This is a genomic window from Amycolatopsis sp. NPDC043889, assembly GCF_056435645.1.
Genome location: NZ_JBWKEC010000014.1, coordinates 1 through 57,671, shown reverse-complemented (window position 1 = coordinate 57,671; position 57,671 = coordinate 1). Strand labels below are relative to the sequence as shown.

Here is a 57,671-nt window from a genome sequence, read left to right as displayed (position 1 = left end):
GGCGGCACCCTGCTGCCCGCGCTGGTCGGGTTCTTCCAGGGTGCCGCCGCGCTGCGGTCGCGCGGGCTCGAAGCCGCCACGCTCCTGCCCTACGCCACCAAATGGTTCGAGATGATCATTTCGGTGCTTCCGATGTACGCCAAGGAAATCGACAGCGGCGATTACTCGGATCCCGCCGCCTCGGTGGACATCTTCCACGCCGGCGCCGCCGCCGACCTCGAACTGGCCGAGGAAGGCGTCGACGTCGGCTGGCAGTCGCCGATGCACGACCTCGTGCGACGGGCCGCCGAGGCCGGGCACGGCGACCGCAGCATCGCGGTCCTGACGGAACTGCTCAGCGTTGGGGCCGCAGGGTCTTCGACCACAGCGAAGCGCCCGTAGCGTCCCTCAGGTCGACCGTGAGCACGCCGCTCCGTCCGTCGATGTTCACCTCGCCGAAGTGCTGGAAACCGTCGGCGGGCGAGGTGTTCGCCGCGGGCGGGGCGTGCACGAACACCGCTTCCGGCCCGAAGGTCGGGTCGAGCTTGTTCGGGCCGAACGCGCCGGCGTTGAGCGGGCCGGACACGAACTCCCAGAACGGGTCGAAATCGGTGAAGGAAGCGCGATCCGGCGAATAGTGGTGCGCCGCGGTGTAGTGCACGTCGGCGGTCAGCCAGACGACGTTGCGCACCCGGCGCCGCGAGATCTCCCGCAGCACCCAGGCGAGTTCGGTCTCGCGGCCGCCGGGGGCGCCGGGCAGGCCGTTGGCGACGCCCTCGATGGCCTTGCCGTCCGGGACGGTGAGACCGATCGGAAGGTCGGCCTGGATGATCTTCCAGGTGGCGGTGCTGCGGTCGAGCGCGTCGACGAGCCATCGGGCCTGGCGGTCGCCGAGGACACGGCCGGGTTTGGTCTGGTCCGAGGTGTTGGCGTCCTTGTAGGTCCGCATGTCCAGCACGAAGACCTCGGCACGCGAGCCGTGCCGGAAGTTGCGGTAGACGCGGCCGTCGACGGCCTGGCGCCGGTCGATCGGGTGCCACTCGTGGAACGCCTGGAACGCGCGGGCGGCGAGCACGTCGACGCGTTTCTCGGTGTATTCGGGGCGGTCGTTGAGGATCTCCCCTGGATACCAGTTGTTCACGACTTCGTGGTCGTCCCACTGGACATAGGCGGGCACGTTCGCGGTGAAGCGCTTGAGGTTCCCGTCGAGCAGGTTGTAGGCGAACTGGCCGCGGTACTCGTCGAGCGTCTCGGCGACCTTCGCCTTCTCCGGGGTGACGATGTTGCGCCACACACGCCCGCCGGGCAGCGCGACGGTCTCGGTGAGCGGCCCGTCGGCGTAGACCGTGTCTCCACAGTGGAGGAACAGATCGGGGCGGCGATCGGCCATCGCGCGGTAGATCGTCATACCGCCGAGTTCGGGGTTGATGCCCCAGTTCTGCCCGGCGACGTCGCCGGACCACAGCAGCCGGACGTCCGAGCGGCCGACCGGAGCGGTGGCGAAGCGGCCGGTGACGGCCTCGCTGCGAGTGCGGCCATCGAGGTCTTCGGCGGTGACGCGGTAGTGGACCTCGGTCCCCGGCAGGAGGCCCGCGATGCGGACCTTGCCGGTGCCGCCGGTCTCCGGGCTCATCACCGGGCCGAGCACGCGGCGCGCGTGCCGGAACGACGGATCCCTGGAGACCTCCACGATCAGCCGCGAAGGCCGGTCGGCGCGCGACCAGACGATGCCGGAACCGGTGGTGACGTCGCCCGACTGGACACCGTGGGTGAGCACCGGACGGTCACGGCGGAGCAGCGGGACGGGGTTCGCGGTCGCGGTTCCGGGGAGGAGCAGGCCGCCCGCGACGGCTCCGGCGCCGGTGAGACCGGCTTTGAGCAGCGTGCGGCGGTTGTGGTGGGAAGCGGTCATGGCGCGGTTCTATCCCGCGGCCACGGCCGGTGGGCCAACGGCGGTTGACCTGGTGATGAACGAACGGACGGTAGCTGTTCCGGTGGTCTCCGCGACTCTATTCGGCTTGTCACCGAATGACGTCCTTCGCGCGGCGGCCGCTCCTTTAAAACCGGCCGTCTCCAGACGGCGACGCCGTTACTGCGGTTGCTGCTGCTGGCTGGGCAGGGTCCCGGCCGCCATCCGCCGCGCCACGTCCCGCCGCAGCCACAGCAGCCACAGCCAGATCCCGAGGAAGATCACCCCGAGGATCGCCACGGCGGGCAGCGCGACGAAGAAGGCGATCAGCGCGACCTGCAACACCAGCACCGCGGGCACCGCCCAGGGCTTCTTCAGGAAACCGCACAGCACTATCAGCGCGACCGCGATGACGATCACCGACCAGCCGGTGAGCGAGCCGACGCCGCCGCCGAGTTTCGCCACCACCGGCAGCGCGAGCGCGACGGTGATGCCCTCCATGATCAGGGAACCGGCCATCACGCCACGGAATGACTTCATCGGGTCCTTGGCGGGCGGCTTCGGGGTTTCGTCGGTCACGCCGGCTCCTTACCGAACAGGGTCCTGGCCTCACCCGCGGTGACGATCGAGCCGGTGACCAGCACGCCGCCGCCCGCCAGGGGCTCCTCGGGGTCGTCGCTCTGCTCGACGAGGCCGATGGCGGTCTCGATCGCGGCGTCCAGGCTGGGCTCGGCCACGACACGGTCTTCGCCGAAGATCGAGATGGCGATGTCGTTGAGCTCGTCGAGCGGCATCGCGCGCGGGGACGAGTTCTTGGTGACGACGATCTCGGACACCACGGGTTCGAGGGCGTCCAGGATGCCGCGGGCGTCCTTCTCCGCCATCACGCCGACCACGGCGGCGAGGCGGCGGAAGGCGAACTCCTCGGCGACGGTGGTCGCGAGTGCCTTGGCGCCGTGCGGGTTGTGGGCGGCGTCGAGCAGCACGGTCGGCGCGGCGCGGACGCGCTCCAGCCTGCCGGGGGTCTCGACCTCGGCGAAGGCCTCGCGGACGGCTTCGATGACCAGTTGCTTGTCCTTGCCCGCGCCGAAGAACGCTTCGACGGCGGCCAGCGCGAGCGCGGCGTTGGCGGCCTGGTGCGCGCCGTGCAGCGGCAGGAAGATCTCGTCGTACACCCCGCCGAGACCCTGCAGTTTCAGCATCTGCCCGCCGACGGCGACCTCGCGCTCCAGCACGCCGAACTCGCTGCCCGCGCGGGCGACGCTCGCGTCGACCTCGACGGCGCGTTCCAGCAGGATCTTCTGCACTTCGGGGTCCTGCTCGGCGATGACCGCGACGCTGCCGGGTTTGATGATCCCGGCCTTCTCCACCGCGGCTTTGGCCGGAGAGCCGCCGAAGTACTCGACGTGGTCGACGCCGATCGGGGTGATGACCGCGACATCGCCGTCCACGACGTTGGTGGCGTCCCAAGAGCCGCCGAGCCCGGTCTCGATGACCGCGGCTTCGACGGGCGCGTCGGCGAAGGCCGCGAACGCCATGCCGGTGAGCACCTCGAACTTGCTCATCGGCACCGCGTCCTGGCCGCCGGCGTTGTCCACCATGTTCACGTACGGCGCGACGTCGCGGTACAGGTCGACGTACGCGGCGGCGGAGATGGGGGCGCCGTCGAGCGCGATCCGCTCGGTGACCAGCTGCAGATGCGGGCTCGTGTACCGGCCGACGCGCAGGCCCATGCGGGTCAGCAGCGCGTCGATCATCCGGGTGGTCGAGCCCTTGCCGTTGGTCCCGGCGACGTGCAGCACCGGATAACCGCGGTGCGGCTCGCCCATGAGGTTGACCAGGGCCGCGATGCGGGCGAGGGACGGCTCGATCTTGGTCTCGGGCCAGCGCTGGTTCAGTTCGGCCTCGACGGCGAGCAGTTCGCGGCGCGCCTGCTGCCCGTTGGGGTCGGACGGGGCGAATTCGTCGCCCTGGTCGTCCAGTTCGTGCAGTTCCACGTCCTCCGGGGCGACGAGGTCCGGCACGGGGCCGAGCGCGAGGTTGTCCCCCAGCTGCCCGATTCCGCCGATGCCGCCCCGTGAACCGCCGCCCGCCTGGTACGCGGCGTCGGGTGCGTCCAGATCCGGGTCGGTGTCGTCGGACGGATCGTGGGCGCGGGCCCCCAATTCGTCGACACCGGCGAAACTGTCCAGATCTGCCAGGTCCGGGGATTCCCTGAAATCTTCGGAATCCCGGCCGTCACCTCGCGGCACGAACTCTCCTCTTACCCTTGCTGCCTGTCGGACCGAGTCTACGTGCGGCTTTTCCTGGCACTCTCGACGCATGGGGTTCAACCACAACGACCACTACCACCCGCTGCTGCTCGACCAGCTGCCTCCCGGCCCCGGCGTGGCGCTGGACGTGGGCTGCGGCGGCGGGCGGTTCGCGCGGCGGCTCGCGGCGACCGGGATGCACGTCGAGGCGATCGACCGGTCCGGCCCGATGATCGAGCTCGCCAGTGCCGCCGGTTCCCCGGGGCCCGGCACGATTTCCTACCGGCAGGCCGACGTGGTCGCCGAAAAGCTGCCGGAGGCGGCGTACGACTTCATCTCCTGCCTCGCGTCGCTCCACCATGTGCCGTTCGACACGGTCACGAAGCTGCGTGACGCGCTGGTCCCGGGCGGTGTGCTGGCCGTGCTCGGCCTCGGCAGGCCCAGCACGTTCGCCGACTACGCGCGGGCCCTCGTGGCCTCCCCGGTCAACGCCGTGGCCAGGGTGATCGTGTACGCGGGCGACCGGCTGAACGGCGGGGTCGATCCGCTGCCGACGGCGCCGATCGCGGAGACCTTCCCGCCGATGAACCGGATCCGGCGCGACGCGGCCCGGCTGCTGCCGGGGAGCAAGGTCCGGAACCTGCTCTTCTACCGCTATCTCCTCGTCTATCGCAGGCCCGAAGACGATCACCCGATGTGACACCCCAAGCGGGTGAAACCGGCGCTCGACCACCCGATCGGCGGCGCCGAGCAGGCGGGATCCGGTTCATTTTTGAGAGGCCATCCAGTCCGGAGATCGGGGTCCTCATGCGCTTCAGACGCGTCCTGTTCGCGGCCGTCTCGACCGTCGTCCTGCTGATCGCCTCCACCACGGCGGCCACCGCCGCCACGCGGTCCTACCGGAATTACGTCGCGCTGGGTGATTCCTACACCTCCGGACCGCTCATCCCGCTCCCCCGCCTCGACCCCCTCTTCTGCGGTAAGTCGACGCAGAACTATCCGTCGATCCTCGCCTCGGCACTGCGGGTCCGCTCCTTCACCGACATCAGCTGCGGCGGCGCCGACACCACCAACATGACGCAACGGCAGAGCGTGACCCTCGGCAGCAACCCGCCCCAGTTCAGCGCCCTGCGCGCGAACACCGACCTGGTCACGGTCGGGATCGGCGGCAACGACTACGGCGTCTTCGGCACGCTGGTCGGCACTTGCCCCACTCTGCGCGCGAGCGATCCCGCGGGGAACCCGTGCCAGGACAGGTTCACCGTCGGCGGTGTCGACACCATCAAGGCCAAGATCGCCGACACCGGCAAGAACGTCGAGAAGGTGCTGGCCGGGATCCACGCCCGCTCGCCGCGCGCCGACGTGCTCGTCGTCGGCTACCCGCGGATCGCGCCGGAACGCGGCTACTGCCCGAAGATCCTGCCCTTCGCCGAGGGCGACTACGCCTGGCTCAACGACGTCGAGAAGGCGTTGAACTCAGCGATCGAGAAGGCCGTCGCGGCCGACGGCAAGGCGACCTTCGTGGACACGTTCGGTCCGTCCGCCGGGCACGACGCCTGCGCGCCGAACGGCGCGGCGTGGATCAACGGGCAGCACACGAAGCTGCTCGCCGCGGCGGCTTACCACCCGTATCGCACCGGGATGGCGGGTGTGGCCGGAGTGGTCCTCCGTCACCTCCGCTGAATGCAAGGAAAGGTCCTTTCCTCGCAAATTTTGCAAGGAAAGGACCTTTCATAGCACTCGTCAGGAGGCGGGGAGGGCGGCCAACCGGGCGTTGATGCGCTCGATGTCCGCGACCGCGGTCTCCTTGCGGGCCCGGATCTTGCCGATCACCGGCTCCGGCGCCTTGTCGATGAAGGCCTGGTTGCCGAGCTTGGCCTCGGCCTGCGCCAGTTCCTTCTCCGCCGCGCCGAGGTCCTTCTGCAGGCGCTTGCGCTCGGCGGCGACGTCGATCGTGCCGGACAGGTCCAGTTCGACGGTGACGACACCGGCCGACAGCCCGACCTCGAGCGACGCGCTCGGCGCGAAGCCGTCTTCGGGCCGCGTGAGCCGGACCAGCGAGCGGATGGGCTCGTCGTGCCCGGTGATCTCGGCGAACCCGTCGCCGGACAGCCGCGCGGCCACCTTCTGGCTGGGCTTGAGGCCCTGGTCCGCGCGGAAGCGGCGGACCTCGGTGACCAGCTTCCGCACGTCCGCGATCCGCTTGTCCGCCACGGGATCGGCGTACGAGGCGTCGGCCACCGGCCACGGGGCGATCACCAGCGACTCGCGGCCGGTCAGCGCCGTCCACAGCTTCTCGGTGATGAACGGGATGAACGGGTGCAGCAGCTTCAGCACCGTGTCGAACACGTGCCCCAGCACCGCGCGCGTCGCCGTCACGCGGGCCTCGTCGCCCTGGAAGACCTGGACCTTCGACAGCTCCAGGTACCAGTCGCACAGCTCCGTCCAGGTGAACTGGTAGAGCGTGTCGGTGGCCTTCGCGAACTGGTAGTCCGCCAGGTACCCGGTGACCTCGTCGACGACGTTGCCGAGCCTGCCGAGGATCCAGCGGTCGGCCTCGGTGAGTTCGGTGGCCGGGGGCAGCGGGGCGTTCGCGTCCGCGCCGTTCATCATCGCGAACTTGGTGGCGTTCCAGAGCTTCGTGGTGAAGTTCCGGGAGCCCGCGACCCACTCCTCGCCGATCGGCACGTCGGTGCCCGGGTTGGCGCCCCGCGTGAGGGTGAAGCGCAGCGCGTCGGTGCCGTACTTGTCCATCCATTCGATGGGGTCGACACCGTTGCCCGCGGTCTTCGACATCTTCTTGCCGAACTGGTCGCGGACCATGCCGTGCAGCGCGATGGTCTTGAACGGCGCCTCGCCGGTGGCGTAGAGGCCGAACATCATCATCCGGACGACCCAGAAGAACAGGATGTCGTAGCCGGTGACCAGCACCGACGTCGGATAGAACTTGTTCAGGTCCGGGGTCTTCTCCGGCCAGCCGAGAGTGGAGAACGGCCACAGGCCCGACGAGAACCAGGTGTCGAGGACGTCCGGGTCCTGGGTCCAGCCCTCGCCCGAAGGCGGCTCCTCGTCCGGTCCGACGCAGACGACCTCGTCGTTCGGGCCGTACCAGACCGGGATGCGGTGGCCCCACCACAGCTGGCGCGAGATGCACCAGTCGTGCAGGTTGTCGACCCAGTCGAAGTAGCGCTTCTCCATCTCCGGCGGGTGGACGTTCACCCGGCCGTCGCGCACCGCGTCGCCGGCGGCCTTGGCGAGCGGGCCGACCTTGACGAACCACTGCAGCGAAAGCCGCGGCTCGATCGGCTCCTTCGACCGCTCGGAATGCCCGACGCTGTGCAGGTACGGACGCTTCTCCGCGACGATGCGGCCCTGCTCGCGCAGCTTCTCCCGCACCGCGACACGGGCTTCGAAACGGTCCATGCCGTCGAACTCGGTACCGGTGCCGTCGATGCGGCCCTGCTCGTCCATGATCGTGATCATCGGCAGGTCGTGGCGCTGGCCGATCTCGAAGTCGTTCGGGTCGTGCGCGGGGGTCACCTTGACCGCGCCGGTGCCGAACTCCGGGTCGACGTGCTTGTCCGCGACGATCGGGATCTTGCGCCCGGTCAGCGGCAGCTCGACCTCGGTGCCGATGAGGTGGGTGTAGCGCTCGTCGTCCGGGTGGACCGCGACGGCGGTGTCGCCGAGCATCGTCTCCATCCGGGTGGTGGCCACGACGATCGCGTTCTCGCCGTCGCCGTAGCGCATCGAGACGAGTTCGCCCTCGACCTCTTCGTGCTTCACCTCGGCGTCGGACAGCACCGACCGCAGCTCCGGCGACCAGTTGACCAGCCGCTCGGCGCGGTAGATCAGGCCGTCGTCGTAGAGCTTCTTGAAGATCGTGTTGACGGCCTTGGACAGGCCGTCGTCCATGGTGAACCGCTCACGGGTCCAGTCCACGCCCTCGCCGAGGCGCTTCATCTGGGCGAGGATCTTGCCGCCGTGCTCGTTCTTCCACTGCCAGACGCGCTCCACGAAGGCCTCACGGCCGAGCTCGCGGCGGCTGGTGCCCTCGGCGCGGAGCTGCTTCTCGACCAGCGCGTGGACCGCGATGCTCGCGTGGTCCATGCCCGGCAGGTACAGCGTCTCGTCGCCGAGCATGCGGTGGTAGCGGGTGATGGCGTCGATCAGGGTGTGCTCGAACGCGTGCCCGATGTGCAGCGAACCGGTCACGTTCGGGGGCGGGATGACTACCGTGAACGGCGGCTTGTCCGACGTGGGGTTTGCCGTGAAGTAGCCGGCGTCTACCCAACGCTGGTAGAGCGAGGCTTCTTCGTCGGCCGGGTTCCAGGTACCCGGAAGGTCGGTCTGCTGCTGCTGGGCGTTCTCGGTCACAGTTGACAAGTCTACGAACCCCCTCTATCGACTTCCTCACCGGCCGTAACGCCCGCCGCTCCCAGCCGATGAGGGGATGTCGTGACGCACTGGGGAGGGGCGGGCTTTTGGAAGACCGGCGGCTGGAGACGCATCCGGATCTGATGGATCCGGATTGGCGCGAGCACGCGGAAGTGGACGCCTGGCTCGGCGCGAAGAGGGACCTCAAGAAGCGGCGGAAACAGTCGTCGCGCCGCGGTTTCCGGGTGTCCGGCGGTCCCGTCCTCGTCCTGGCGCTGATCGCGCTCGTAGTCGCGGCGGTCGTCGTGCACCGGGTACAGGGCCGCGGCGTCAACGACGTCCCCGGCTTCGGGCAGCCGCCGAAGGCCGCCCCGGTGTCCGGCGGTGTCGACCTCGACCGGCCTTATGACCGCACCCCAGCCGCGTACTGGCGCGAAGGCATCGACGGGATCATCGTGCCGCCGGGGCGGGCCGTCGGCGATTTCACCGCCAGGGAGGTCGACGCGGCATACCGGACCGTGACGGAGGCCATCGCGGCGGCCCGGCTGGGTTCCAGGGCACTGCAGTACGCGGACGGCTCGGACCTGCTCCGTTTGCTGACCCCGAACGAACGCGTCCGGCTCGAACCGGCGCTCACCAGCGCGCTCACCGTCGAAAAGGGCAAGTACCTCACCCTCATCGGCCCGAACCGCCTGCTGCAGGTGAGCCCGCGCATGACCGGCTTCCTGACGGCGAAGCCCGGCGAGAAGGGCGAACTGGTCGTTCACACGAGCTACACGACCGCGTACGCCTTCGACGCGCATCCGGGCGAGGCCCGGTCGCCGTCGGACATCGTCCCGTTCGTCCGCGACGAACAGGACTACGTGATCCGCAAGGCGCCGCCGTTCGCCCAAGCCGACGCCGGGCTCAGTTTCGGCGAAGGCGCGCGCTATCACTCGAACATGGCGTGCGACGCGTCCAAGGCCGGCCTCCTCGCACCCCAGTACGCTGACAAGAGCAAACCCGTCGACGGAGCGCCCGTGGTCGACGAAGTGGACACCTACGACCCGACGAAACCCCTCCCATCGACGGGTAACTGCGGGTAGCGGCCGACACGGGGGAAGAGGACGAGATGGACGAAGAGGACCGGCGGATCGAGACCCACCCGGACCTGGTCGACCCGAACTGGCAGAAGCACGCAGAGCTGGACGCCTGGCTGGGTGCGAAGAAGGAGCTCAAGAAGAAGCGCCGCAAGCAGCGCAAGGCGGCCGCGGCCTCCGGTGGCGGCTACTCCGCGCCGGGGACGAGCCGGTGGCCGGGCATCGCCGCGATCGTCGGCCTGATCGTGCTGGTCGTGGCCGCGGTGACGGTGAACGCGGTGCAGGAGCGCGGCGTCAACGAGACACCGTGGTTCCCGCTGGACGAATCGCAGATCACCCGGCTCGCCACCGACGCCTGACCCCTCGGTCGCGCGCGGGAGCGGCAAGGCGCACGATGGGGTCATGACCCGCGAAGCACCCGCGAACGACGTTGACGAGACACAGCTCGAGGTCGGGAAACCGAAGAGCTGGGCGGCCGGGATCCCCGGGGTCGCCGTCTCCCTGATGCGCGGCATGGAACAGATGGGCGCCGCGCGCACGGTGAAGACGCTGCGCCTGCTGAACCAGCGCGACGGCTTCGACTGTCCCGGTTGCGCCTGGCCGGAGCCGCGCGAGGTCGACGGCGAGCACCGCAAACTCGCGGAGTTCTGCGAGAACGGTGCGAAGGCCGTCGCCGAGGAGGCGACGAAGCGCCGCGTCGGCCGCGAGTTCTTCGCCGCGCACTCCATTCAGGAGCTGGCCGGGAAGACGGACTACTGGCTCGGCCAGCAGGGCCGCATCACCGAGCCGTTCGTGCTGCGCGAAGGCGCGACGCATTACGAGCCGATCTCCTGGGACGACGCGTTCACGCTGGTCGCGGACGAGCTTCGCGCGCTGCAGGACCCGAACGAGGCGATCTTCTACACCTCCGGCCGCACCAGCAACGAGGCCGCGTTCCTCTACCAGCTGCTCGTGCGCTCCTTCGGCACCAACAACCTCCCCGACTGCTCCAACATGTGCCACGAGTCCTCCGGCGCGGCCCTCGCGGCCACGACCGGGATCGGCAAGGGCTCGGTGTCGCTCGCCGACATCCACAAGGCGGACCTGATCGTGGTGGTCGGCCAGAACCCGGGCACCAACCATCCGCGCATGCTGTCCGCGCTGGAGGAGGCCAAGGGCAACGGCGCGAAGATCATGGCGGTCAACCCGCTGCCCGAAGCCGGTCTGATGCGGTTCAAGAACCCGCAGAACGTCCGCGGCGTGGTCGGCAAGGGCACCCCGCTGGCCGACGAGTTCGCGCAGATCCGGCTCGGCGGCGACCTCGCGCTGTTCCAGGCGATCGGTCATCTGCTGCTGAAGTGGGAAGAGGAGACTCCCGGCACGATCGTCGACCGCGCGTTCGTCGAGTCGTCCACCGAGGGGTTCGAGGACTACGCGAAGCATCTGCGGGAGATCGACTGGACCGAGGTCGGCGCCGCGACCGGGCTGCCGCGGGAGCAGATCGAGCGGCTGGCACGGATGATCGCGACGTCGAAGCGGACCATCTACTGCTGGGCGATGGGCCTGACCCAGCACAAGCACGCGGTGCAGACGATCTCCGAGATCGCGAACCTGGCGCTGGTGCGCGGCATGATCGGCGAACCGGGCGCGGGCCTGTGCCCGGTGCGCGGGCACTCCAACGTCCAGGGCGACCGGACGATGGGCATCTGGGAGAAGATGCCCGAGTCCTTTATGGACAGTCTTGACGCCGAGTTCGGCATCAAGGTGCCGCGGGAGCACGGCCACGACACCGTCGCCGCGATCCGCGCGATGCGGGACGGCAAGGGCAAGGTCTTCTTCGCTGTCGGCGGCAACTTCGCGTCCGCCACCCCGGACACGGAGCTGACCGAGAAGGCGCTCAAGTCGTGCTCCCTGACCGCGCACGTGTCGACGAAGCTCAATCGCTCGCACGTCGTCCCGGGCAAGACCGCGTTGATCCTGCCCACCCTCGGCCGCACGGAACGCGATGTCCAGGCCGGCGGCGAGCAGTTCGTCACCGTCGAGGACTCGATGTCGCAGGTGCACACCTCACGCGGCAGGCTGGCCCCGGCCAGTGAGCACCTGCTCTCCGAAGTCGCGATCATCTGTCATCTCGCGGAAGCCCTGCTCGGTGCCGGGCACGCGGTGCCGTGGCGGGACTTCCACGCCGACTACGACCTCATTCGCGACCGGATCGCCCGCGTCGTCCCCGGCTGCCATGACTACAACGCCCGGGTGCGCGAGCCCGACGGGTTCGTCCTCCCGCACGCGCCGCGCGATTCCCGGCAGTTCAACGGAACCGCGAACGGCAAGGCGAACTTCACCGTCTCCGAACTCGAATACCCCGAGGTGCCCGAAGGCAGGCTGCTGCTGCAGACGATGCGCAGCCACGACCAGTACAACACCACCATCTACGGCCTTTCCGACCGCTACCGCGGCATCGAGGACGCGCGGCGCGTGGTGCTCGTGAACCCCGAGGACCTGGTCTCGCTCGGGCTCGCCGACGGCGCGATGGTCGACCTGGTCTCGGAATGGCGGGACGGCGACCGCCGGGCCCCGCGGTTCCGGGTGGTCTCCTATCCGACGGCGAAGGGCTGCGCGGCGGCGTACTTCCCCGAGGCGAACGCGTTGGTGCCGCTGGATTCGGTGGCGGACAAGTCGAACACCCCGGTGTCGAAGGCGATCGTGGTGCGGCTGGAGCCGGTGACCGCACCTTAGGCTGCCCGGTCGGCGGTGTCGGGCGGGCTTGGCCGGGGTCCACCGTGAAGTGGCCAACCCACTTCGCGGAAAGGCCTCGCGCCGCCGGAGATCCTGTCGTTCGCGCGGCACATCGATCTCGAGTGCTACGCCCTGCGCGTCCTCGGCATCCCACCATCCCGTTCCCGCTGACGCTGGGCCATCTCAATCCGGTGCCGGCCGACCGGCCGAAGGTGGACGTCAGCACCGAACCGTCCAGGTGGGCCTTCCGGTGGCGAAGAACGGCAAGGTCCCGCCGGGGGAATGAGCTCGCTCAGTTGATGCACCCGGTGTCGTCGGAGGTGATGGGCTCGTCGGTCCGGACCCCGGCCGCCCCGCCACCCGAAGACACGCCCGGTCCCTTGTAGACCTGGCCGAGGACGACCTGGACATGGCCCGCCGGAACGGAATCGGCCTTCTGGGTTTCCAGCCCGCCGAGCAGCTTCGCGATCTCCGTGGCGGGCCCGGACGCGTCGCTGAACCGGACGACGGAGGTCCGTCGTCCGGTGTCGGCCGTCGCCTCGCCCTTGCCGAATCCCTTCTCCGCCAGGAGATCCGAGACGCGAGCGGCCAGGCCGTCCTTGCCGCTCGCGTTGACGACGTCGACCTTGGGGCCGGCGGGCGCCTGCGACGTCGTGGGCTGGGCACCGATCAGGGACGCGGCGAAGGCCCGCACCTGGGCGGGGTCCACCTGCACGGCGGTCGCGGTCGGTTGCCTGGGGTTGTAGCGGTAGTCGGGGTTGACCACGGGAATCGTGTCGAAGGCGATGCCGCCGCCGGTGACGCCTCGCATCTGCCGGACGAAGTCGAGCAGGTCCCACGAGCCGTCGAGCACGACCGAACGTTTCACCGCGTCGATCAGTTCGGAGAGACGGGCCGGGTTGGCGAGCGTCCCGGCGGAGAGCACCTGCTTCGCCAGCCCGGCGAGGAACACCTGCTGACGGCGGACGCGGTCGAGGTCGCTGCGGGGCAGATCCTCGCGCTGGCGGACGAAGGCGAGCGCGTCGGCGCCCTGGATCGTCTGCTTGCCCGCCTTGAAGTTCGCACCGGACTTGATGTCCTTGGTGTCCCGCTTCAGGCACACCTCGACGCCGCCGACGGCCTTGCTGACGTCGTAGAAACTCTGCAGGTTGACCTCGGCGAAGTGATCGATCTTGACTCCGGTGAGGTCCTCGACCGCCTTCAAGGTCGCCTTCCGCGCGGCCGTGATCGCCACCTTGTCGATCTCCGCCTTGTCGGTCTTGCCCGCCTCGCGCTGCGCACTCGCCGAGGCGAACTTGGCGTGACCGAAGATCCCGTTGATCTTGGTCTTGTCCTTCGTCCCCGGCTCCGCGACCCAAGAGTCGCGCGGGATGGAGAAGGCCTTCACCGCCTTCTGGCCGTTGGGGATGCGGAGCACGATGAGCGTGTCGGTCAGGTCGTCGCCGTTCGCACCCACGCGCAGTTCACGCAGCATCTCCGGGGACAGCGGGTTGCCGTGCTCGTCGGTCCGCGAATCGCGCCCGACCAGCAGGATGTCCAGCGAACCGTCGGCGGGCTGTTCCCCTGGGTCCGGCGCTTCGATCACGTCTTCGCGGGTCACGCCGTCCAGCGACTCCAGCGTCGTGTATCCGTACGCGGTCCCGCCGAACACCGCCACCGCGAGCGCGGCGATCAGGACCTTCCCCAGCTTGTGCACGTTCCTTGGACGCGCGGGAGGCCGTCAGTGCTGCATGAGTGATCCAGTTCACATCCGCAGATGCGACGCGCCGTTCAGGTCGAGGATCGCGCCGGACGCCCACGTGGCCTCGGCGGAAGCGAGGTAGACCACCGCCGCCGCGACCTCCTCCGGCGTGCCGACCCGGCCGAACGGGCTCTCGCCGCGCGCGCCTTCGACCTTCGCCGCGACCCGGTCCGTCGCGGTGAAACCGGGCGCGACCGAGGTCACCGCGATCCCGTGCGGGGCGAGGGCGACGGCGAGCGACTGCCCGAGCGAGTGCAGCGCGGCCTTGCTCGCGCCGTACGCCGGGAACTCGGGCTCGCCCTTGAAGGCGCCCCGCGAGCCGATGTTGACCACCCTGCCTGCCTCTGCGCGCTCGATCATGTGCCGGGTCACGCAGTAGGTCACGTTCGCGGTGCCGAGCACGTTGACGTCGAGCATCCGCCGCCAGGCCCGCTGCCAGTCCTCATAGGACACTTCCGCGAGGGGATGGGCGACCGCCGCGGACGGCGCGAAGGCGGCGTTGTTCACCAGGACATCGACGCCGTCCACCAGCGCCTCCGCCTCGTCGGCGACCCGCTGCGCCACTTCGGGATCCGAGAGGTCGCCCTGGACCAGCCCGTGGCCGGAACCGCGCAGCTCGCCGAGGGTCCGCTCGGCGTCCTCCCGCTTCGAGGCGTAGTGGACGGCGACTCGGTCGCCCTTTTCCGCGAAGGCCCGCGCGATCGCCCGGCCGATACCGCGCGACGCCCCGGTCACCAGAACTCCCACGAGCAGACCTTAGCCGCCGAAGAGCTGGACGACCTTCCGGAACAGTTCGTAGACGCCGTAGGCGAACGGAACCGCGACCCACAGCCAGGCGAAGACCATCAGTCCGGTGCGGCGGCGTTCGGGGGCCTGTCCGGTCATCGGGCCTCACTCCTCGCGGGCTCGCCGGACGACGCCGGCTCGTGGTACTTCGGCTTGACCGGGCGCACCAGTTCGTTGGCCACGAAGCCGACGACCAGCAGGCCGATCATGATGAACAGCGACGTCGTGTAGAGGTCGGGGCCGACCTTGCCCGCCGCCTTCTGGCTGTCGGAGATGGCGTTGACGATGAGCGGCCCGAGCACCCCCGCCATCGACCACGCGGTCAGCAGCCTGCCGTGGATCGCGCCCACCTGGTAGGTGCCGAAGAGGTCCTTCAGGTACGCGGGCACGGTCGCGAAGCCGCCGCCGTAGAACGACAGGATCAGCATGGCGCACAGGACGAACACGAGCTTCGACGCGTTGGTGGTCAGCGCGATCACCAGGTACAGCAGCGCGCCGGCACCGAGGTAGAGCCGGTAGATGTTCTTGCGCCCCACCAGATCCGAAGTGGACGACCAGACGAACCGGCCGAGCATGTTGGTCAGCGAGAGCAACGCGACGAACCCGGCCGCGGCGGCGGTGCCGACCGGTGTCGAGGTCTCGCGGAAGAAGTCCGCGATCATCGGCGACGCCTTCTCCAGGATGCCGATGCCCGCGGTCACGTTGAAGCACAGGACCACCCAGAGCAGCCAGAACTGCGGTGTCCTGAGGGCGTTGCGCGCCGACACGTTCGCGGTGGTGATCATCGCGTTGCCGTGGTCGGTCTTCGGTTCCCAGCCGGACGGCTTCCAGCCGTCGGCGGGAACCCGGACCAGCAGGATGCCGAGGGTCATGAAGACCGCGTAGACCAGGCCGTGCACGAGGAAGGCCGTCGCGACGGTTCCGACCGACCACGGCGCCGCGCCCAGCATCTGCGAGGACCACGGAGAGGCGATCAGCGCACCACCGCCGAAGCCCATGATCGCGATCCCGGTCGCCATCCCCGGCCGGTCCGGGAACCATTTGATCAGCGTCGACACCGGCGAGATGTAGCCGATGCCGAGCCCGATTCCGCCGATCCCGCCCCAGCCGAGGACGACGAGCCAATACTGCGATGTCGCCACGCCGAGCGCGGAAAGCAGGAAACCCGAGCTGAAACAGACCATCGAGACGAACATCGCCCAGCGCGGCCCGTTGCGTTCGACCAGCGTCCCGCCGAACGCGGCCGACAGTCCGAGCATCACGATGCCGAGCTGGAACGGCAGAGCGCTTTCCGTGCCGCTGAGCCCGAGGGTCTTCTCCAGCGGCGGTTTGAAGACGCTCCACGCGTACGCCTGCCCGATCGACAAGTGGACGGCCAGCGCGGCGGGCGGCACCAGCCAGCGGCTCCAGCCCGGCGATGCGACGATGCGGGAACGGTCCAGGAAGCCGACAGCCATCCGGCGCCTCCGTACTCTGAGGATGTGCACTGGGAATGTATTACTTAATTCCCGACGTTGCAGTACTCAAGTGTCGAACAATCGGTCAGAAGGGTGGACAAGTGGGCAGGGTGACGGTGCGGCGTCCGGTGCGGAAGATCTCCGCGGCGAAGGACGTACGGCGGCCCGACGTGCTCGCGGCCGAAGAACCGCTGGAGATCCGCGTCGGCGGCAAGGCACTCGCGGTCACCATGCGGACACCCGGCAACGACGTGGAACTGGCGCACGGGTTCCTGCTGTCGGAGGGCGTGCTCACCTCGCGCGAGGACGTCGCGGTCGCGCGGTACTGCGACGGCGTCGACGACCAGGGCCGCAACACCTACAACGTCTTGGACATCGCGCTGGCCGATGGGGTGGCTCCGCCGGAGACGGGCGTCGAGCGGAACTTCTACACCACGTCCTCGTGCGGCGTCTGCGGCAAGGCCGCGCTCGACGCGGTGAAACTGAAGAGCCGGTTTTCGCCGGAGAAGTCCGAGTTCGCGGTGAGCACCGGAGTACTGTCGAAACTCCCGGACACGCTTCGCGCACACCAAAAGGTCTTCTCCAGCACCGGCGGGCTGCACGCGGCCGCCCTGTTCGACGGTGACGGGAACCTCGCCGTCGTCCGCGAAGACGTCGGCAGGCACAACGCCGTCGACAAGGTCCTCGGCTGGGCGCTGCAGGAGAGCCGGATCCCCGCGTCGGACGTCGGACTGCTGGTGTCCGGCCGCGCCTCGTTCGAACTGGTGCAGAAGGCCGCCATGGCCGGGATCGGCCTGCTGGCGGCGGTTTCCGCGCCGTCGTCGCTGGCCGCGGAACTGGCCGACGAGAACGGCATGACCCTCATCGGTTTCCTGCGTGGCGACAGCATGAACCTCTACAGCGGCGAACAGCGGGTGCTCGGCCTCGTGAGTGGTAAGGACGGTTAGAGAGGGGAAGGTCAAATGTGGCGTGCTGCGTGCTGGAGGCCCGGCCTGCCGGACTGAGCGCGACCCCACTGTCTACAAAGGACACAAAAACACCCCGCGTGCCCGATTTGGGCGCTTTGTGCGGGGGTCGTGAGTGGCGATTCGGGTTCTAACCGTCTTTACCACTCACGACCCCGGCAAGAAGCGGACATCATGACATCAATCGGGCGCGCAATCGGCGTGAAGCCGCCCAGGTGGACACGTCACGCCGGAGCCGGCCGGCAAGCCAGTCCGGAACCCTGTTGTCCAGCGCGGCGATTTCATCACGAAGTCGGCGAAGACGGCCCGCGTGACAGGGAGTCGATCACGCCACGTTTGCCCTTCCCCCCATTAGAACCGTCCCTACCACTCACGAAGACCTTTACTCGGAGGCGACCCAGTTGCCGTGGAAGCCGTTCGGTACCCGGTCCGGCAGGTGCACGGCACCGACGGTCTCCAGGGTCCCCGCGTCCAAAATGGTCAGCTCGCTCTTCTGCGTCGCGGCGTCGTAGACGAAGCCCATCAGCACGCCCTCGTCCTCCCCTGCGTCCACAGAGGACGGAACGAAGACGAACTCCCCCACCTGGCTGCCCGCACCGAATTCCCTCGAAGCGACCGAACGGTTCCACAGGTCGTGCTTGAGCAGTGCACCGGAGGACGCCGATCCGTCCCTTGTGGACACCGAGTAGCCGTAGCGGTGCCGCCGTCCCACCAAACGCTCGTCGACACGCGGGAACTCCTGCCCCTGGTCGTCGAGGCGTTCTTCGACGACCTTGCCGACGGTCAGGTCGATGGTCCAGCGATCCAGGGTCGGCGGGCCCTCTGCGGGTCCGAGCAGTTCCGTGTCGAACATCTTCGGGTGCCGGACGACGTCCAGCACGATGTCGTCGCCGTCGTCGTAGGCGTTCATCGGGTGGAAGACGTAGCACGGCTCGATCTCGAACCAGCGGACGTCGCCGTTGCCGCCGTCGCGCGGCATGACCCCGATCCGCGCCGGGTACCTCGGGTTCCAGCGGTACGGCAGGCCCGCGTTGCCCGAGATCCGCTGACGCAGCTTCGCCCCGAAGGGATCCGGCACCTTCACCTTGCCCACCAACGCGGACATCACGAGCCGCGCGGGCGCGCGCAGGACCGACGGCACGGACGCGGCGACGGCCTGGTCACTGTCGAAGGTGACCGGGAGGTCGTAGAAGACCACGTGCTTCTCGGTCAGGGAGAAGTCGTGCATCATCGGCGAGCCGGCGACCTCGATGTCGACCGTGCGGCGCGCACGGCCTTGCGCGTCGATCACCGAGTACTGGACCTTGTTGCCCGAACCGAAGAAGTACGACACGGCGTGCAGTTCGCCGGTCTCCGGATCACGCTTCGGATGGGCGGTGTATCCGCCCGGCAGCGTGCCGTCGAAGTCGCAGGCACCGACGGTGTCGAGTTCGTCGGTCAGTTCGAAGCTGGTCGCGCCGCCTTCGATCAGCGCGAGGGTCTTACCCGCATGGCCGATCACGTTCGTGTTGGCCCCCAGGGACGCGGTCACACCGCCGCCCCAGCTCTCGCCAAGCTCCCCGGACAGCCGCGGATGGCGCACCCAGCGGTTGCGGTACCACTCGGCGCGGCCGTCCCGCAGCCGGACGCCGTGCACCATGCCGTCGCCCATGAACCAGTGGTAGGTCGCCGGGTCCACTTCGGACAGCGGGTTCGGCCCGTTCCTCAGATAGCGCCCGTCCAGGTACTCCGGGACATGCCCGGTGACGCGCAGTTCGGTGATCGTGTGCTCACGGCTGACCGGGGCGAAGTTGCCTTCGAGGAACTTGTTGCCCATAACTGGCCCCCTAGCGCTGGAATAACGATGTTATATACTCGTTTATAACAGGGTTATGAGACACTGGCAAGCATGGCACCGAAACCCTCCGCCGCCGAGGTCAAGGCCAAGCTGATCGAGGCGGCGATCCGGCTGCTCTCGGACGGCGGCCCCGAGGCGCTCCAGGCCCGCAAGCTGGCGGCCGAGATCGGCGCGTCGACCATGGCCGTGTACACCCATTTCGGCGGGATGGGCGCGCTGGTGGACGAGGTCGCGCGCGAGGGGTTCCGGCGGCTGTCGGCGAATCTGGGCGAAGTCGGGGAAACCGACGACCCGGTGGCCGACATCCTCACCCTGGCGCTGGCGTACCGGCGGACCGTGGTGGACAACCCGCAGCTCTACGCGGTGGCCTTCGGCCAGAGCCAGCCCAGCGGGCAAAAGGCGGCGCTGGGCGACATGACCAAAGAGGAGACCCGCCAGAACGCCAGCGAAGAGGGCATCGAGGCGTTCGGCTTCCTCGTCCGCGCGGCGAAGCGGGTGATCGACACGGGCCGGTTCCGCCCGGCCCCGGAGTTCGCGGTCGCCGCCCAGCTCTGGAGCGCCGTGCACGGCTACATCACGCTGGAGGTCGCCGGCCACTTCGGCGACGGCGACAATGGTGTGGACCACATCCTGATTCCCCTGGCCACCGCCCTCGGCGTGGGTCTCGGCGACACTTACGAGGCCGCGACGCGGTCCGCGCGGATCTCGATCGAGGCCTGGCGCGCGAAAGAGGGAAACATCGGCACCTGATCCGGCGATACCCCGGTCACAGGTCGGTGAATCGTGCAACCTTCGAGCGGAAACGCTCGTCTGACCTGGTGGAAGCTCACGGGGGAACGGGGATCGGTGATCGAGGACGACCAGGGGCACACGACGCTGCCGGGGGTGGACGGCGCCCGCCGGTGGCTGAGCCGTCGTTCCGTGCTGATCGCCGGCGCCTCCGGTCTCGGAGTCGCCGGGCTCGCGGCCGGAACGGCCACCGGAGCCCTCCCGTTCAGCGAAGCGCTCCAGCGGGCACTCGGCGTCGCGTCGCCGACGCCAGCCACCCAGCTGGGCAAGCCCCGCGTCGAACGCGTCTACTCCGAAGCCCGCGGCCGCGAGGTCGATCTCGTGCTCATGCTGCCGACCAAGGCACCGCCCAAGGGCCTGCCGATGTCGCTGATGCTGCACGGTCTCCACGGCACCGCCCGCCACGCGGCCCCGACCGGGCTGCTCAAGCAGCTCAGCAGCGACGTCGCGCGCAAGGCGGTCCCCCCGTTCGGCTTCGTCGCCGTCGACGGCGGTGACCACTACTGGCACGAGAACCAGCCCGGTGACAACCCGATGGCGATGCTGCTCGAAGAGGTCCCTCGCTGGCTGGCCGCACGCGGCCTCGGCGGCCGGGACGGGCAGCCATTCGCCGCCACCGGGCTTTCGATGGGTGGCTTCGGCGCGCTGCTGTACACCCGGCGCCGCCTGGAACGCCGTCGTCCGCCCGCCGCGGTCGCGGCGCTCGCGCCCGCGCTGATCACGTCGTGGGCCGAGATGAGCAAACGGCGCGCGTTCCGTGACGCCGCCGACTGGGGCTCACTGGATCCGTTGCGCCACATCGATGTCACCAAGAGTGTGCCGACCGGCATCTGGTGCGGGACCGAGGACCCGTTCATCGGCGGGGTGCGGAAGTTCATCTCCGAAGCGCGTCCCGTGGTCGCGCACACCGCGCGCGGCAAGCACGGCGACACCTTCAACCGCACGGTCGTGCCGAGCCTGATCGCGTTCCTCGGCAAGCACGTCCCGAAGCACGCCTGAATTCAGACGCGGAAGTAGATCCTGGTCACGGTCGACCCCGGTCTGAGGTACCGCCTGACCAGGTCGGCGACCTGGTTCACCAGCACCAGGCCACGTCCGCCGAGCTGTCCCGGCGAAGCGGGACGACGGCCGGCCAGCGGATCGCTCAAGGTGCCTTCGTCGATGACCTCGCAGAGCACGTGGCCCTCGTCCCGCCAGACACGGACGACACCGTGGCCCGAACCGTGCAGCACGCTGTTGGCGGACAGTTCCGCCACGGCGAGCACGAGATCCTCCACCCGGTCCTGGGCGAGCCCGCTCTCTTCGGCCCTGGTCTGCGCGAACCTGCGCACCGCGGCGAGCCTGCCGAGGTCGAAGCGGAACGCGTCGGCCGACCGCGGCTCGGGCAGCGGCAGGTTGTACTTCTCGACGACCGCGTCGGGCGCGTAGCCCGCGCTCGGGCGATCTCCGCCGGCACCGGACAGGGTCGGATGGGTCCGCTCGGCGTCGGCGAGGACGTCGTCTTCGAGCCGCGTCCGGTCGTAGGGGCACAGGATGCTGAGGTCGCGGTCACCGAAGGCGAAGTTGATCAGCGCTTCGTGCTGCGCGCACGCCGGGTACTCGACGGCCGAGCGGCCCGCCCAGATCGGCTCGCCGATGATCCGGACCGGCCCCGGCCGGTTGTCCGCGAACGCGAGCAGCACACAGGGAAGGATGCGGCCCGGATTCCGGCCCGCTTCGCTCATGTCGATGAGTTCGACCTCGGCGGCGGAATCCCCCAACGCCCTTTCGATCAGGGCCAGGTTCCGGCCTGGCACGGCCACCGCGACAGGCTCGTCGTGCTTCAAGCCCTCCAGGATGTACGGAATCGTACCGTCCAGGTACTCGGAGTCACCGGAGTAGAGCAGGCCCACATGAGAGAAGGGACCCGCAGTGACTGTCACAGAGTCGTCTTACCCCGTTCGGAGAGTTCTGAAACCCTGCTAACGGAGGGAGATCGAAAAAGAGTGCCAGGCCCGATCAGCCGAGCCAGCGTCCCGCCATCGAGATCAACCAGAATCCGGCGAGCGTCGCACCGGTGAACAGGCCGGTCCAGGCGACAAGCGACTGGTTCGCCTCCGCGCTCCGCGCCGCCTTGACGCGGATCAGCGCGTACGCCGAAACGGCGAAGAACGGCAGCGGGATCAGGGGCAGCGGCGAGAGGCGCACGACACCGGCCACCAGGCAGGTCGCCACCAGCACGCCCAGCGCGATCGTCAGCGCGCGCGGGATCCACGGATGCCCGCGGTAGGCCCCGACGACGATGCGTTCGGTGAGCTCGACGAGTCCCCTGACCTCGCGCGGACTCGCGGCTGCCAGCTCGGGAGCCTCGTTCTCGTCCTTCGTGGGAGTCAGCGGCACCTTCGCATCCTATCCCGGTCCGGTCACCGGCCAGACCGGGCCGGAGAAACCGACGCCCCGGCCGGAAGGATCCGGCCGGGGCGTCGGTGACGACAGCGTACTTTCAAAGATGCGTTCTCTAGGCGGACTTCTCGCCGCGCTCGCTGCTGCGACGGCGTGACGGCTGACGCGCCACGATCGTCGGGTTCACGTTCTCGCGGACGGTCTGCTCGGTGATGACGACCTTCGCGACGTCGTCGCGGCTGGGGATGTCGTACATGACCGGCTGCAGGACCTCTTCCATGATCGCGCGCAGGCCACGGGCGCCGGTGCCGCGGAGCACGGCCTGGTCGGCGATGGCCTCGAGCGCGGTCTTGGTGAACTCCAGCTCGACGTTGTCCATCTCGAAGAGCTTCTTGTACTGCTTCACCAGCGCGTTGCGCGGTGTGGTCAGGATGCTGACCAGCGAGTCCTTGTCGAGGTGGGTCACCGTCGCGACGACCGGGAGGCGGCCGATGAACTCCGGGATCAACCCGAACTTGATCAGGTCCTCCGGCATGGTGTCGGAGAAGATGTCGCTCTCGTCGATCTCGGCTTTGGTGCGGATCTCCGCGCCGAAACCGAGGCCGCGCTTGCCGACCCGCTCGTTGATGATCTTCTCCAGCCCGGCGAACGCGCCTGCCACGATGAACAGCACGTTCGTCGTGTCGATCTGGATGAACTCCTGGTGCGGGTGCTTGCGGCCGCCCTGCGGCGGCACCGACGCGGTGGTGCCCTCGAGGATCTTCAGCAGCGCCTGCTGCACACCCTCGCCGGACACGTCGCGGGTGATCGACGGGTTCTCCGACTTCCGGGCGATCTTGTCGACCTCGTCGATGTAGATGATGCCCGTCTCGGCGCGCTTGACGTCGTAATCCGCCGCCTGGATCAGCTTGAGCAGGATGTTCTCGACGTCCTCGCCCACGTACCCGGCTTCGGTGAGCGCCGTGGCGTCCGCGATCGCGAACGGGACGTTCAGCATCTTCGCGAGGGTCTGGGCCAGATAGGTCTTGCCGCAGCCCGTCGGGCCCAGCATCAGGATGTTGGACTTCGCCAGTTCGACGGTCTCGTCCTTGGAATCCTTGGGCCCGGCCTTGTCGTCGGACTGCACACGCTTGTAGTGGTTGTACACCGCCACGGCCAGCGACCGCTTCGCGTCGTCCTGGCCGATGATGTACTGCTCGAGGAACTCGTGGATCTCGGCGGGTTTGGGCAGCTCGTCGAGCTTGACCTCACCGGCCTCGGCCAGTTCCTCTTCGATGATCTCGTTGCAGAGATCGATGCACTCATCGCAGATGTAGACCCCGGGGCCGGCAATGAGCTTCTTCACCTGCTTTTGGCTCTTGCCGCAGAAAGAACATTTCAGCAGGTCGCCGCCGTCACCGATCCGTGCCATGGCCGTTGACCTCGTCCCCTCCGGCGCGATATGCGCCTGACTGTCTTACCGCCCCGGTCACGGATGACCGCTCGGAGCCTCACACACTGCCACTGACGGTACCCGCCCGATGCCGTCGGCGGGAGAACCAACGCCACATCTGAGCACGCCAGAAGCTGACCATAGACCAGGGATCCGGTGCGTGTCGTCTCCCGACACGCACCGGTCCCCTCCCGCGATCAGCTGCTCGAAGCCTTGCGGTACTCGAGCACCTCGTCGACGATCCCGTACGCCTTGGCCTCGTCGGCCGTCAGGATCTTGTCGCGCTCGATGTCCTTCTTGACCTCGTCGGCGTCCTTGTTCGTGTGCTTCGCCAGGATGACCTCCATCTGGCGCCGCACCCGCTGGATCTCGTTGGCCTGGATCTCCAGGTCCGACACCTGGCCGTACGTGCCCTCGGTGGCGGGCTGGTGGATCAGCACACGCGAGTTCGGCAGGGTGAACCGCTTGCCGGGGGTACCGGCGGCCAGCAGCACCGCGGCGGCCGAAGCGGCCTGGCCGATGCACATGGTGACGATGTCGGGGCGGACGTACTGCATCGTGTCGTAGATCGCCATCAGCGCGGTGAAGGAGCCACCGGGCGAGTTGATCAGGATCATGATGTCGCGGTCCGGGTCCTCGTGCTCGAGGTGCAGCAGCTGGACCATGACGTCGTTCGCCGACGCGTCGTCGATCTGCACGCCGAGCATGATCTGGCGCTCTTCGTACAGCTTGTTGTACGGGTTCGATTCCTTGATGCCGTAGCTCGTGCGCTCGACGTACGAGGGCAGGACGTACCGCGACTGCGGCAGCTGGAGCCGCGACTGCATCCCGGGCACCTGCGACCCGTTCGGAAGCTGGAAGTCGTTCATTGAAATTCTCCTGTGTGCCGGGCGCGGATCAGCTGTTGGGAAGCGGGTTCTCACGAGTGAGGACCTGGTCCACGAAGCCGTAGTCCTTCGCCTCCTGCGCGGTGAACCAGCGGTCGCGGTCACCGTCCTTGACGATCTGCTCGACCGTCTGGCCGGTCTGCTCGGCGGTGATCCGGGCCAGCTCCTGCTTCCACTTGCCGAACACCTCGGCCTGGATGGCGATGTCGGAGGCCGTACCGCCGACCCCCGCGGAGGGCTGGTGCATGAGGATGCGCGCGTGCTGCAGCGCGTACCGCTTGCCGGGCGTGCCGGAGGAGAGCAGGAACTGCCCCATCGACGCGGCCAGGCCCATCGCGTAGGTCGCGACGTCCGGGCGGATCAGCTGCATGGTGTCGTAGATCGCGAAACCCGCGGTGACCGAGCCACCGGGCGAGTTGATGTAGAAGCGGATGTCCGACTCGGAGTCGTCTGCGTCGAGCAGCAACAACTGGGCGGTGATCCGGTTGGCGACCTCGTCGTTGACCTCGGAGCCGAGGACGACGATGCGCTCCTGGAGCAACCGCTCGAAGACCGAGTCGGTGAGGTTGAGCCCTGCGGTACCGGTCCGCGCCTGGGGCGTGTGCTGCGTCACGTCATGCCTGCCTTTTCGCCGACGGCGGCGGGTGGAACCTTCGCCGCCGCGTATGTCCAGATGCTTGAGATCTTGCAACCGACCCTAACGAACTTGGGCGGTGCAGAATGCCTGACACCGCCCAAGTTCGCTTACAGCTTTACGGTCCGTTTCGGACGGACCGGATATTCCCTACTCGGCCGCAGTCTTCGCGGGTTCCTCGGTGACCTGCGTCTCCTCGGTTGCGGGACCGAAGAGCTCTTCGAGGTCGACCGTGGCGCCGGAAGCGTCGGTCACGGTGGTCTTGCGGACCACCGAGGCCAGCGCCTTGCCGCGACGGACGTCGGCGTAGATCGCGGTCAGCTGGCCGGACTGCTGCGCCCGCTGGACGTACTCGTCCGGGCTGACGCCGAAGCGCTGCGCCTGGTAGATGATCCGTTCGGTGAGCTCGCCGTCGTTGACCGACGTCTGCTCGGCGTCGGCGATGCTGTCCAGCAGCAGCTGCGTGCGGACCGCCTTCTCCGACTCCTCGCGGACCTCGGTGTCGAACTCCTCGATCGTGCGGCCTTCGGCCTCGAGCGCCTTCGCGAACTGCGCCTCGTCGTGGTCGAAGGGGTGGATCGCGTCGTGCTTGCGGTTCTCGATCTCGGCCTCGAGGACCTTCTCCGGGATCGCGACCTCGGTGCGCTCGAGCAGCTCCTCGAGGACCTTGTCGCGGGCCTGGACGCCCTGCTGCATCTTCTTGACGCGGCCGAGCCGCTCGCGAAGGTCGGCCTTCAGCTCGTCGATCGTGTCGAACTCGCTCGCCATCTGGGCGAACTCGTCGTCCGCCTCGGGCAGCTCGCGCTGCTTGATGGTCTGCACGGTGACGGTGACGTCGGCGTCCTTGCCGGTGTGCTCGCCGGCGACCAGCTTCGTGGTGAAGGTCTTGGTCTCGCCGGCGTTCGCGCCGATGATCGCCTCGTCGATGCCGTCGACGAGCTGGCCGGAGCCGATCTCGTAGGACAGGCCGGTGGTCGAGGCCTCCTCGACCTCCTGACCGTCGACGGTGGCCGCGAGGTCGATCGAGACGAAGTCGCCGTTCTCGGCCGGGCGGTCGACACCGGTGAGCGTGCCGAACCGGGCGCGCAGCTCGTCGAGCTGCTCGTCGACCTCCGCGTCGGTCAGTTCGACGTCGTCGACGCTGACCGAGAAGCCCTCGAGGTCGGGCAGCGAGATCTCCGGGCGGATGTCGACTTCGGCGGTGAACTCGAGGACCTCACGGTCCTCCAGCTTGGTCACCTCGAACTCGGGCTGGCCCAGCGTGCGGACCTCGCCCGCGCGCACGGCTTCCATGTACTTGGCCGGAATGACCTCGTTGACGACCTCGTCGAGCACCGGGGCTCGCCCGATCCGGCTTTCCAGCACGCGAGCCGGCGCCTTGCCCGGACGGAAGCCGGGGATGCGCACCTGCTGGGCGATCTTGCGGTAGGCGCGGTCGAAGTTCGGCTTGAGCTCGTCGAACGGCACCTCGACATTGATCTTGACTCGCGTCGGGCTGAGCTGCTCGACGGTGCTCTTCAACGTATTCTCCTCGAGCGGTAAACGATGTGTTTGAGCATCCGCATGTCGTCGACGGCGGATGTGCCCTGGTCACCTTGCAGACCGGGCCGACCGAGTCTAGGCCGTGTCCTGTGGGTCTGTTCGATGGGGTTCGTGATCCAGGTGGTTCCCGGCGGTGCGGGCGGATCGGCCTCGTACCGGGTCGTACTCGGCCGCGTCCGCCCGTGCCGTGTCGCTCGCCGGTCCGTTCCCGGGGCCATCACCACCGCCTCGTGCTCGGTCACCATGCCCAGCAGAGCTTTCGGGGCGTGTCCGGCGAACCACCCACCGACCACCCGATCGGACCAGTTTTCGGTTCTTCTCTGTTACGAACCGACCCTTTCCTGGACACGGATGCGTGCCACGCTTCACCATCGGGCGCCATGACGAGGCGTTTCGGCGATCGGATGAAGTTTACAAACCAATACTAATTGTCTACGGTGTGACAGCTTGTCCCGGTAGCATCGACCGAGGGGAACGATCGATGACCGTCGCCGTAACCCGGTCCGAGGACACGGGGGAATCACCCGAGAGAAGACTGAGACGCGGCGTGCCCAACCCGCGTCTTCCGCTGCCGGTGGTCTCGGTGCCGACAGTGTTGTTGTTCATCGGCGGCGCCATGGTCTGGACGGGCGCCACCTGGCTGGTCGTCAACGAGACCGGGCCGCTCTGGGTGACCATTCCCCTGCACGCGCTCGTCACCTTCACCATGTTCACCGTGCTGCACGAGTCGACGCACCACGCGGCCGGGCAGCTCACCTGGGTCAACGAACTGCTCGGCAGGCTCGCGATGCCGTTCGTGGCGGCCTACGGCTCCTTCCCCCTGGTGCGGTACATCCATCTGGAGCACCACCGCAACACCAACGAGGACGCCCACACCGATCCCGACGCCTGGACCGCGCACGGCCCCTGGTGGCAGTTGCCGCTGCGCTGGCTGACCATCGACTTCTGGTACGCCCGCTTCTACGTGGCGCGGCAGCGCACGCGGCCGCCGTCGGAGCGGGCCGAGACCGCGGCCGTGGTCACGCTGAGCCTCGCCGCGTTCGCCTGGCTGACCGTGAGCGGTCACGGCTGGGAACTGCTGATGGTCTACCTGATCCCGCAACGCGTCGGACTGGCCGTGCTGGCCTGGTGGTTCGACTGGCTGCCGCATCACGACCTCGGCGCGCGGCGGCAGAACCGGTTCGGCGCCACGCGCGTCCGCGTCGGGCTCGAATGGCTGATGACACCGATCATGCTGTGCCAGAACTACCACCTGGTGCACCATCTCCACCCGGCGATCCCGTTCTACCGGTACCTGCGCACGTGGCGGGACAACCGCGACGCGTACCTCGCCAGGGACGTCCCGATCGCGACCCCGTGGGGCCGCGATCTGACGTCGTCGGAGTATCGCGAATGGCGTCAGCTCACCGGCTCGTTCGACGAGGAACCGCCCGCACCGCAGCCCCGGCGGCCGAGCCGGTTCCATTCGCTGCGGGTCGCCGAGGTCCGGCCGTTGTGCGAGGGCGCCGTCACCGTGACGTTCGACGTCCCGGAACGGCTGCGGGAGACCTTCCGGTTCACCCCCGGCCAGCACCTCGTCATCCGCGCGGAGGTCGACGGCGAAGAGGTGCGGCGCGCCTACTCGATCTGCTCGACGCCGGACTCCGGTGTGCTGCGGATCGCGATCAAGCATCAGCTCGGCGGCGCGTTTTCGACGTTCGCCAACACGGAACTCGCGGCGGGCGACGCGCTGGACGTCCTGCCCCCGGACGGCGAGTTCACGCTGACCCCGGCGCGGAGTCGCGCGGGCCGGTACGTCGCGCTCGCCGCGGGCAGCGGGATCACGCCGATCCTGTCGATCCTGACCGCGACCTTGCAGGACGAGCCGAACAGCAAGGCGACCCTGCTCTACATCAACACCTCCGGCGCCAGCACGATGTTCGCCGACGAACTCGGTGCCCTCGCCGCGCGGCTGGGCGGGCGGCTGCACGTCGTGCACTACCGCACCGACGAACGCGACCCGGACCTGCGCGCGCAACGACTCGAGAGGCCGTTCGACATCGTGGGCGAGGCGCTCGCCATCTCGCACGAGCGCTACCAGCGCGGCCGCCTGGACGGCACCCGTCTCCGCGCGCTGCTGCAGTCGCGGCTGCACCCGGCGAAGGTGGACGAGTGGTTCCTGTGCGGCCCGCGCGACCTCGTCGACATGGCCCGCCGGACCCTCGCGGACCGGGACGTGCCCGAGGAGAACGTCCATTTCGAGCTGTTCCAGGGCGCGCTTCCCGTCCGCCCCTCACGGCGGCCGGGCCCGACGCTGACGGTGACCGCGGGCGGGAAGACCGCCGAAATCCCCGCGACGGTGGGCGAAACCGTGCTCAGCGCCGCGCTCCGGCACGGCGTCGACGCGCCGTACGCGTGCATCGGCGGGGCCTGCGGCACCTGCCGGGCGACGGTGGTGCGGGGCAGCGCGCGGATGGACGTGCACTACGCGCTCGGGGACGACGAGGTCGCGGCGGGGCGGATCCTGACCTGCCGGGCGGTGGCCACCTCTCCCGAGCTGGGCGTGGACTACGACCGCTGACGCTTCCCAGCGACGCCGGAGGGTAGTGAAGGCCTCCTTCACTACCCTCAGGGTAGGCAAGGAGGCCTTCACGGACCGGCCTCCACCACAGAAGCACACAGCGGGCTCACAGGCGGGACACAACGCGCGCATACGACCGCGGCGCACGCTCGGCTCATGGCAACCGGCTCGGCCCCGTCCACCGGCCCGCGCCGGTGGCCCCGGCCCGGGCGGCTTTCCCTGCGCGCCAAGCTGACCGGCTCGATGGTGCTGCTGCTCACCTTCGTCTGCCTGGTGATCGGCGTCGCCGGCGAGATCGCCTTGCGGTCGTTCCTCACCCGCCAGATCGACGATCAGCTCTCGGCCGCGTCGGCCCGCGCCCACGACTTCGCGAGACGGTCACCGGAGGACGGCCTCGGTCCCGATCCGCTCAACGCGCCGGGCCAGGCCTCCGGGACGCTCAGCGTGCGCTTGTCCGGTGACCGGGTGTTGTACGCGGGAGTCCTTACCGTGCAAGGACTTCCCCAGGGCCTCTCGGCCGAGCAGGAGTCCGGCCTGTTCATGATCCCGGCGGACCGGCCACCACTGACACTGACGCTCGGCGGCCTGGGCGACTACCGCGTGCAAGCCGTCTCGATCCCGGGTGGCGTGGTCGTCACCGGGCTCCCGCTCGCGCCGATGCAGGACACCTTGACCACCGTCCGGTGGATCCTGTTCGGGGTCGCGGCGGCGGGGGTCGCCGGCGCCGGGTTCCTCGGCGCGTTCGCGGTCCGGCGCACGCTGCGGCCGCTCGACCGGGTCGCGGCGACCGCGGGCCGGGTGTCGGCCATGCGGCTCGACCGCGGACAGGTAGCGCTTTCCGTGCGGGTGCCCGAGATCGACACCGATCCGCGGACCGAGGTGGGCCAGGTCGGTTCGGCGCTGAACCTCATGCTCGGGCATATCGCGCGGGCGCTGGAAGCACGGCACGCCAGCGAGACCCGGGTCCGCCGGTTCGTCGCCGACGCGAGCCACGAGCTTCGCACCCCGCTCGCGGCGATCCGCGGGTACGCCGAACTCGCCGGCCGCGGCAGCGCGCTGGCGCCGCCGGAGGTCGCTCACTCGATGTCCCGGATCCAGTCCGAGGCCGCGCGGATGACGACCCTGGTCGAGGATCTCCTGCTCCTGGCGAGACTCGACGCGGGACGGCCACTCGAAGCGGGCGAACTCGACCTGACCCGGCTGGCCGCGGACGCGGTCGGCGACGCGTATGTCGCAGGCCCGGAGCACCGCTGGGAACTGCGGCTCCCGCCGGGCCCGGTGCTCGTCCGCGGTGACGTCCAGCGTCTGCATCAGGTACTGGCGAACCTGCTGTCCAACGCGCGCACGCACACCCCGCCGGGCACCACGGTGATCACCGCGCTGACCCGCTCGCCCGGCGGGGCCGCGGTGCTGACCGTCACCGACGACGGCCCCGGTATCGCGCCCGAACTCCTGCCGAGCGTGTTCGAGCGGTTCGCCCGCGGCGACTCCTCCCGGTCCCGGACCGCGGGCAGCACCGGGCTCGGGATGGCGATCGCGTCGGCCATCGTCGTGGCCCATCACGGCACGATCGAGGTGCACAGCCGTCCGGGACGCACCGAGTTCGCCGTCCGGCTGCCGGTGATCGGCTCCTCACAGCGGGTGCACAGCTTCGGCACAACCACGCCCCAGGTCGGCCCCCGACGCTGACGCCATGACCCTCCTCGCCTCCCGCGACGAAGCCGATCGAACCGCTCACCCCGCCCGGGACAAACCGGCCGATCCGCGCTGGGTCCGGCCGTCCGTGGCCGCGCTTCTGCTCGCGACCGCCGTCCTGTATCTCTGGAACCTCGGGGAATCCGGCTGGGCCAACGCCTTCTACTCCGCGGCCGCGCAGGCCGGTTCGGCGAGCTGGAAGGCGTTGTTCTTCGGTTCCAGCGACGCCGCGAACGCGATCACGGTCGACAAGACACCGGCCGCGTTGTGGGTGATGAGCCTTTCCGCGCGCCTGTTCGGCGTCGATTCCTGGAGCGTCCTGGTGCCGCAGGCGTTGATGGGCGTCGGTTCGGTGGCGTTGCTGTTCGCCGCGGTGCGCCGGACTTCCGGTCCGGCGGCGGGTCTGCTGGCGGGTACCGTCCTCGCGCTCACCCCGGCCGCCGCGCTGATGTTCCGGTTCAACAATCCCGACGCGCTGCTCGTCCTGCTCCTGACCGCGGGCGCCTACTGTGTCGTCCGCGCGCTGGAGAAGGCGAGCCCGCGCTGGCTGGCGCTGGCCGGGGTCGCCATCGGTTTCGGCTTCCTCGCCAAGATGCTGCAGGCGTTCCTGGTACTGCCCGCGTTCGCGCTCGCCTACCTGATCGCCGCGCCGGCGCCGGTGGGCCGCCGCCTGCTGCACCTGCTCGGCGCTTTGAGCTCAACCCTCTTGTCAACCGGCTGGTACCTCGCCGTCGTCGCGCTGTGGCCCGCCGCCGACCGGCCGTACATCGGCGGCTCGCAGGAGAACAGCCTGTGGGAGCTGGCTTTCGGCTACAACGGGCTCGGTCGCATCACCGGCGACGAGGTCGGCAGTGTCGGCGGAAGCCCCAACGGCGGCTGGGGCGGCACGGGCTGGGACCGGTTGTTCGGCAGCGAGATGGCGGGCGGGATCGCGTGGCTGCTTCCGGCCGCCGTCGTCGCGCTGGCCGCCGGGCTGTGGTTCACCCGCCGCGCGCCACGCACCGATCGCGGGCGTGCGGCGCTGATCGTCTGGGGTGGCTGGTTCCTGGTGACCGCCGTGGTGTTCAGCTATATGGGCGGCATCATCCACGCGTACTACACGATCGCGCTCGCGCCTGCCGTCGCCGCTCTCGTCGGGATCGCGAGCACCCAGTTGTGGCGCGCGCGAGGGAATCCGGCCGCCGCGGGCACCCTGAGCGCCGGGATCGGCTTGACCGCGTTGACGGCGTACCTCCTGCTGTCACGGCGATCCGAGTGGCTTCCCGGGTTGTCGATCGCGATTCTCGTGTCCGGTCTCCTGTGCGCTCTTCTGGTGTTCTTCGCCTCGCGATTGCCCGACGTGGCAAGGCGACTGGTCGCCGTCGGCGCTCTGGTCACCGTTCTCGCGGGCACCGGCGCGTACACCGTCGCGACGGCCGCCACGCCGCACTCCGGCGCTCTTCCCTCCGCAGGGCCGGAAACGGGCGGGGGTATGCGGATGGGTGGCGCCGGCGGACTGCTCGGGACGAGCCTGCCCGGAGACGACCTCGCCGCCCTGATCCGGCAGGACAGTGCGAAGTACACCTGGGCGGCGGCGACCGTGGGCTCCAACAACGCGGCGGGCTATCAGCTCGGCAGCGGCGCGCCGGTGATGGCCGTCGGCGGGTTCAACGGCACGGATCCGGCTCCGACACTGGAACAGTTCCAGCACTACGTCCGAAGTGGACGGATCCACTACTTCCTCGGCGAAGGCATGATGATGCGCGGGGAGACCGGCAGCGACGCCGCCGAGCGGATCGCCGCCTGGGTCGCGGACACCTACACACCGGCCACTGTGGACGGTGTCACCGTCTACGACCTGAGCCGGTGAATCCCGTGACAGGACACAGCGACCGCACAGCTCGGGCACAAGGCGACCTCAGCGCGACGACCGAGATTGACACCATGACAACCGCGATCCTCTCCGGCGCCGACTCCGGCCGCCGCCCCGCCATCGCCTCGGCCGGCTCCCCCGTCCTCGACGTCGTCATCCCCGTCTACAACGAGGAGACCGACCTCGAACCGTGTGTCCGGCGGCTGCGCGCGCATCTCGTGGAACAGTTCCCGTACCCGTTCCGGATCACCGTCGCGGACAACGCCAGCACCGACGGCACCCTGCGGGTCGCCGAACGGCTGAGCCGCGAGTTCGACGACGTCGAAGTCCGCCACCTCGAAGAGAAAGGCCGCGGCCGGGCACTGCGCTCGGTCTGGTCCGCTTCGGACGCTCCGGTGCTCGCCTACATGGACGTCGACCTCTCGACCGATCTGGCCGCGCTCGGCCCCCTCGTCGCGCCGCTGCTCTCCGGACATTCCGACCTCGCCATCGGTAGCAGGCTCGCCCGCGGCGCGCGGGTGGTGCGCGGACCGAAGCGGGAGTTCATTTCCCGCTGCTACAACCTGATCCTGCGCGGCACGCTCGCGGCGAGGTTCAGCGACGCGCAATGCGGATTCAAGGCGATCCGCGCCGACGTCGCCGAACGGCTGCTCCCCCATATCCGGGACACCGGCTGGTTCTTCGACACCGAACTGCTCGTGCTGGCGCAGAAAGCCGGGCTGCGGATCCACGAGGTCCCCGTCGACTGGGTGGACGATCCGGACTCGTCGGTGAACATCATCGCCACCGCGACCGCCGATCTCAAAGGGATCGCACGGCTGACCAAGGCGACGATGACCGGGCAGATCCCGATCAGCGGCCTTCGCGAGCAGCTGGGCCGCGCGCCGATCCAGGTGCGGGCGCCGGGCGTGGCACCCAGCCTGGTGCGGCAACTGGTGCGGTTCGCCGCCGTCGGCGTCGCCAGCACCATCGCCTATCTCGTGCTGTTCCTGCTGCTGCGGACGTTCACCGGCGCGCAGGCCGCGAACCTCGTCGCGCTGCTGGTGACGGCGATCGGCAACACAGCGCTCAACCGGCGCCTGACCTTCGGCATCCGCGGCCGGGAAGGCGCCGGGCTGCACCAGTTCCAGGGCCTCATCGTGTTCGGCCTCGGGCTCGCGCTCACCAGTGGTGCGCTGGCGCTGCTGCACACGATGACGGCCCCCGGCCTGCCGCTCGAGATCACCGCGCTCGTGCTCGCGAACCTCGCGGCCACCGTCCTGCGCTTCCTGCTGCTGCGCGGCTGGGTGTTCCGCCGCCCCGCCACCGAGATGGAGAGCTGACCCATGACCACCGCACTCGCTTCCCGGGCGGAACCCGGCCACGCCGAGGAAAACGCCACGAAGCCGCCCGGCCGGTGGGTTCGGCCGGCCGTCTTCGGGCTGCTCGCCGCCACCGCACTGCTGTACTTCTGGAACCTGACCGCCTCCGGCTACGGCAACTCGTTCTACGCCGCGGCGGTGCAGTCCGGCACGCAGGACTGGAAAGCCTGGCTGTTCGGCTCACTCGACGCCGGGAACGTGCTCACCGTCGACAAGCCGCCGGCCGCGCTCTGGGTGACGACGGCGTTCGCCCGGCTCTTCGGTTTTTCCAGTTTCACCGTGCTGGCCCCGCAAGCGCTGATGGGGGTCGCCTCGGTCGGCCTGCTGTACCTGACAGTGAAGCGAACCTCAGGACCCGTCGCCGGCCTGTTCGCCGGGGCGGCGTTCGCCGTCACCCCGGTCGCCGCGCTCATGTTCAAGTTCAACAACCCCGACGCGCTGCTGACGCTGCTGCTGATCGCCGGCGGGTACTGCACGATCCGCGCGATCGAAAAGGCGAGCCCGCGCTGGCTGGCCTTCGCCGGCGTCGCCGTCGGGTTCGGCTTCCTGACCAAGATGATGCAGGCGTTCCTGGTGCTGCCCGCGTTCGGCCTCGCCTACCTGATCGCGGCGCCGACCACGCCGGTAAAACGCTTGCTTCACTTGCTCGGAGCTTGGGGCTCGACCGTCCTGTCAGCCGGCTGGTTCATCGCGCTGGTCGATCTGTGGCCGACCGAGTCCCGGCCGTACATCGGAGGTTCGGACGGCGACAGCCTGCTCGAACTGGCCTTGGGCTACAACGGCCTCGGCCGGATCTTCGGCATGGGCGGCGGCGTGATGGTCGGCGGCCCGAACGGGGCTGTGAGCGGCTCGGCCGGTGGGAACGTCGGCTTCGGCGGCGAGAGCGGCCTGACCCGGATGTTCGGCGCGAGCTTCGGCGGCGAGGTGTCGTGGCTGCTGCCCGCCGCGCTCATCGGGCTGGTCGCGGGGCTGTGGTTCACCCGGCGGGCCGCCGTCACCGACCGGACGAGGGCCGCGCTGATCCTGTGGGGCGGCTGGATGCTCGTCACCTCGCTGGTGTTCAGCTTCATGAGCGGCATCGTGCACCCGTACTACGCCGTCGCGCTGGCGCCGTCGATCGCCGCCGTGGTGGCGATCTCCGGGACCTCGCTGTGGCGCGGCCGGGCGTATCTCACGCCGCGGGTGTTCCTGTCGCTGATGATCGCGGCCAGCGCCGTCTGGGCGTACATCCTCCTGGACCGCAACGCCGGCTGGCTGCCCGCGCTGCGCTGGATCATCGCCGGGCTCGGCCTGCTGACCGCGACCATCGTGCTGGTGGGTATCCCGCCCGCGCGCCGACTCGTCGCCGTCGTCGCGACGGCCGCCGTACTGACCGTCGGCCTCGGCACCACCGCGTTCGGCGTCGAAACCGCTTCGCAGGCGCACTCCGGCTCGATCCCGATCTCCGGCCCGGCCACCGGTGGCGAGCGCGGAATGGGCATGGAAGAGGGGTCCTCGGCGGAGATCGGGGCCGTTCTCGCCGCCACCACGACGAAATGGGCGGCCGCGACGTCGAGTTCGCAGTCCGCGGCGAACCTCGAACTCGCGAGCGGGAAGTCGGTGATCGGCATCGGCGGCTGGAGCGGCAGGGATCCGGCTCCGACACTGGCGGAATTCCAGCAGTACGTGGCGAACGGTGACATCACCTACTACGTCGAGGGCGGCCGCGGCGGTGGGCCGGGTGGGGGCTCGAACGAGATCTCCGAATGGGTCGCCGAGAACTTCACCGCCACCACGATCGGCGAGCAGACGGTGTACCACCTGCTTTCCTGAAAATGCGTCGACAAAGGTTGGGGCGCACGGGAATCCTGGACGGCGTGAATCGGCCGTACCGCTGGGATCTCGTGCGCCCCGACCAGCTCGGGACGCTACTGGAGCGCGCCGGAAAGCCGACGCTGTGGTTTCTGGACGAGCTGATCGAATGCGCCGCGAAGGTGATCGCCCGCGCCGGTGACGCGGATCTGTACTTCGTCGGGCGCTCCGCGGACAGCGTGCACGACCTGCTGAGCGGAACCCCTTGGCGGGAAAGGATCCACCAGTTGCCGCTGTCGTTCGCGGGCACCTGGGACGGCCTGCCGGAGTCCGATGTGGACACCCTTCGCGGATATCTCGCCTCGGCGGGCCTGAGCCCGCACGACCTGGCGCGCGGACGGCCGAAGGTGTTCGTCGACCTCGTCTACACAGGACAGACGTTCACCGGGCTCTACGGACTGCTGCGAAGGTGGATCGACGATGAACGCGAGGCCTGGAGCATCATCCGCGGGCGGCTCCGGTTCCTCGGGATCACCATCCGCGAGGACACGAGCCCGTCGGCCTTCCGCTGGCAGCGGCAGTTCACCTGGCCCGCCGACCTGCCCGCGCACGCCGTGCGGAACATCTCGCTCGACGAGCCGGTCTGGCTCTACTTCGGGAACACCCAGCCCAAGCTCACGGCGTCGTTCCCGCGGCCGCGCTGGTCGGACGAGAACGGCCGCGCGCCGGAGCATTCGGAAAAGCGGCTGCGGGGGCTGGCCGAGGCGGTCGCGATCGTCGAGGCGGGGCGCTCGAAGGCGGGGCGGGACCTGCTGGTGCGGCATCTGCGGAAGGAACCGGCGATGGCGGAGAGCTGGCTGCGGACGCTGATCACGCGACTGCGCTGATCTGGCCACGTGACTCGCGTGCTTGGAGGCGTAACTCGCGTGATCAGACGCCGTGCACCCGAGTTACGCCGCCAAGCACGCGAGTTACGGGTTTCGTCCCGGCGAAGGGGCCCGGCCGCACACGACGCGTGACCGACAGCCGCCCGACACCGAACCCTCAGGTCGTCCACAGGAAACAGGCGGATCCTGGAAGTGGGCAGGGAATCACCCAGGGGTGAGGAGAAGACCATGAGGGAGCTTCCACACTGGCACACGGCGAGCGCGCGGGGGCCGCGCGAGCACAACGCGGACGCCGTCGCGGCGTACGCGGCCCCGGGCGGCAGGGGGATGGTGTTCGCGCTGGCCGATGGAGTCGGAGATCACCCGAACGCGGCACGCGCGGCCCGGACGGCGGCCTCAGCGGCGGCAAGGACACCGGTCGACCAGGGGGCGGCCGGGGCCGTTCTCGCAGCTCAGCGGGCTGTGCTCGCCCTCGGCGAGACCGGTGACTGCGTCCTCGTCGTGGCCGTGCGGACCGACGAGGGGTATGGCATCGCGTGGGTCGGGGACGCACGGGCGTACGCTTGGGACGGTTACACCGTGCGGCAGGTGACGAAGGACCATACGCTCGCGCAGTACTTCCGCGACCACGGACAACCCGTGACACCGCGGATGGAACACGTCGTCACCACCAGCGTCCGCACGGCCGGTGCGCACGAGATCGGCACGGCCAGCGTCACGACCGGCGGACTTCTGCTCACCAGCGACGGTGTGCACAAGACGCTCAGCGGCCCGACCATGCTCGACATCCTCGGGATGCCGGACAGGGCGGCCACCGAGCTGGTGCGGACGGCGGTCTCGCTCGGTGGCTCCGACAACGCCACCGCGCTCGTGGTGGATCCGCCCGGCGCGGAGGTCACCACGGAAAAGTTTCGCGTCGCGGCCTGAACCGGGCGGTCAGGCCGCGACGCGATCCCGTTTGAGCTGCCGGTACTCACGCAGGACCAGCACGACGATCACCACGTCGAGGGCGGCGAAGAACGGAAGCGCGAGTGAGTGCGTGTGGATCGCGCGGAAGATCTCGTAGACCACGAACGCCGAGAGCACCACGGCGGCGACGGGGTACGCCCGCATCACCTTCTTCGCCAGCGCCCAGACCAGGCCGAGTTTGATGAGCCCGTGCGCCACGAGGTACACGACGGCGAACGTCCGGCCTTCGGCGAAGTGACCGGCGGCGAGTTCGAGGTGCCGGGCCAGCGTCCCTTCGGGGTCGCCGAGCAGATCCCGGGTGACGACGGCGTGCGCGAAACCGGAGATGACCGACGCCGGCACGATCAACAGGATCAGCCCGCCCACCAGCTGTAACGCGCCGTCGAGCCCCTTCAGGGTGATGGCGATCCGGAACAGCTTCTCGGTGCTCATGTCACCTCACCCTGCCGCACCCCGCCGCCGCGCGCAGCCGCCGTCACCGGAACAGGCGGTCCCGGCAGGTCGGGCACCGCTCGTGGCGGGCGGTCCGCCCGGAGAGGTCCCTGCCGTAGAAGGGGAAGCACGGCGCACCGCAGAGGGCGAGATAGATCCGCCCGCAGCGCAGCGGCCGCTCGCCGACCTGGTGGGCCACGACCAGCGCCCGGTGGTGCGCGCCCGCTTCGGGCAGCCAGCCGTTCTCGGGCAGCATCGCGAGCACGTCGGCGTTGACGTCGTCCGAGCGGCGGAGCAGTGCCGTACCCAGTTCGGTGAGCCGTTCCCCGAGATCACGGAGGACGTCGGCGCGCGGCACGTCCTCCTCGACCATCCGGGTGACGAAGCTGATGTCGGTGCTCAAGGAGCCGTGGAGGTCCCGGAGCCGGTCGAGCAGGCGGTGATCCATGCCCTTCCATTAAGACGTTGCGCCCGGGCAAGGAAAGACTCAGGAGGCGTAGGTGACATGGCCGTCCATGACCGTGGCGGTGATCGGGATGTCGCGCAGGCCCGCCGGCGACAGCCGTGCCGGATCCACCGCGGTGACGACCAGATCCGCCACGTCCCCGACGGCCAACCCGGTCCGGCCACCTGACGACGCCGCGAGCGCGGCCTCCAGCGGCATGGCCTGCTCGGGATGCCACGGCGGACGCTCGTCGTCGGTGCGGCTGACCGCCGACGCGATCGCGTCCCAAGGGTCCAGCGGCGCGACCGGCGCGTCCGAGCCGAACTCCAGCGTCACCCCGGAGCGATGCAACGCGCCGTACGGGAAGGCCCGATCGGTCCAGCCGCGCCAGTGCCGGTCGGCGACGTCGCGGTCGTCCGGCTGATGGGCGGGCTGCACACTCGCCACGACTCCCAGCTCGGCGAAACGCGCGACGTCCTCGGCGCGCAGCAGTTGCGCGTGCTCGATACGGCCCGCGCGGCCGACCTTCGCGAAGGCGTCGAGCGCGATCTTGTTGGCGTGGTCGCCGATCGCGTGCACCGCGGGCGAAAGGCCGTGCTCGGATGCCTTGCGCATCAACGATTCCAGCTCCTCGGGCGGCAGTTCGAGCAGTCCGTGGGACTCGGTTTCGGCGTAGTGACCCACGCAGTACGCGGTGCGCGTGTTCAGCGAACCGTCGACGAACAGCTTGAACGGGCCGACCGTGAGCAGCCCGCCGCTGTCCTCCAGGACGTCCCCGGACCGGTGGCCGCGTTCGATGGCGGTGTCGAGCAGGTACTTCGCGATCACGCAGGAAACCCGGACCGGCAGGGGTTTCCGTGCCAGCCGTCGCCGCCAGTCGGTGACCGTGTCGGCGTATTCGTAGTCGACGATCCTGGTGACACCGCGGGCGGCCGCCGCGTCGAGGGCGTCGGCCACCCAGCCGTCGATGACGTCCTCGGGAGCGATCGGGAGTTCGGCCGTCGCGCTCATGCAATCGTTCTCCAGCAGCACCCCGGTCGGATGCTCGCGGCCGATGAGCTTCAGCGCGGCCGGGCTGAGCCACAACGTGTGGAGGTCGGCGCTGAACAGCGCGACCGGATGCCCTGGCAAGGCCTTCCGCAGCAGATCCTTGTGCGGGGCGTCGGGCCAGAGACCGTCGCGGAACCCGGCACCGAGCACGAGCTCGCCGGGCGGCGCGGGATGCGCCAGCAGATGGGCGAGCACGAGATCGACCGCGTGCGCCGCGGAGGTCGCCTCCCCCAGCGGGATCCGGCGGCGCGCGGCCGACCACTGGGCGGTGTGCACATGCGCGTCGACCAGACCGGGCAGCAGGGTGCCGCCGTGCCCGTCCAGGATCTCCGACGCCTCACCCGCCTGCCCCGGGCCCGCGATGGCCGCGATCCGGCCGCCCTCGATCCGCACGTCCGACAGGGAACCCGCCAAGCCGACCCGGACCCGGCGCAAGAGAAGATCGTCCACGCCCTCACCTTGCCAGCCCGCCCGCGTTTAGTCCTCTGGATGCGCTCCTTGCGCACGCCCCCGACCGCGTTTCGTCCTCTGAACGCGGTGGTTCGCGATGCCAACTACCGCATTCAGAGGACGAAATGCGCGGGATCAGGAGCGGGCGAAGGTGAGCTTTCCGAGCGCGGCGACCAAAGGCGCGAGTTCGGGGAGTTCTTCGGCGGCGGCGAGCGCCTCGGTGAGGACGGTGTCGTGCGTCGGCCGTGCGGCCGCGAGCAGCTCCTGCCCCGCCGGAGTGACCTCCGTGTAGATCCCCCGCCGGTCGTCCGGGCACAGGTACCGCTGCAGCAGCCCCCGGTCCTCCAGCCGCGACACCAGCCGGGTCGTCGCCGACTGGCTGAGCACGACGGCGTTCGACAGCTGGTTCATCCGCAGGTGGAAACCGTCCTGACGGGCGAGCACGTCCAGCACGGTGTACTCGCTGACGGACAGCGAGTGCTGCTGCGCCAGCGCGCGCTCCAGCGCGTCCTCGATCCGCGCGTGCAGTGCGGCCAGAGTCCGCCAGCCCTGCGCGCGTGCCTCCACGGCGTCGTCGGCCAGTGACACGGTTCACCTCTTCCCCGGTTGCCCGAGCTTCGTTGCGTCATGCATCATCAAGCGTGTGCAATATACGGCGCGTGCAACTATTTCAGACGCCCGTAGTTGCCAACGCCAGACAACACCACTCTACGGGAAGAAGTGAGCCTCCAATGCCTGCCGCTCTGCTCGCACTGGCGATCAGTGCCTTCGGTATCGGCACCACCGAGTTCGTGATCATGGGCCTGCTGCCCGAGGTCGCGGGCGACTTCGGCGTGTCCATCCCCTCCGCCGGGCTGCTGATCTCCGGATACGCGCTGGGCGTCGTGGTCGGCGCCCCGCTGCTGACCGCGCTCGCGTCGCGGGTGCCGCGTAAGACGGTGCTGGTCGGCCTGATGGTCCTGTTCATCGCCGGCAACGTCGTTTCCGCGCTGGCCCCCACCTACGGCCTGCTGATGACCGGCCGCGTGGTCGCCGCGCTCTCGCACGGCGCGTTCTTCGGTGTCGGCGCCGTCGTCGCCGCCTCACTGGTCGCGCCGAACAAGCAGGCCGGCGCCATCGCGATGATGTTCACCGGGCTGACCGTCGCCAATGTCCTCGGCGTTCCCGCCGGGACCGCGCTCGGCCAGGCACTGGGCTGGCGTTCGACGTTCTGGGCGGTCAGCGCGCTCGGCGTGATCGGCCTGATCGGGATCCTCGCGCTGGTCCCCGTGCAGGCGACGACGAAGAGCGCCGGACTGCGCAGCGAACTGGCCGTGTTCCGGCGTCCGCAGGTGTGGCTCGCGCTGGCGATGACCGCGCTCGGCTTCGCCGGGGTGTTCGCGTCCTTCACCTACATCGCCCCGATGATGACCGAGGTCGCCGGCTTCTCCCCCGGCGCGGTGACCTGGCTGCTGGTGCTGTTCGGCGGTGGCCTGTTCGTCGGCAACCTGCTCGGCGGCAAGGCGGCCGACCGGTCGCTGATGCCCAGCCTGTATGTCATCCTCGCCGTGCTCGCGGCCGTACTGGTCGTGTTCGTCTTCACCGCGCACTCCCAGCTCCCCGCCGCGATCACCATCGCGGTCTTCGGCGCCGCCGGTTTCGCGACCGTCGCGCCGCTGCAGGCACGCGTCATGAACAAGGCCGAAGGCGCGCCCGCGCTGGCTTCGGCGGCCAACATCGCCGCGTTCAACCTCGGCAACGCCGGAGGCGCGTGGCTCGGCGGCAAGGCCATCGACGCCGGACTCGGCTACACCGCGCCCAACTGGATCGGCGCCGCGCTCGCGCTCGCCGGACTGCTGGTCGCGGTCTTCTCGGGCATGCTCGACCACGGGCGGCGAAAGGCTCGTCGCGCCGAACTGGCCCCCGCCGCCTGAACCGGAAACACCCACGAAAGGAACGCAAGTGACCGACATTCCCACCGTCGAGCTCAACAACGGGGTGGAGATGCCGCAGCTCGGGTTCGGCGTCTTCCAGGTGCCGGACGAGGAGACCACCGCCGCGGTCAAGGCCGCGCTGGACGCGGGCTACCGCAGCATCGACACCGCCGCCATCTACGGCAACGAAGCGGGCGTCGGCAAGGCGCTCGCCGAGTCCGGGATCGCCCGCGACGAGCTGTTCATCACCACCAAACTGTGGAACAGCGAACAGGGCTACGACGCCACGCTGAAGGCGTTCGACGCCAGCATGGCCAAGCTGGGCCTCGAGCAGCTGGACCTCTACCTCATCCACTGGCCGACACCGGAGCGCGATCTCTACCGCGACACGTGGAAGGCCTTCGAGAAGCTCTACGCCGACGGCCGGGTGCGCGCGATCGGCGTGTCCAACTTCCAGCCCGCGCACCTCGAACGGCTTCTCGACGCCGGCTCGGTGACCCCGGCGGTCAACCAGGTCGAGGTGCACCCGTACCTGCAGCAGGCCGCGGTGCGCGAATTCGACGCGAAGCACGGCATCGCGACCGAGGCGTGGAGCCCGCTGGCCAAGGGCGGCGACCTGCTCGGCGAGGGCGCGATCACCGCGCTGGCCTCGAAGCACGGCCGCACGCCGGCGCAGATCGTCCTGCGGTGGCACCTTCAGCTCGGCAACGTCGTCATCCCGAAGTCCGTGACACCGTCGCGGATCAAGGAGAACCTCGACGTCTTCGGGTTCACGCTGTCGGAGGAGGACATCGCTTCGCTGTCCGTGCTGGACCGCGGTGAGCGGACCGGGCCGGATCCCGACACCTTCAACGTCGCCTAGCCATAAGGCTCGTGAGTGGTAAGGACGGTTAGAACCGTCCTTACCACTCACGAGGCTCCGGGCTTTCCCAGGTAGCGGGCGTAGCGCTTTGTTTTCGCACGAGCCCGCTGTGTAGCCGGTTACTATTCGGCCGCACAGACGGCACTTGTGCGAAAAGAGGTAACCGGACGATGCAGGCCCGAGGACGCGCCGTCCTCGCGACACTTCTGCTCGTGGCGTTCCCAGTGGTGGTCGTCGCGGTGGGTGTCGCCAGTGTGCTGGCGGGCCTGCGGATCCAGGGCAAGATCGGCACTTATGTCATGCTCGGCGGGCTCGCGATCATGATCGCGCTCGGCTTCGGGCTGCTGAGCGCGCTGCGGGCGCGGCGTCCACCGATCGAGGGGCCGCGGCTGGACCGCGACGCGCATCCCGCGCTGTGGGAGATGATCGACGACCTCGCCGCCCAGGTGAAGACGCGTCCGCCGGACGAGATCGTGCTGATCGGCGAGATCAACGCCGCGGTCAGCGAGGACGCCCGGTTCCTCGGTCTGCGGCCGGGCCGCCGCACGATGCTGATCGGGCTGCCGCTGCTGGCCGCACTGAGCGTGAGCGAACTGCGCGCGGTGCTCGCGCACGAACTCGGCCACTACAGCGGCGGCCACACCCGCCTGCTCGCGCTGACCTACCGCGGCACCCAGACGCTCGCCTTCACCGTCGACAGGCTGGACGGTGGTCCCGCCAGGGCCCTGCTCTCCGCCTACTCGAAGCTGTACCTCCTGGTCGCGCGGTCGGCGAACCGGCGGCAGGAACTGCAGGCCGACGAGGCGTCCGTGCTCGCGGCGGGCAGCCGGACGGCGGCCGCGGCGCTGCGGAAGGTCGCGACGCTGAGCCCGCTGTGGAAGGACTACTCCGAGCGCTATCTCTCGCTCGGCGCGACGGCACGGCGTACTCCCGCCGTGTTGCTGGGGTTCCGGTCGTACCTCAACCACCCCGTCCAGCGGGACTGGGTGACCGAGTACGCCGACGACATCATCGACGGCGAAGAGCTGTCGAAGTACGACAGCCATCCGCCCACGAAGCGACGGATCGCCGCGCTGGCGGGCGTGCCGGACAACCCGGTGAAGCCGGACGCGCGGCCGGGCTGGTCGCTCCTGGGCGCGCCGAAGATCGACGTGCCCGAGGCGGAGCTGGAGGTGCTGGTCCGCGCCGTCGGACCGCGCGCGGACTGGGACGAGGTCGTCAAACGCGCGGGCCGCGCGTCGGTGGCGGAGGGCGCGCGAATGCTGACCTCGGCCGGGATCGAGAGCAGGCTGGCGCCGCGCGGCACGATCGGCGAGGTCGTGCGGGTGCTGCGCGACGGAGACGCCGACGCGCTCGCCAAACCCCTGCGGGCACCGTCCCGCGAGGAGGGCCTCGAACTGCTCACCGAACTGTTCGCCGACACCGTCACCGCCGCGATGATCGACAACGGCGTCGCCGCGCACCGCCTGAACTGGGGCGGCGGCTGGGAACTGTGCCTCGGCGACGGCGAGCCGTTCGACGTCGCCGAACTGGTCGGCCCGGCGGTGCGGAGCCCGCGCGCGGTCGACGAACTGGTCCACAACCTGCAACTGCTGAGCGTGCCTGCCGGGTACTTCTGCAAGCAGGAACCCCAGCCCGAGCCGGATCCCGCCGAAGCACGGATGCTCGGGATGTTCACCGCGCTCAAGGCCAAGCGGAAGCTCTACGACCTGATCGTCTGCGACACCGAAGTGGTGCTGCTGCCGATGGCGCGTTCGGTGCTGATCCGCCGCGGCCTCGCCGGCCTGATCGGGGCGCGCGGCGTGTCGGACCGCAAGCGGATCCGGAAGCTGCGCGAGCGCGGCCTCGACGATCTGCGCGCCGAACCGGGCGCCCGGCGGATCCCGTTCCCGGACATCGTCGCGGGCGGTTTCCCCCGCCGGAAGCTCACCGCGTACCTGACGCTGGAGTTGTCCGACGGCGAGACGCTGGAACTGGCCTTCACCGGCAACACCGAGGACTTCGGGACCGCCCACGACGAACTGACGGCGTTCTTCGGCTCGCTGAGGGCTTGACGCTCCGCGACGTCGTGAGTGGCGATTCGGGTTAGAACACGAATCGCCACTCACGACCGCACGCAGAACAGCACATACAGACACCAAACGGACATCAGATGCCCCGGAAACGTCCTTTATGGACACAAGGCACTGCCGACTCCCATCGACCATGCCGCGAAGGCCTCATTACCACCCGAAGTCGGCGCGCAGGGCCGCCGCATGAGTTACCTGACGGCCCGGCCGCCCCGAATCGCCTAAGGCTTGATCCCCACACCGCCGAGGCTCAGGTGGTTCAGCTCGGTCAGCGGGGCGAGCCGCGGGCCCTCCGGCCACCATTCGTGCAGGTGGACGACGCCCGGCTCGAGGAACTCCAGCCCGTCGAACAGTGACTCGATCTCGTCGCGGCCGCGGTGCACGGTGCGGTGCCCGGTGCTCGCCATGAGGTCGTCGAGCTTCCGGGCGAGCGCGCCGCGTGCGCCCTCGCCCGGAGTGAAGTCGTGGGTGATCAGCACGTAGGAGCCCGGCGCGATCGCGTCGACGTAGGCGCGGACGACGGCCCGCGCCTCGCCGAGGTCTTCGATGTGGTGCAGCACCGAGTTCAGGATCACCGCGATCGGGCGGTCGAACTCGAGGTGCTGGGCGACCACCGGATCGGCGAGGGTCTGCTCCGGATCGGCCGGATCCGCGCCGCTCACGTGTACGAGGAGGTCCTCCAGCAGCGCCAGCCCGTGCGCCTGGACGACCGGGTCGTGGTCGACGTACACGACCAGCGCGTCCGGGTTGTACCGCTGCGCCGCCTGATGCGTGTTCTCCGAGGTGGGCAGGCCGGAGCCCAGGTCGAGGAACTGGTCGATACCGCGGGCGTCGGCGAGGAAGCGGACCACCCGGTTCGCCCAAGAGCGGAACTCCTTGGCCATCGCCGCGGCGTCGGGGGCGATGGCGAGCAGGTCCTCGACCGCCCGCCTGTCGACCTCGTAGTGGTCGTGCCCGCCGAGAAGGACGTCCTTCATCCGGGCGAGGTTGGGCTTGCTGTAGTCGAGGGGAAGCGGGCGCCTCGGCACAGACCGGACCTCGTCCGAAGTCATGGACACGTTCCACCCTTCAGCCGCGCACGGGCAACGTGAACGCGCCCACGGCTCCCCTCGACATCGACGGACCGTACACAGATTACGACATGGCGTGCATCCAAGTGAACCTCCCCAAGGGCCTTGCCTACCTGCGGCGATCACCCGAAGACGAGCTCACGCCACGTGACACCGCCATCGGTGGTGCGGTACACCGCGGACCCACCTTCGGCGTCGGGAAGGCCGTCCACGACCACGCCGACCCGCTCGTCCGGGAAGTCCAGATCGTTGAGGCAGACGCCGCGGCCGCTGAGCACGGTCGTCGTCCAGGTCGATCCGCCGTCGGCGGTGCTGTGCAGGAATCCGGTGCCGCCGCCTTCCGCCGCGACGGTCGCCGCCGAGGGCGAAGCCGCGCTGAAGCTCTGGTTGATCCCGAGGGTGGGCGCCTGCCCCGTCCCGGTGAAGTACCCGCCGAGCTTCGGCGCGCGCCACAGCCGCCGGACGGTCGCCCCCGGCTGCGGCGTCCCCGGTCCCCCGCTGCACAGCGCCAGCACCTGTCCCCGCCGGACTCCGCTCAGCGAAGCCGTACTGTCCGCCGGGCAAGGCGCCGGCGCGGCCACGAAGGACAGGCCGTCCGACGACGTCCAGTACTTCTGGACGCGGTAGTCCGCCCCCATCGAAACCTGGATCCCGCCGCTGGTGGCGATGTCGCCGTAGGTCGAGGAACCGGTCACGGTGAATCCCGGGACCGGCAGGAGCAGCCGCGTGCCGGAGATCCCGGCGTACAGCGTCGTCGTCGACGGGGTGCCGAATCCGGTGACCATCGCGAACACCCGCGGACCCGCTTCGGCGATCTTCGAAATATAGAAGGGTTCCCGGACCCCGGCGAGGCGGACCTCGGACCATTTGACGCCACCGTCGTGGCTGGCGAGCAGCCTGGTGCCGTCGGAGAGGAACGCGACGCGCTCGTCGACCACCGTGAGTTTGACCTGATTGTGGTTGTCCGGCAAGGAGATCGGCGGTTCACCGACGCGGCGCCACCGCTTCCCGCCGTCGGTGGTCGACAGCAGGGACGCGCACCATCCGGGTTTGCCGCACGGCGAGAACCCGAGGACGAAGCCGTGCCGCGGCCCCGTCCAGCTCGTCGAGGCGGGAGCGAAACCCTTGGGCACCAGCGCATCGGCGGCGGCGGGCGGGGTGAAGACGGCCAGGGCGGTCAGTGCGGTGGCGGCGAGCGCGGCCCACCGGTTCGGCTTCATGACCACGGGACGTCCGGCACCCGCCCGGGTTGCCCGCCGTTCGGGGTGAACCCGCAGATCATCTCCGGTACGCTCGCAAACCTTGTTTCGCCCGGGGCCGGACCGGGTATACGGCGTTCGGCCGGTGAGACGGAGGTAGCACCGATGGACGACGCGGGTGCGCGTGCTGGTGGTGATGAGGAAGAAGACCCCGGGACCACTCAGCGCCGGTTCAGCCTGAACGTCCACGACCCGGACCATTTGCCGCGCAAACTCGCCGGCCGGTACGAGGTCGGGGAGCTGCTCGGCCGCGGCGCGACCGCGCGCGTGTTCCGCGCCTGGGACCTGCGCGAAGGGCGCGAAGTCGCGCTGAAACTGTTCCACGCGGACACGATGGCCAGGGACGAGCGCCGCCGGGAGCAGGAGATCCAGACCCTCAGCGCGGTCCGACACCCCGGGCTCGTCCCGCTGTACGACGCGGGCTCCGACGACGGCTACACCTACCTCACGATGCGCCTGGTCGAAGGCCCGAACCTCGCCCAGCGCCTGCGGTCCGGCCCGCTCCCCCAGGACGAGGTCGTCGAGCTGGCCGCCCGGCTGACCGACGCGCTCGCGCATGTCCACGCGCACGGCATCACCCACCGTGATCTGAAACCGGCGAACATCCTGATCGACGACGACGGTCCGTTGATCGGCGACTTCGGAGTGGCTCACGCCTTCGACGCGACCAGGGTGACCGAGACCGGCGGCGTCGTCGGAACGGCGGCGTACATGGCGCCCGAACAGGTCCGCGGCGAGAACGTCGGCCCGCCCGCCGACATCTATTCGCTCGGCCTCGTCCTGCTCGAATGCCTGTCCGGGGAGCGGGAGTACACCGGGACGCCGGTCGAGGCCGCGGTCGGGCGGCTGCACCGCCCGCCCCGAATCCCCGGCGGACTGTCGGCGACCATGACGACCTTGTTGCGCGGGATGACCGCGCGGAAGCCGTCGCAGCGGCCGACGGCCGCGGCCATCTCACGGATCCTGCTGGAGGATTCCACCGGGACGAAGGTGGTCCGGCTCGCGCCCGCGACCCGTAAGCGAGCGGCCGTGGTCGCCGCCGTCAGCGCGCCCGCCGCCGCGATCACCCTCGGCGTCATGCTGGCGCTCAACCAGACCGGGGTGCCCGCGCCTGCCCAGCCGAACGGAATGGTCCCCCCTGCGGTGACCGGATCGTCCGGCCCGGCGGCAGGCCGGGGACCGCAGTCCTCGGAGGCCGTCGAGGTGCCCACCCGCGGCCCGAAGGCGAGCAACGGCACGGTCGTGGTCACCGAAGCCGTCCCGGCTTCCGCGAAGCCGACCGGCACCACCGGAAGCACCAGCGCCACCACGGCACCGGACGGCACGACCGCTTCGAGCGACCGGCCCAGCACGTCGACGAAGCCGAGCAAGGGCAGGCCTGGGCCTCCGACGAAGAGCAGCAGGCCAGGGCCCCCCGGCTGAGCGACCGCGCAGCAGAGTGTGTCCACTGTGGACGATGATGGGAGACGGCGATGACCTACATCAACGACCCGCGAGAGCCGCAGGAAGAGATCGTCGAAGAGACACCCGCCAGGATCCGCGTCGTGCGTGTCGTCAACGCCGTCGTCCACGCGGTGTGCTGGATCTTCGCGCTGGTGCTGATCGTGCACATCCTGCTGGTGTTCGGCGAAGCCAACCCGGGGAACGGGTTCGCGCGGCTGATCGATCAGTGGTCGCGCGCTGTCTCGCTCGGCCTGCGGAACCTGTTCACCCCGGAAGGCCTCAAACTGCGCACCCTGTTCAACGACGGTCTCGCCGCGTTGCTGTGGCTGATCATCGGCGGCGTGGTGACCGACCTCGTCTCGCGGATCGGCCTCCCCGGCCCGAAGCGGGTCTGGTACCGGCGATCGCTCAGTTGAGCGAGCCCGGCTTCCCCTCCGGGGCGTCACCCGCCTGGGCCTGCTCGACCTGAGCGTCGGTGACCTCCGGGGCGGCCGTGGTCTCCGCGGGCCGCGGGCGTTCCGGCTCGTGCTCGGTCTCGAAATGCTCGCGGCACCAACGGCCGTAGCGTCTGGCATGCACGGTCATCGCGGCACCTCCTTCTCCGCCACCCACGATCCCTCAGATCTGTGACGTGCGCCACTCGTTTATCCGGCGAACGCGGTGACGATCGCGGCGCAGAACGCGGGCAGGTCGTCCGGATTGCGGCTCGACGTGAGGTTGCCGTCGATGACGACCTCCTGGTCGACGACGGTGCCGCCGGCGTTGCGGATATCGGTGCGCACGCTGGGGTACGACGTGAGCGTGCGGCCGCGGACGACGTCGGCCTCGACCAGCGTCCACGGCCCGTGACAGATCACGCCGACGGGTTTGCCGCTGGTCACGAACTCGCGCACGAAGCGGACCGCGTTCTCGTCCGCGCGCAGATTGTCCGGATTCATCGTGCCGCCCGGCAGCACTAGCGCGTCGAAGTCGTCGACCGTGACGTCCTTGACGACGCGATCCACGGTGAACTTGTCCGCCTTGTCGATGTCGCCGTTCATGGCCTGGATCTCACCGGGCTCCAGCGAGACGACTTCCGCCGTCGCCCCGGCGTCGGTGACCGCCTTGCGCGGCTCGACCAGCTCGACCTGTTCCACGCCGTCCGCGGCGAGGATGGCCACGCGGCGTCCGTTCAGCGATGTCGCCATCGGGTTCCCTCCTGAGGTCGTCGTCGCTCTCGGACTACCCCGGACCGCGACCGCCGAACCATGGGTATGAACTCCCGCCGCGGCGGGTATCAGCTCCCATGCGACTTCGGCGAGCGGACCTGGGGTCCCCCGGTATCCGGAGGCGGCGCGGAGGTCGTGGTTTCGGCTACCTGACCCCGGATGGCGAGCCGCTGAAGGACAGGGAAACGATCGAGCGGATCGACCGGCTGGCGATCCCGCCCGCGTGGCGGCGCGTGTGGATCTCCCCGCACGAGAACGCCCACATCCAGGCGGTCGGCATCGACGATGCCGGGCGGAAGCAGTACCTCTACCACCCCGAATGGCGACGGGCCCGGGACGAGGAGAAACACGAGCGCGTCCTCGCGCTGGCACGAAAGCTGCCCAAGCTGCGCGAAGTGGTCCGGGAGGATCTCGACTCGCGCGGCCTGAAACGGGAACGCGTGCTCGCCGGCGCCCTGCGCATGATCGATCTCGGGGTCTTCCGCACCGGCGGCGAAAGCTACGCCGACGAGCACGGCACCCACGGGGTGGCGACGTTGCTGTGCGAACACGTCGAACTCCGCGGCGAATGCCTGGTGTGCGACTACCCCGCGAAGCACGGCATCCAGCGGAAGGTCCGGCTGCGGGACGAGGCACTGGCACGGCTGGTCCGCTCCCTCCGGCGGGTGCGGGGCGGCGACGTGCGCCTGCTCGCCTATCGCAACGGTGACGGCTGGCACGAGGTGAAGGCCGACGACATCAACGACCGGCTCCGGGAAATCGTCGGGGACGGCTTCACCGCCAAGGATCTGCGCACCTGGAACGCCACCGTCCTGGCCGCGTCGGTCTTCGCGGACACGGAAAAACCCTCCAGCGAACGAGGATTGAAGCGGGTCGAGAAGGCCGTGATGACGGAAGTCGCCGAAGGGCTCGGGAATACGCCCGCCGTGGCGCGGAGGTCCTATGTGGACCCACGGGTGATCGAGGCGTACCGGCGGGATCGGACCGTCGAACGCGCGGTACGGCGAGCCGCGAAGGCGGCCAGTCCCGACGAAGCCCGCGGCATCGTGGAGCGGGCAGTGGTGCGGCTACTGAACGGGTCGTGAGGCTTCGATGGCGAGGACGGCGATGTCGTCGTGCGCCCCGCTGCCGAGCCATTCCCGCACCGCGGAACGGATCCGGGCGACGACCTCGCGGCCGGACAGCCCCTGGCACCCGGACAGCAGTTCACGCAGCCGTTCGTCCCCGAACAGGTCCGGCGGCCGCTCGTGGTGCCGCGCTTCGGTGATCCCGTCGGTGTAGAGCAGGCAGACGTCGCCCTCGGCCAGCCGGATGGCCGTCTCGGCGAACCGGGCCTGCGGCGAGATCCCGACCAGCGTGCCGGGCAGGGTGATCTCGTCGACCCCGCCGCGGCGGCGCACCACCAGCGGCGCGGGATGCCCGCCGGAGGCCAAGGTGACGTCGAGACCGTCTTCGCCCGCCAGCACCGAACCGAGCACCAGCGTGGCGAACCGGCCGCTGCCGCCGGTGATGAGCAGGGAGTTCAGCAGGCTCAGCAACGTCGTGTTGTCGTGCTCGACGAGGTCGAGCGCGGCGAGGGTCTGCCGGACCCGGCCGGTGAGCGCGGCCGCCTCGGCACCCTTGCCGCAGACGTCGCCGAGGACGAACATCGCGCCGCCGCCTTCCCGCGGCAGGACGTCGTAGAAATCGCCGCCGACGTCGAGCAGGCCGCCCGAGGGCTCGTACCAGACGTCGAACTTGGCGCCGTGGACGTCCGGGGGCGGCGTCGGGCGCAGCGTGGTCTCCAGACCGCGAGTGGCCTCCTCCTGGCGGGCGTAGCGGTGCGCGTTCGCCAGCGCCGTCCCGGCGGCGCGGGCGAACTCGGTCACCGCTCGCGGGTGGTCCTCGCCGAACGCGGGCGCGCCGCGCCTGCCGAGCACCACCGCGCCGGTGACCCCGGATCCGCCATCGAATCCCAGTGAGACCACGGTCACCGACGAATGGACGGCGAGCCGTTCCGCGACGATCGCCGGCAGGGTCGCGATCTCCTCCTCCGGGACCGCCTTGGCTTCGAGTTCGTCCGTGGAGGCGAAGGTGCCGGCGAGCACCGGCGCCAGCTGGGCGGGAACGCGCCTGATCCGGCCGTGCCCGTGGGTGGTGCGGTGATCGCAGCTCCACCACTCCCACCGGCCGCGAGTGGTCGGCAGCAGCACGAAGACACAGTCGGCGAGTTCGGCCGCGGCGACCTCGGCGATCACCTTCGCCGTCCCGTGCCTGCCCCGCGCGGAGGCGAGCCTGGGCGCCGAGGCGGCGAGGAAACCGTCCACGCGCGGGCCGTCGGCCGCGACCGCGGAGGTCACCGTCCACGCGTGCCAGCCGCCGGGCAACGTCCGGATCCGCGCGGGGAACCGGCGGCCGGTGTGCTCGACATGCCCGACGTCGGGGCCTTCGGCGGTGAGCACCGGGCGGCCGCCGCCGAACAGCTCACGGGCGGCGGGATTCGACCAGCGCAGCGCGCCGCCGACGTCCTGCACGAGCACCGCGTCACGGACGTCTTCGAGCAGCTCGCGCCAGAACCGCCCGGATTCGGGCAGGGCTCCCTCACTCGTCGGGGGCGACGACTCCGAGGGGAGCGACGTCGAGGCCGGGGCGGGCCGTGACACCATTCCCGGACCTCCTCCTGCCTTGCGGGTAGCGCAGTGTGAGCGGGCGGACTGGCTCGAAGTGTAGGTCGAATCATGGCACGCTGATGCGACGACCATGGCTTGGCATGCGTGGTGGAGAGGGTCGACACAGATGACACAGCACTCCCAAAGGGACCGGATCCCCGTGGAAGGTGGTGGCGGCCAGGTGGACGAAGCGACCCTGGAACGCCTGCTCGCGGCGGCTCGTGACCTCGGGGACGGCAACTTCCGGCGGCGGCTCGTGGCGCACGGGGACGGACTCGCGGCCCAGCTCGCGGGCGCCTTCAACGACATCGCCGAACGGAACCAGCGACTGGTGACCGAACTCCTGCGCGTCCGCGAGGCGGTCGGCAAGGAAGGCAGGCTGACCGAGCGGGTGGCGGCCGAGATCGGCCCCGGCGGCTGGGCCACCGCGGTGGATGTCGTCAACGGGCTGATCGAGGACGTGAGCAGGCCCACGGCCGAGCTCAACCGCGTGCTCGGGGCGGTCGCCGAGGGCGATCTGTCCGAACCGATGCCGCTGGAAGTCGGCGGGCGGCCGCTGCAGGGTCAGTTCGCCGAAGTCGCGAAGACGGTCAACGGCCTGATCAAGCAGCTTTCGCGGTTCGCGACCGAGGTCACCAGAGTGGCCCGCGAGATCGCCACCGAAGGACGGCTCGGCGGGCAGGCCGAGGTCCCTGGCGTGGCGGGCACCTGGCGTGATCTCACCGACAACGTCAACGTCATGGCCAGCAATCTGACCGACCAGGTGCGCAACATCGCCCAGGTGACCACCGCGGTGGCGCGCGGCGACCTGACCCAGAAGATCAACGTCGACGCGCGCGGCGAGATCCTGGAGCTCAAGAACACCGTCAACATCATGGTCGACCAGCTCTCGGCGTTCGCCGACGAAGTGACCCGCGTGTCCCGCGAGGTCGGCAGCGAAGGCCGTCTCGGCGGTCAGGCGCAGGTCCCCGGCGCCGCGGGCACGTGGCGCGACCTCACCGACTCGGTGAACCTGATGGCGGACAACCTGACCGACCAGGTCCGCAACATCGCCCAGGTGGCCACCGCGGTCGCGCAGGGCGACCTCTCGCAGAAGATCAACGTCGACGCCAAGGGCGAGATCCTCGAACTCAAGAACACGCTGAACACCATGGTCGACCAGCTGTCCTCGTTCGCGGACGAGGTCACGCGGGTGGCGCGCGAGGTCGGCAGCGAAGGCCGTCTCGGCGGACAGGCGACCGTGCCGGGCGTGGCGGGCACCTGGCGCGGGCTCACCGACTCGGTGAACCAGATGGCGGACAACCTGACCGACCAGGTCCGCAACATCGCCCAGGTCACCACGGCGGTGGCGAAGGGCGACCTGACGCAGAAGATCACGGTCGACGCGCGCGGCGAGATCCTCGAACTGAAGACGACCGTCAACACGATGGTCGACCAGCTCTCGGCGTTCGCCGACGAGGTCACCCGGGTCGCCCGCGAGGTCGGCACGGAAGGTCAGCTCGGCGGCCAGGCGCAGGTGCCCGGGGTCGCCGGGACCTGGCGCGACCTCACCGGGTCGGTCAACTTCATGGCGAACAACCTCACCGCGCAGGTCCGGAACATCGCCCAGGTGGCGACGGCGGTGGCGAAGGGCGACCTGTCGCAGAAGATCGCCGTCGACGCCAAGGGCGAGATCCTCGAACTCAAGAACACGCTGAACACCATGGTGGATCAGCTGTCGGCGTTCGCGGACGAGGTCACCCGGGTCGCCCGCGAGGTCGGCAGCGACGGGCGGCTCGGCGGTCAGGCTCAGGTGCCCGGCGTGGCCGGGACGTGGAAGGACCTCACCGACAACGTCAACTTCATGGCGAAGAACCTGACCGACCAGGTCCGGAACATCGCCCAGGTCACCACCGCCGTCGCGAAGGGCGACCTGACGCAGAAGATCATCGTCGACGCGCGCGGCGAGATCCTGGAGCTCAAGAACACCGTCAACATCATGGTCGACCAGCTGTCGGCGTTCGCCGACGAAGTCACCCGGGTGTCCCGCGAGGTCGGCACCGAGGGCAAGCTCGGCGGCCAGGCCCAGGTGCGCGGTGTCGCCGGGACATGGAAGGACCTCACCGACAACGTCAACGTCATGGCCACCAACCTCACCGACCAGGTGCGGAGCATCGCGACGGTGACGACGGCGGTGGCGAACGGCGACCTGTCGAAGAAGATCTCGATCGACGCGCAGGGCGAGGTCGCGGTCCTCGCCGAGACGATCAACAGCATGGTCGAGACGCTGCGCGCCTTCGCCGACGAGGTCACCCGCGTCGCCCGCGAGGTGGGTACGGAAGGCATCCTCGGCGGCCAGGCCCGCGTGCCGAACGTGGCGGGCACGTGGAAGGCGTTGACGGACAACGTGAACGTCATGGCCGACAACCTGACCGGCCAGGTCCGCAGCATCGCGACGGTGACCACCGCGGTGGCGCAGGGCGATCTGTCGAAGAAGATCGACATCGACGCGCGCGGCGAGATCCTCGAACTCAAGACCACCATCAACACAATGGTCGACCAGCTCTCGGCCTTCGCCTCTGAAGTCACCCGCGTCGCCCGCGAGGTCGGCACGGACGGCACGCTCGGCGGTCAGGCGGAGGTGCCCGGTGTCGCGGGCACGTGGTCGCGGCTGACCGAAAGCGTAAACCAGCTGGCCGGGAACCTGACCACGCAGGTGCGGGCGATCGCGCAGGTGGCCACCGCGGTGACCGCCGGCGATCTGACCCGGCACATCACCGTCGACGCGTCCGGGGAGGTGGCCGAGCTCAAGGACAACATCAACCAGATGATCGCGAACCTGAAGGAGACCACCCGCGCGAACCGCGAGCAGGACTGGCTCAAGACCAACTTGGCCAGGCTGTCCGCGCTCATGCAGGGCCACCGGGACCTCGCGTCGGTGGCGTCGTTGATCCTGTCCGAGCTGACCCCGCTCGTGTCGGCGCAGCAGGGCGCGTTCTTCCTCGCCCGCGAAGACGAGCAGGAAGAGGTGGTCCTGGAGAGCATCGCGACCTACGGGCTGGCGAAATCCCAGACGGGCCTGCGGTTCTCCCCCGGCGAGTCGCTCATCGGACAGGCCGCCGTCGACCGCCGCACGATACTGGTCCACGAAGCCCCGCCGGAGTACGCGCTCATCTCCTCCGGGCTGGGTTCGGCCGCGCCGGTCAACGTGATCGTGCTGCCGGTGCTGTTCCAGGGCGAGGTGCTCGGGGTGCTGGAACTGGCGACCATCAACGCCTTCAGCACCGTCCACATCGACCTGCTGGAGCAGCTGAAGGAGACCATCGCGGTCAACGTCAGCACCATCCAGTCGAACTCGCGCACCGAGGCGCTGCTGACCGAATCCCAGCGCCTGGCGCAGGAACTGCGCGCGCGGTCCGAGCAGTTGCAGGCGCAGCAACGGGAACTGCGGCGGTCCAACACGGATCTGGCGGAGAAGGCGGCGCTGCTGGCGCAGCAGAACCGCGACATCGAGGTCAAGAACAGCGAGATCGAACAGGCGCGGCAGGAACTCGAAGAGCGTGCCGGGCAGCTGACCATGGCGTCGCAGTACAAGTCCGAGTTCATGGCGAACATGTCGCACGAACTGCGGACCCCGCTCAACAGCGCGCTGATCCTCGCGAAACTCCTTTCGGAGAACCCGGACGGGAACCTGTCGGAGAAGCAGGTCCAGTTCGCCCGGACGATCTACTCGGCGGGCAGCGACCTGCAGCAGCTGATCAACGACATCCTCGACATGGCCAAGGTCGAGGCCGGTCACCTGGACCTGCAGATGTCCGACGTCACGCTGCCCGAACTGGTCGAGTACGTCGAATCGATCTGCCGTCCGCTCACTTCGGACAAGGGCCTGGAGTTCGCCGTCCTGATCGACCCGCCTGTGCCGTCGTCGATCCACACCGACGAACACCGTTTGCAGCAGGTACTGCGGAACCTGCTGTCCAACGCGGCGAAGTTCACCGACGAGGGCGGGGTGCGCCTGCACATCCGGATGGCCGATCCGGGCGAGGTCGAAGCCGACTCGCTCCGCAACGCTCCCGGCGTCCTCGCGTTCGCCGTCGAGGACACCGGGATCGGCATCGCGCCGGACAAGCTCGCGATCATCTTCGACGCGTTCCGCCAGGCCGACGGCACCACCAGCCGCAAATACGGCGGCACCGGGCTGGGGCTGTCGATCAGCCAGCAGCTGACGGAACTGCTCGGCGGCGAACTGCGCGTCCGCAGCGAACCCGGCAAGGGCAGCACGTTCACCCTGTACCTGCCGGTGAGCGCGGCGAACCTGGTGGTCCCGACCACCGCCGCGGCCGACGGTGTCCCGCTGATCATGGCCGTGCCGCAGGTGGCCCCCTCCGCGCCGTCACAGCGGTTCCACGGCGAGAAGATCCTGATCGTCGACGACGACCTGCGCAACGTCTTCGCGCTGGCCGCCGTGCTGGAGCGCAACGGCCTGGAGGTCATCTACGCCGAGACCGGCGTCGCGGGCATCCGGGCGCTGGAACGGCACGAGGACACCGCGCTCGTCCTGATGGACGTGATGATGCCCGAACTGGACGGCAACGCCACGATCACCGCGATCCGCGCCGAGGCCGCACACGAAGACCTGCCCGTGATCGCCGTCACGGCGAAGGCGACCGCGGAGGACAAGGCGCGGACGCTCGCTTCGGGCGCGGACGACTACGTGACCAAGCCGGTCGACACGGACAAGCTGCTGGACCTGATCGCCGCGCACCTCGAGGCGGATGCCGCCTCCAGCGGCCTCTCGCAGGCCGTGACGGGCGCCGGTGACGAATCGGAAGTCGGCGCGGACTGAGACTTCGGTCCAGGTGGTCGTGGGTGGGGTTTTTGGTTTTCCCCCCAAAAACCCCCCCCCCCCCCCCCCCACCCCCCCCCCCCCCCCCCCAAAAAACCCCCCAGGCCGGGGGCTTAGGG

47 protein-coding genes (1 of these 47 running past the window's edge) are annotated in these 57,671 nt (G+C 69.5%); 23 read left to right on the top strand and 24 right to left on the bottom strand.

Translation table 11 applies throughout. The features are described 5' to 3' along the window. Nucleotides 1-381: the final stretch of an NAD(P)-dependent oxidoreductase gene (locus AC0685_RS24445; RefSeq protein ID WP_478227655.1), read on the top strand. The gene continues 513 nt to the left of window position 1, outside the view; only the last 381 of its 894 coding nucleotides appear in the window; the start codon falls outside the window, past its left edge; it ends in the stop codon at nucleotides 379-381. Here AC0685_RS24445 and AC0685_RS24440 read toward each other — a convergent pair. The 3 genes from AC0685_RS24440 to folC all read right to left on the bottom strand — a co-directional run bounded on the left by AC0685_RS24440 (nucleotide 335) and on the right by folC (nucleotide 4,140). Then, nucleotides 335-1,891 carry an alkaline phosphatase D family protein gene (locus tag AC0685_RS24440; protein ID WP_478227654.1) on the bottom strand — a complete coding sequence of 519 codons (1,557 nt, stop codon included), beginning with the start codon at nucleotides 1,889-1,891 and terminating at the stop codon, nucleotides 335-337. The two genes, AC0685_RS24445 and AC0685_RS24440, sit on opposite strands and share 47 nt — an antisense overlap. A gap of 177 nt (nucleotides 1,892-2,068) precedes the next feature. Then, nucleotides 2,069-2,467 carry a DUF4233 domain-containing protein gene (locus AC0685_RS24435; protein ID WP_034316250.1) on the bottom strand — a complete coding sequence of 133 codons (399 nt, stop codon included), beginning with the start codon at nucleotides 2,465-2,467 and terminating at the stop codon, nucleotides 2,069-2,071. Continuing rightward, nucleotides 2,464-4,140: a bifunctional tetrahydrofolate synthase/dihydrofolate synthase gene (gene folC / locus AC0685_RS24430; RefSeq protein WP_478227653.1), complete on the bottom strand. Its 1,677-nt coding sequence runs from the start codon at nucleotides 4,138-4,140 to the stop codon at nucleotides 2,464-2,466. The genes AC0685_RS24435 and folC overlap by 4 nt, the downstream gene beginning before the upstream one ends. A gap of 70 nt (nucleotides 4,141-4,210) precedes the next feature. Between folC and AC0685_RS24425 the strand changes: the two genes are divergently transcribed. After that, nucleotides 4,211-4,840 (top strand): class I SAM-dependent methyltransferase, encoded by a 630-nt coding sequence (locus AC0685_RS24425; RefSeq protein ID WP_340685508.1) that lies wholly within the window; start codon nucleotides 4,211-4,213, stop codon nucleotides 4,838-4,840. Nucleotides 4,841-4,947: 107 nt separating this feature from the next. Further along, nucleotides 4,948-5,823, top strand: a complete 876-nt coding sequence (locus tag AC0685_RS24420) for an SGNH/GDSL hydrolase family protein (protein WP_478227652.1) — start codon at nucleotides 4,948-4,950, stop codon at nucleotides 5,821-5,823. 60 nt (nucleotides 5,824-5,883) lie between these two features. On the opposite strand, the gene AC0685_RS24415 is transcribed toward AC0685_RS24420, so the two are convergent. Continuing rightward, nucleotides 5,884-8,517 (bottom strand): valine--tRNA ligase, encoded by a 2,634-nt coding sequence (locus tag AC0685_RS24415; protein WP_478227651.1) that lies wholly within the window; start codon nucleotides 8,515-8,517, stop codon nucleotides 5,884-5,886. Between the two features lie 107 nt (nucleotides 8,518-8,624). Here AC0685_RS24415 and AC0685_RS24410 point away from each other — a divergent pair, with 107 nt between their 5' ends. From AC0685_RS24410 to AC0685_RS24400, 3 genes are read left to right on the top strand one after another with little or no spacing between them, the layout of a single operon-like run. Further along, nucleotides 8,625-9,602, top strand: coding sequence for a hypothetical protein (locus tag AC0685_RS24410; protein WP_478227650.1), 978 nt, complete (start codon nucleotides 8,625-8,627; stop codon nucleotides 9,600-9,602). 26 nt (nucleotides 9,603-9,628) lie between these two features. Next, a complete protein-coding gene (locus AC0685_RS24405; RefSeq protein ID WP_478227649.1) occupies nucleotides 9,629-9,955 on the top strand; it encodes a hypothetical protein in 327 nt (108 codons plus the stop codon). A 43-nt stretch (nucleotides 9,956-9,998) separates the two neighbouring features. Continuing rightward, the gene (locus AC0685_RS24400) at nucleotides 9,999-12,311 is read left to right on the top strand and encodes an FdhF/YdeP family oxidoreductase (RefSeq protein WP_478227648.1); all 2,313 of its coding nucleotides are present in this window, start codon (nucleotides 9,999-10,001) and stop codon (nucleotides 12,309-12,311) included. A 292-nt stretch (nucleotides 12,312-12,603) separates the two neighbouring features. On the opposite strand, the gene AC0685_RS24395 is transcribed toward AC0685_RS24400, so the two are convergent. From AC0685_RS24395 to AC0685_RS24380, 4 genes are read right to left on the bottom strand one after another with little or no spacing between them, the layout of a single operon-like run. Beyond that, complete coding sequence (locus AC0685_RS24395) at nucleotides 12,604-14,007, bottom strand: LCP family protein (protein ID WP_478227647.1); 1,404 nt, start codon at nucleotides 14,005-14,007, stop codon at nucleotides 12,604-12,606. 48 nt (nucleotides 14,008-14,055) lie between these two features. Beyond that, on the bottom strand, nucleotides 14,056-14,799 hold the full coding sequence (locus AC0685_RS24390) for an SDR family NAD(P)-dependent oxidoreductase (RefSeq protein ID WP_478227646.1): 744 nt from the start codon (nucleotides 14,797-14,799) through the stop codon (nucleotides 14,056-14,058). A 9-nt stretch (nucleotides 14,800-14,808) separates the two neighbouring features. Next, nucleotides 14,809-14,937, bottom strand: coding sequence for an MFS transporter small subunit (locus tag AC0685_RS24385; RefSeq protein ID WP_340685516.1), 129 nt, complete (start codon nucleotides 14,935-14,937; stop codon nucleotides 14,809-14,811). Continuing rightward, entirely contained in the window at nucleotides 14,934-16,295 is a 1,362-nt protein-coding gene (locus AC0685_RS24380) for an L-lactate MFS transporter (RefSeq protein ID WP_478227645.1), read from the bottom strand. Before AC0685_RS24380 ends, AC0685_RS24385 begins: the two co-directional genes overlap by 4 nt. A gap of 101 nt (nucleotides 16,296-16,396) precedes the next feature. On the opposite strand from AC0685_RS24380, the gene fdhD reads away from it, so the two are divergent. Next, on the top strand, nucleotides 16,397-17,242 hold the full coding sequence (gene fdhD, locus AC0685_RS24375; protein WP_478227644.1) for a formate dehydrogenase accessory sulfurtransferase FdhD: 846 nt from the start codon (nucleotides 16,397-16,399) through the stop codon (nucleotides 17,240-17,242). Between the two features lie 400 nt (nucleotides 17,243-17,642). Here fdhD and AC0685_RS24370 read toward each other — a convergent pair whose 3' ends face one another. Beyond that, nucleotides 17,643-19,076: a carotenoid oxygenase family protein gene (locus tag AC0685_RS24370; RefSeq protein WP_478227643.1), complete on the bottom strand. Its 1,434-nt coding sequence runs from the start codon at nucleotides 19,074-19,076 to the stop codon at nucleotides 17,643-17,645. Between the two features lie 72 nt (nucleotides 19,077-19,148). Between AC0685_RS24370 and AC0685_RS24365 the strand changes: the two genes are divergently transcribed. After that, a complete protein-coding gene (locus AC0685_RS24365; protein ID WP_478227642.1) occupies nucleotides 19,149-19,847 on the top strand; it encodes a TetR/AcrR family transcriptional regulator in 699 nt (232 codons plus the stop codon). A gap of 96 nt (nucleotides 19,848-19,943) precedes the next feature. Further along, nucleotides 19,944-20,885 carry an alpha/beta hydrolase gene (locus AC0685_RS24360; protein ID WP_478227641.1) on the top strand — a complete coding sequence of 314 codons (942 nt, stop codon included), beginning with the start codon at nucleotides 19,944-19,946 and terminating at the stop codon, nucleotides 20,883-20,885. A gap of 2 nt (nucleotides 20,886-20,887) precedes the next feature. Here the strand turns inward: AC0685_RS24360 and AC0685_RS24355 are convergent, their stop codons facing one another. The 6 genes from AC0685_RS24355 to tig form a co-directional block, all read right to left on the bottom strand. Further along, the gene (locus AC0685_RS24355; RefSeq protein WP_478227640.1) at nucleotides 20,888-21,808 is read right to left on the bottom strand and encodes an anti-sigma factor RsbA family regulatory protein; all 921 of its coding nucleotides are present in this window, start codon (nucleotides 21,806-21,808) and stop codon (nucleotides 20,888-20,890) included. Nucleotides 21,809-21,884: 76 nt separating this feature from the next. Further along, nucleotides 21,885-22,265: a hypothetical protein gene (locus tag AC0685_RS24350; protein WP_478227639.1), complete on the bottom strand. Its 381-nt coding sequence runs from the start codon at nucleotides 22,263-22,265 to the stop codon at nucleotides 21,885-21,887. A 118-nt stretch (nucleotides 22,266-22,383) separates the two neighbouring features. Further along, on the bottom strand, nucleotides 22,384-23,679 hold the full coding sequence (gene clpX / locus AC0685_RS24345; RefSeq protein ID WP_016332355.1) for an ATP-dependent Clp protease ATP-binding subunit ClpX: 1,296 nt from the start codon (nucleotides 23,677-23,679) through the stop codon (nucleotides 22,384-22,386). 218 nt (nucleotides 23,680-23,897) lie between these two features. Beyond that, a complete protein-coding gene (locus AC0685_RS24340; RefSeq protein WP_340687665.1) occupies nucleotides 23,898-24,569 on the bottom strand; it encodes an ATP-dependent Clp protease proteolytic subunit in 672 nt (223 codons plus the stop codon). A gap of 28 nt (nucleotides 24,570-24,597) precedes the next feature. Further along, nucleotides 24,598-25,200 (bottom strand): ClpP family protease, encoded by a 603-nt coding sequence (locus AC0685_RS24335; RefSeq protein WP_016332353.1) that lies wholly within the window; start codon nucleotides 25,198-25,200, stop codon nucleotides 24,598-24,600. A 171-nt stretch (nucleotides 25,201-25,371) separates the two neighbouring features. Continuing rightward, nucleotides 25,372-26,742 (bottom strand): trigger factor, encoded by a 1,371-nt coding sequence (tig, locus tag AC0685_RS24330; RefSeq protein ID WP_340687664.1) that lies wholly within the window; start codon nucleotides 26,740-26,742, stop codon nucleotides 25,372-25,374. 568 nt (nucleotides 26,743-27,310) lie between these two features. On the opposite strand from tig, the gene AC0685_RS24325 reads away from it, so the two are divergent. From AC0685_RS24325 to AC0685_RS24295, 7 genes are all read left to right on the top strand, one after another. Beyond that, nucleotides 27,311-29,323 carry a fatty acid desaturase gene (locus AC0685_RS24325; RefSeq protein ID WP_478227763.1) on the top strand — a complete coding sequence of 671 codons (2,013 nt, stop codon included), beginning with the start codon at nucleotides 27,311-27,313 and terminating at the stop codon, nucleotides 29,321-29,323. Between the two features lie 156 nt (nucleotides 29,324-29,479). After that, a complete protein-coding gene (locus AC0685_RS24320) occupies nucleotides 29,480-31,012 on the top strand; it encodes a sensor histidine kinase (RefSeq protein WP_478227638.1) in 1,533 nt (510 codons plus the stop codon). A gap of 4 nt (nucleotides 31,013-31,016) precedes the next feature. Next, complete coding sequence (locus AC0685_RS24315) at nucleotides 31,017-32,867, top strand: ArnT family glycosyltransferase (protein WP_478227637.1); 1,851 nt, start codon at nucleotides 31,017-31,019, stop codon at nucleotides 32,865-32,867. A gap of 74 nt (nucleotides 32,868-32,941) precedes the next feature. After that, entirely contained in the window at nucleotides 32,942-34,192 is a 1,251-nt protein-coding gene (locus AC0685_RS24310; protein ID WP_478227636.1) for a bifunctional glycosyltransferase family 2/GtrA family protein, read from the top strand. Between the two features lie 3 nt (nucleotides 34,193-34,195). Continuing rightward, entirely contained in the window at nucleotides 34,196-36,043 is a 1,848-nt protein-coding gene (locus AC0685_RS24305; protein ID WP_478227635.1) for an ArnT family glycosyltransferase, read from the top strand. A 44-nt stretch (nucleotides 36,044-36,087) separates the two neighbouring features. Further along, nucleotides 36,088-36,909 carry a hypothetical protein gene (locus AC0685_RS24300; protein ID WP_478227634.1) on the top strand — a complete coding sequence of 274 codons (822 nt, stop codon included), beginning with the start codon at nucleotides 36,088-36,090 and terminating at the stop codon, nucleotides 36,907-36,909. A 228-nt stretch (nucleotides 36,910-37,137) separates the two neighbouring features. Next, nucleotides 37,138-37,836 carry a PP2C family protein-serine/threonine phosphatase gene (locus tag AC0685_RS24295; RefSeq protein WP_478227633.1) on the top strand — a complete coding sequence of 233 codons (699 nt, stop codon included), beginning with the start codon at nucleotides 37,138-37,140 and terminating at the stop codon, nucleotides 37,834-37,836. A gap of 9 nt (nucleotides 37,837-37,845) precedes the next feature. Here the strand turns inward: AC0685_RS24295 and AC0685_RS24290 are convergent, their stop codons facing one another. The 4 genes from AC0685_RS24290 to AC0685_RS24275 form a co-directional block, all read right to left on the bottom strand. Beyond that, entirely contained in the window at nucleotides 37,846-38,310 is a 465-nt protein-coding gene (locus AC0685_RS24290; protein WP_478227632.1) for a DUF2127 domain-containing protein, read from the bottom strand. 43 nt (nucleotides 38,311-38,353) lie between these two features. After that, complete coding sequence (locus AC0685_RS24285; protein ID WP_340687656.1) at nucleotides 38,354-38,758, bottom strand: hypothetical protein; 405 nt, start codon at nucleotides 38,756-38,758, stop codon at nucleotides 38,354-38,356. Between the two features lie 39 nt (nucleotides 38,759-38,797). Then, the gene (locus AC0685_RS24280) at nucleotides 38,798-40,255 is read right to left on the bottom strand and encodes an amidohydrolase (RefSeq protein WP_478227631.1); all 1,458 of its coding nucleotides are present in this window, start codon (nucleotides 40,253-40,255) and stop codon (nucleotides 38,798-38,800) included. A 135-nt stretch (nucleotides 40,256-40,390) separates the two neighbouring features. Continuing rightward, the gene (locus AC0685_RS24275) at nucleotides 40,391-40,843 is read right to left on the bottom strand and encodes a MarR family winged helix-turn-helix transcriptional regulator (RefSeq protein WP_478227630.1); all 453 of its coding nucleotides are present in this window, start codon (nucleotides 40,841-40,843) and stop codon (nucleotides 40,391-40,393) included. 143 nt (nucleotides 40,844-40,986) lie between these two features. On the opposite strand from AC0685_RS24275, the gene AC0685_RS24270 reads away from it, so the two are divergent. From AC0685_RS24270 to AC0685_RS24260, 3 genes are all read left to right on the top strand, one after another. Continuing rightward, on the top strand, nucleotides 40,987-42,168 hold the full coding sequence (locus AC0685_RS24270; protein WP_478227629.1) for an MFS transporter: 1,182 nt from the start codon (nucleotides 40,987-40,989) through the stop codon (nucleotides 42,166-42,168). A 28-nt stretch (nucleotides 42,169-42,196) separates the two neighbouring features. Then, nucleotides 42,197-43,030, top strand: a complete 834-nt coding sequence (locus tag AC0685_RS24265; protein WP_478227628.1) for an aldo/keto reductase — start codon at nucleotides 42,197-42,199, stop codon at nucleotides 43,028-43,030. Between the two features lie 170 nt (nucleotides 43,031-43,200). Continuing rightward, complete coding sequence (locus AC0685_RS24260) at nucleotides 43,201-45,084, top strand: M48 family metalloprotease (protein ID WP_478227627.1); 1,884 nt, start codon at nucleotides 43,201-43,203, stop codon at nucleotides 45,082-45,084. A gap of 236 nt (nucleotides 45,085-45,320) precedes the next feature. On the opposite strand, the gene AC0685_RS24255 is transcribed toward AC0685_RS24260, so the two are convergent. Both AC0685_RS24255 and AC0685_RS24250 read right to left on the bottom strand, forming a co-directional pair. Further along, entirely contained in the window at nucleotides 45,321-46,151 is an 831-nt protein-coding gene (locus AC0685_RS24255; RefSeq protein ID WP_478227626.1) for an SAM-dependent methyltransferase, read from the bottom strand. 140 nt (nucleotides 46,152-46,291) lie between these two features. Further along, a complete protein-coding gene (locus AC0685_RS24250) occupies nucleotides 46,292-47,389 on the bottom strand; it encodes a sialidase family protein (protein WP_478227625.1) in 1,098 nt (365 codons plus the stop codon). A 144-nt stretch (nucleotides 47,390-47,533) separates the two neighbouring features. Here AC0685_RS24250 and AC0685_RS24245 point away from each other — a divergent pair, with 144 nt between their 5' ends. Further along, nucleotides 47,534-48,850 (top strand): protein kinase domain-containing protein, encoded by a 1,317-nt coding sequence (locus AC0685_RS24245; RefSeq protein ID WP_478227624.1) that lies wholly within the window; start codon nucleotides 47,534-47,536, stop codon nucleotides 48,848-48,850. A 50-nt stretch (nucleotides 48,851-48,900) separates the two neighbouring features. Next, nucleotides 48,901-49,287 carry a hypothetical protein gene (locus tag AC0685_RS24240; RefSeq protein WP_478227623.1) on the top strand — a complete coding sequence of 129 codons (387 nt, stop codon included), beginning with the start codon at nucleotides 48,901-48,903 and terminating at the stop codon, nucleotides 49,285-49,287. Here the strand turns inward: AC0685_RS24240 and AC0685_RS24235 are convergent. After that, complete coding sequence (locus AC0685_RS24235; protein ID WP_478227622.1) at nucleotides 49,280-49,456, bottom strand: hypothetical protein; 177 nt, start codon at nucleotides 49,454-49,456, stop codon at nucleotides 49,280-49,282. The two genes, AC0685_RS24240 and AC0685_RS24235, sit on opposite strands and share 8 nt — an antisense overlap. 59 nt (nucleotides 49,457-49,515) lie before the next feature. Further along, nucleotides 49,516-50,058, bottom strand: coding sequence for a type 1 glutamine amidotransferase domain-containing protein (locus AC0685_RS24230; RefSeq protein WP_340687645.1), 543 nt, complete (start codon nucleotides 50,056-50,058; stop codon nucleotides 49,516-49,518). 98 nt (nucleotides 50,059-50,156) lie between these two features. On the opposite strand from AC0685_RS24230, the gene AC0685_RS24225 reads away from it, so the two are divergent. Continuing rightward, entirely contained in the window at nucleotides 50,157-51,164 is a 1,008-nt protein-coding gene (locus AC0685_RS24225) for a DNA topoisomerase IB (protein WP_478227621.1), read from the top strand. Here AC0685_RS24225 and AC0685_RS24220 read toward each other — a convergent pair. Then, complete coding sequence (locus AC0685_RS24220; protein ID WP_478227620.1) at nucleotides 51,147-52,724, bottom strand: SpoIIE family protein phosphatase; 1,578 nt, start codon at nucleotides 52,722-52,724, stop codon at nucleotides 51,147-51,149. The two genes, AC0685_RS24225 and AC0685_RS24220, sit on opposite strands and share 18 nt — an antisense overlap. Before the next feature lie 130 nt (nucleotides 52,725-52,854). Here AC0685_RS24220 and AC0685_RS24215 point away from each other — a divergent pair, with 130 nt between their 5' ends. Further along, complete coding sequence (locus AC0685_RS24215) at nucleotides 52,855-57,552, top strand: HAMP domain-containing protein (RefSeq protein ID WP_478227619.1); 4,698 nt, start codon at nucleotides 52,855-52,857, stop codon at nucleotides 57,550-57,552. Nucleotides 57,553-57,671: the final 119 nt, after the last annotated feature.

What these genes read in the sequence shown, in the direction of transcription:
- AC0685_RS24405 (WP_478227649.1), top strand. Translation starts at nt 9,629, where the DNA reads ATGGACGAAGAGGACCGGCGGATCGAGACCCACCCGGACCTGGTCGAC.
- AC0685_RS24305 (WP_478227635.1), top strand. Translation starts at nt 34,196, where the DNA reads ATGACCACCGCACTCGCTTCCCGGGCGGAACCCGGCCACGCCGAGGAA.
- AC0685_RS24425 (WP_340685508.1), top strand. Translation starts at nt 4,211, where the DNA reads ATGGGGTTCAACCACAACGACCACTACCACCCGCTGCTGCTCGACCAG.
- AC0685_RS24400 (WP_478227648.1), top strand. Translation starts at nt 9,999, where the DNA reads ATGACCCGCGAAGCACCCGCGAACGACGTTGACGAGACACAGCTCGAG.
- AC0685_RS24440 (WP_478227654.1), bottom strand. Translation starts at nt 1,891, where the DNA reads ATGACCGCTTCCCACCACAACCGCCGCACGCTGCTCAAAGCCGGTCTC.
- AC0685_RS24295 (WP_478227633.1), top strand. Translation starts at nt 37,138, where the DNA reads ATGAGGGAGCTTCCACACTGGCACACGGCGAGCGCGCGGGGGCCGCGC.
- AC0685_RS24420 (WP_478227652.1), top strand. Translation starts at nt 4,948, where the DNA reads ATGCGCTTCAGACGCGTCCTGTTCGCGGCCGTCTCGACCGTCGTCCTG.
- AC0685_RS24250 (WP_478227625.1), bottom strand. Translation starts at nt 47,389, where the DNA reads ATGAAGCCGAACCGGTGGGCCGCGCTCGCCGCCACCGCACTGACCGCC.
- AC0685_RS24230 (WP_340687645.1), bottom strand. Translation starts at nt 50,058, where the DNA reads ATGGCGACATCGCTGAACGGACGCCGCGTGGCCATCCTCGCCGCGGAC.
- AC0685_RS24255 (WP_478227626.1), bottom strand. Translation starts at nt 46,151, where the DNA reads ATGACTTCGGACGAGGTCCGGTCTGTGCCGAGGCGCCCGCTTCCCCTC.
- AC0685_RS24270 (WP_478227629.1), top strand. Translation starts at nt 40,987, where the DNA reads ATGCCTGCCGCTCTGCTCGCACTGGCGATCAGTGCCTTCGGTATCGGC.
- AC0685_RS24365 (WP_478227642.1), top strand. Translation starts at nt 19,149, where the DNA reads ATGGCACCGAAACCCTCCGCCGCCGAGGTCAAGGCCAAGCTGATCGAG.
- AC0685_RS24220 (WP_478227620.1), bottom strand. Translation starts at nt 52,724, where the DNA reads ATGGTGTCACGGCCCGCCCCGGCCTCGACGTCGCTCCCCTCGGAGTCG.
- AC0685_RS24240 (WP_478227623.1), top strand. Translation starts at nt 48,901, where the DNA reads ATGACCTACATCAACGACCCGCGAGAGCCGCAGGAAGAGATCGTCGAA.
- AC0685_RS24290 (WP_478227632.1), bottom strand. Translation starts at nt 38,310, where the DNA reads ATGAGCACCGAGAAGCTGTTCCGGATCGCCATCACCCTGAAGGGGCTC.
- AC0685_RS24285 (WP_340687656.1), bottom strand. Translation starts at nt 38,758, where the DNA reads ATGGATCACCGCCTGCTCGACCGGCTCCGGGACCTCCACGGCTCCTTG.
- AC0685_RS24215 (WP_478227619.1), top strand. Translation starts at nt 52,855, where the DNA reads ATGACACAGCACTCCCAAAGGGACCGGATCCCCGTGGAAGGTGGTGGC.
- AC0685_RS24315 (WP_478227637.1), top strand. Translation starts at nt 31,017, where the DNA reads ATGACCCTCCTCGCCTCCCGCGACGAAGCCGATCGAACCGCTCACCCC.
- clpX (WP_016332355.1), bottom strand. Translation starts at nt 23,679, where the DNA reads ATGGCACGGATCGGTGACGGCGGCGACCTGCTGAAATGTTCTTTCTGC.
- AC0685_RS24225 (WP_478227621.1), top strand. Translation starts at nt 50,157, where the DNA reads ATGCGACTTCGGCGAGCGGACCTGGGGTCCCCCGGTATCCGGAGGCGG.
- AC0685_RS24340 (WP_340687665.1), bottom strand. Translation starts at nt 24,569, where the DNA reads ATGAACGACTTCCAGCTTCCGAACGGGTCGCAGGTGCCCGGGATGCAG.
- AC0685_RS24260 (WP_478227627.1), top strand. Translation starts at nt 43,201, where the DNA reads ATGCAGGCCCGAGGACGCGCCGTCCTCGCGACACTTCTGCTCGTGGCG.
- AC0685_RS24235 (WP_478227622.1), bottom strand. Translation starts at nt 49,456, where the DNA reads ATGACCGTGCATGCCAGACGCTACGGCCGTTGGTGCCGCGAGCATTTC.
- AC0685_RS24370 (WP_478227643.1), bottom strand. Translation starts at nt 19,076, where the DNA reads ATGGGCAACAAGTTCCTCGAAGGCAACTTCGCCCCGGTCAGCCGTGAG.
- AC0685_RS24380 (WP_478227645.1), bottom strand. Translation starts at nt 16,295, where the DNA reads ATGGCTGTCGGCTTCCTGGACCGTTCCCGCATCGTCGCATCGCCGGGC.
- AC0685_RS24310 (WP_478227636.1), top strand. Translation starts at nt 32,942, where the DNA reads ATGACAACCGCGATCCTCTCCGGCGCCGACTCCGGCCGCCGCCCCGCC.
- AC0685_RS24245 (WP_478227624.1), top strand. Translation starts at nt 47,534, where the DNA reads ATGGACGACGCGGGTGCGCGTGCTGGTGGTGATGAGGAAGAAGACCCC.
- AC0685_RS24320 (WP_478227638.1), top strand. Translation starts at nt 29,480, where the DNA reads ATGGCAACCGGCTCGGCCCCGTCCACCGGCCCGCGCCGGTGGCCCCGG.
- AC0685_RS24385 (WP_340685516.1), bottom strand. Translation starts at nt 14,937, where the DNA reads ATGACCGGACAGGCCCCCGAACGCCGCCGCACCGGACTGATGGTCTTC.